Origin of the sequence: Stenotrophomonas sp. B1-1, assembly GCF_010894375.1 — a bacterium.
GTDB lineage: Bacteria > Pseudomonadota > Gammaproteobacteria > Xanthomonadales > Xanthomonadaceae > Stenotrophomonas.
This window is the reverse complement of sequence record NZ_JAAIUZ010000029.1, coordinates 1-57,671: the sequence shown is the minus strand read 5'-3', so window position 1 is coordinate 57,671 and position 57,671 is coordinate 1. Positions and strand designations below refer to the sequence as shown.

Genomic DNA, 57,671 nt, shown 5'->3' with positions numbered 1-57,671 from the left:
GCCGACCTGCACGATGTCGCGGCCGACGCAGTTGTTCTCGCTGCGGATGCGGAAGCGACCGACCACCTCCAGGCGGCTGTCGCCGAACTCGGCCAGGCGCTGCCGGTTCAGGGTATCGGCCAGGGCCTGCAGACGCTGGCCCTGTTCGACCAGGCGACGGCGCAGGACTTCGTAGGCACCGCCCTGGGCCACGGCCTGGTCGACGGTGTCGGCCGCCGCCGCGGTGGCGCTTTCGGCGGTTGAATTCGTTTCGGACATCAGCAGGCTTCCCGCTCACGGATGGACGGCCGCTGCGGCGGCCGTCGTGGACGTGCGGTGGCCATGACGGCCACCGCACGGTGCATCAACGGGCGCTGTCGACCACGGTGGCCGACACCGTCGGCACCGCGTCGGCGTCCTCGGCGATCTGCCGCGCTGCCGGTTCGGCCACGGCCACGCCCAGGTAGCGCTGCATCAGCTCCTGCACGATCGGGCTCTTGCCGGCGAAGCCTTCGATCGACTTGCCCAGCGAGACCGCCTTGACCAGGTTTTCGAACATGCCGCCGTCGCCGCCGACCAGATCGATGTCGGCGTTGCGCAGGGCGCTGGCGATGACGTTGGCGTTCTCGCGCGAGACTTCCTTGCCTGCCTCGATCGACGCCAGTGCCTGCTTCAGGCTGTTGTCCAGCATCATGCGGAACTCTTCGTGGCCACGTGCCTGGTCGCTGAGCGAGGCGATGGCTTCGAACTTGCGCACCAGGCCTTCGGCCTCGGCCAGCAGCTTCTTCTGCACCACGCCGGCTTCGGCATTGCCCAGCGATTCGGTGGCGGTGGCACGGGCCAGGCCCATCTTCTCTTCGCCCTGCGCCTGTGCCTGCAGCGTCTCGGCCAGCACGCGTGCTTCGTTGCTGCCCTGCTTCAGGGTGGCATCGGCCTTGGCCTCGATCACGCGGGCCTCGGCAATGCCGACCTTCTCGATGGCCAGCGCCGAGGCTTCACGTACCTGCGCTTCGGCCAGGCCCGGCGCGGCCTGTTCGGCGCGGAACGCATCGGCCAGCAGGCGCTTGGCCTCGGCCTGCTTGCCGGCTGCTTCGTGCTCGGCCTGGGCCAGGGTGGTCAGTTCCACCGCGCGGTGCTTGGAGGCGGTTTCGCGCGCCTGCGCTTCCTTCACTTCGCGCACCAGCGCTTCCTGCGCCTTGGCTTCGGCTTCCAGGATCAGCACCTGCTTCTGGCGGTCGGCTTCGGAGACTTCGCGCACTTCCTTGATGCGTTCTTCTTCCTGGGCCACGGTCTTGTCGATGGAAATGCGTTCGCGGGTGATGTTGGCCACGTCCATCTTGCCCTGCTCGACCACCTTGTCACGCTCCACGCCCTGCAGCTGCACTTCGCGGTCGGTGGTGACCTGCTCCAGCTGGCGGGCGCGCTCCACGCGCTCGGCTTCGATGGCCACTGCGCGCTGGCGGTTCTGCTCGGCCACTTCCACTTCGCGCAGGCGGTTCTGGTCGCGGATCTCGATCAGCTGCTGTGCTTCGATACGCGCGTTCTCGGACAGCTGTCGCTGCTCTTCCTGCACCTTGGCCGTCTCGGCTTCCTCGCGGGCGCGGATGGTTTCGATCTCGCGCTTCTGCCGCGCCTCGGCCTCGGCCTGCTGGCGTTCCAGGGCCAGCAGTGCTTCGCGCGCTTCCACGTTCTTCTTGGTGATGGCCAGCTTCTCGTTCTGCTCCAGCTCGTTGGTCACCACGTTCTGCGCGGCAGTCAGCTCGGTGATCTTGCGGATGCCCTGCGCGTCGAGGATGTTGAACTGGTCCAGCAGCGCCTTTGGAGTCTGCTCCAGGTAATCGATGGCCACGTCTTCCAGCACATAGCCATTCAGATCGTTGCCGATCACCGCGATGATCTCGTCGCGGAATTCCTGGCGCTTTTCGAACAGTTCGGTGAAGTCGAACTTCTTGCCGACCGTCTTCAGCGCTTCGGAGAACTTGGCGTTGAACAGTTCGTCCACCGCGTGCTTGTCCGAGGCACGGTCGGCGCCGATGGCCTTGGCCACCCGCAGCACGTCAGCCTGGGTCTCGTTTACCCGCAGGTAGAAGGCCACGGCGATATCGGCGCGCATGTTGTCGCGGCAGATCAGGCCTTCCTTGCCCCGGCGGTCGATCTGCAGGGTGATCAGGCTGATGCGCATCAGCTCGGCGCGGTACAGCACTGGAATGATGAGCGCGCCGGTGAAGTGCACCTTCGGCGTGGAGCTCATGTCGTTGACGATCAGGGCCACGCCCTGGTCAACCTTGCGGTAGAACGCCTTGAACAGACCCGCCAGGCCGAGCAGGCCCACCACGACGGTGATCAGGATGATCAGGAACGGGGCCGCGCCACTGAAACTCATGGGTGATTCTCCTTGTTGCCCGGAAGCAGGTTGTCCTGGAAATCGAGGGCGACCGCATCGGCGCGGACCACCCGGTAGTAATGTTGTTCGGCCACGTGCTCGACCAGCACGATGCGCTCGCCACGCTGCAGTTCGATGTCGCTGCGCACCTGCAGGACCAGCCCGGCACCGCCGTCATCGACGGTGGCGTGGCCGTTGCGTGCGTCCACCCTGGGCGAGGCCACCACGCCGATGCGGCCCAGCAGCGAGGCCTGCGGCACAGGGCGCAGGCGCAGCAGGAAGCGGCGGATCGGGCGCAGCAGCAGGGCGGTGAGTGGCACCGCCGGCAGCGGTGCCAGCAGGGCGACGCCGGTGCCGATGGACCAGCGCAGCAGGTCCGGCAGCGGCAGCAGCAGATAGAGATGGACGAAATAGGTCAGTACCCAGCCGAACAGGGCCAGCAGGGTGACCACCACCATGACCGGCACCCCGCCCAGGCCGAAGCGCTGCAGCAGGGCCGACAGGCCATGCAGATCGGTGCCACCGTCGAGCGCGCCATCGGCGCCGAGATCGCCAAACCCGTCATCGACCAGGCCAAAGGCGGCAAGCCCCCAATACACCAGCGCCACCGACAGCACCACGCTGTACGGCAGGGTCGGGTAACCGAACACTACGGTCAGGAACTCCTGCATCGCTTGCCTTCCAGGGCTGTGGGCGCGATACGCCCGTTCGGACACCGCCGGTGGCGGCCCCGTCGATCCCCGCCGCGGCCCTCATGGCCGCAGCGTTCCCTTTTATCCTATGTGAAGAGGACGTGCAGGGACAAATGTGAAGACGCGGGGCAGCGGCCGTTGCGGCCGCCCCCGCCCCGTGGCGGTCAATCCAGCACGGTGCAGTCGGCGCTGCGGACTTCTTCCACGAAGGTACGCATCTTGTAGCCGTCCTTGATGCCCGGCTCGACTTCGATGCCGCTGGATACGTCCACGCCCCAGGGCAGGGTCGCCAGCACGGCTTCCTTCACGTTGTCCGGGGTCAGGCCGCCGGCCAGCAGGAACGGACGGTGCAGGCCGGTGGGGATGCGCGCCCAGTCGAAGGCCACGCCGGTGCCGCCGCCGCCACCGGGTGCATGGCTGTCGAACAGGAAGCCGGCCGCACTGGGGTAACGCAGTTGCAGCGTGCGAGCGTTGACCTCCTCACGACCGCCCATGGCAATGGCCTTCAGATAGGGCATGTTGAAGCTGCGGCAGAAGCTTTCGTCTTCCTCGCCGTGGAACTGCAGCAGGGTCGGTCGCACCGTGCGCAGCACCTCGCGCACCTCTTCCTTGCTGTTGTTGCGGAACAAGGCCACCACATCGACCATCGGCGCGATCGCCTGGCGCATCGCCCGCGCCTCGGCCGGGGCCACGCGGCGGCTGCTTTCACGGGCGAAGATGAACCCCACCGCATCGACGCCCAGTTCACCGGCCAGGCGCACGTCGCCGGCGCGGGTCATGCCACAGAACTTGATGCGGGTGCGGTAGTACGAGCGGCTCATAGAGTGACCTCGGCGGGCAGGTGCCAGTTGTCGGGGTACAGTGGCCCCAGGAACACCAGTCCCTGCGGGGGAGCGGTGGGCCCGGCCACGGTGCGGTCGCGTCCGGCCAGCAGTTCGGCGATCCATTCCACTGGTTTTTCGCCGCTGCCGACCAGGATCAGCGAACCGACAATATTGCGAACCATGTGATGAAGGAATGCATTGCCCTGTACCGCTACCTCGATCACCTCGCCGTGGCGGCTGACCTGCAGCGATTGCAGCTCGCGCCGCGCATGCAGGGCCTGGCACTGCACCGAACGGAAGGCGCTGAAGTCGTTCTCGCCCAGCAGGGCCTGGCCGGCCTGGTGCATCAGGCCGGCATCCAGCGCGCGCCGCTCCCAGCTCAGGGTCTGCCGGTCCAGCGCGGGGCGCACCTCGCGGTTCAGCAGGCGGTAGCGGTAACGCCGTGCCCGCGCTGAAAAGCGGGCGTGGAAATCGTCGGCCACCGGTACGCACCAGCGCACCGCGATGGACCGCGGCAGACGGGTGGTGGTGCCCAGCATCCACGCGCGCGGGTCGCGCACGACATCGGTATCGAAATGGACGACCTGGCACTGGCCGTGTACGCCGGCGTCGGTACGCCCGGCACAGACCACCTGCAGCGGCGCATCGGCAACCGATGACAGGGCCTGTTCCAGGCTGGCCTGCACGCTGGGACCGCCTTCGCCCAGGTTCTGCCAGCCCCTGAAATCGCTGCCGTCATATTCGACGCCAAGCGCGTAACGCATGTGCTACCTCGATCTTGCCTTGGGGGGTGCGGTCAGGCCGGATCGCGCTCGGACCAGACCGCCAGTTCGTTGCCACCCGGTTCGATGAACTGGAAGCGGCTGCCACCCGGGAACGAGAACACCTCGCGCACGATGCGGCCACCGGCCTGCTGGACCGCGCTCTGCACCGGCAGCAACTGGTCGGCGTAGAGCACCAGCAGCGGCGCGCCCGTGCTGGCCTGCTGCGGCGTTGCGCGGAAGAAGCCACCCTGCAGGCGGCCATCATCGAACGCGGTGTAATCACTGCCGTAATCGACGAACGACCAGCCGAACACGGCTTCGAAGAACGCACGGCTGGCCGCGGGATCGCTGGAGGCGAATTCAACGTAGTCGATGCGGCGTTCGCGGGTCATGGCAGTGTCCGTCATGGGGAATCAATCCAAGCGTGCCAGCAGTTCGCGTGCCTGCGCCTGGCAGTGCACATCGCCCTGCTCGGCCACTTCCTGCAACAGGGTACGTGCGGTCTGCGCGTCGCCCAGGTCAAGATAGGCGATGGCCAGTTCCAGCCGCTCCTGGCCGGGGCGCGGTGTCCAGTCGTGTGCATCGGGCTGCGCGGCAACCGGCACTTCCTCTGCGGCGTCAGCGGCGTCGGTCTCTGCGGCGACAGGGGCTTCGTGCAGCTCGGCCGGCAGGTCGAACACGCCGCGGAACTGCGGCTGCTGCTCGGCGTGCAGGGCGTAGTCGGGTACGTCTACGGCCGGGGTCTCCGCAGGGGCCGCATCGAGCCGCGCGGCCTCGGCTTGTGCTTCCGGTTCCGGTTCCGGTTCCGGCTCCAGCGCATCCCATTGCGGCGGCGTGGCCACGGCGGCCGGCAATTCGCTTTCGGTGTTCTCAAGCGTGGCGGTCGCGTCGGACGCGTCGGCCTGCTCGGCGGCGGTGTCCTCTGCGTCCTGGTGGGTGTCGGCCGCGATGGCCCATTCCGGCATCGCCGGCTCTTGGCGGGCATCACCGGACGCCGGCGACGCCCAGGCCGACTGCTCGGCCAGGGTGTCCAGCGCTGCACCGGCCGGTACCGCTGCGGCCAGGGCGGCCGCATCGCTCTCATCGCGCAGCGGCGGCAGGGGCGAAGGCTTGCGCCGGCGCATCAGCCAGGCCGCACCTGCCATGAGCAGCAGCAACGGCAGCCCCAGCCAGTACCACGGGGTGCCGGCATTGGTTGTGCCCGCCGGCTGTTCCAGGCGTTGCTGCGCAGCGGCCAGGTCGTTGTCCTTCAGGGCGATCAGCGACTGCTGCTGGTCCTTTAGTTTTTCCAGTTCGGCCACGCGCTGCTTCAACTCGCCGATCTCGGCATCGCGCGTGGCGATGTCTTCCTTGGCCTGTCGCAGTTGTTCATTGCCCAGCATGTCACCCTCGCTGCCGGCAGCGGTGCCGGTGGTTGTGCCCGCGTGGGCGGCGTCGGCCGCCAGCGCTGGAGCAATCTCAAGACGCGCCCCGGTGGCGGGGGCCGGTGCAGCCGATGCGGTAGTGGCGACCGCCGCCGGCGCGCCGGCCGGCTGCGGCACGGTGCGTGCCTGCCGCCACTGCGCCGCGTGTTCGCGCAGCATGGCCGCCGCTTCGGCTGCATCGACGGCTGCCAGCGCGGCCTGGTCCGGCACCCGCAGCACCGCGCCCTGCTTGAGCAGGTTGGCGTTGCCGCGGATGAAGGCTTCGGGGTTGGCGCGCAGCAGGGCGATCATCGCCCGGTCACGGCTGACCTGGTTGCCACGCGCGACCGCGTCGGCAATCTGCGAAAGGGTCTGCCCGTGCTGCACGGTCACGCTGCCATTGGCGGCCGGCGCTGCGGCGCGCGGTGCCGCCGTCGCAGTTGCACGCGTGGGCGCCTTGGCGGGTGTCGACGGCGCAGACGGCGCAGCGGCAGGCGGCGTGGGTGCAGGGGCGTCGCGGACGATGGTGTCCGGCAACATGCCGGCCGGCGCCACGATTTCCGGTTCGGCCACGGCCAGGGCACTGGCCGGCGCATCCACCAGGGCCGAGTATTCGCGCACCAAGCGCCCCTGGCCCCAGTCGGCTTCGATCAGGAAACTCAGCGACGGGGTCTCGACCGGGGTCTGCGAGGTCACCCGCACCACCGCCCTGCCCTGCGCATTGGTGGTCAATTCGAACTGCAGTTCACTGACCAGCCCGGTCGGCCGTTGCAGGCCCACGCGTTCGAAGGTGACCGGCGAGGCCAGCGCCACCCGCAGGTTTTCCAGTTCGGAGGGGTCGGCCGAAACGACGGGGATCTCGGCCAGCAAGGGCTGGCCGGGGCGCGACAGCACGCGGATGTCGCCCAGACCCAGGGCCATGGCCGAACTGCTGGCCAGGGCCAGCAGCGCTGCGGAAAGATAGGTGAGCGGGCGGCGCGCGCCCTTGGCCCGTTTGTTCATGGGCGACACTATAAAGCGTGCGGACCAAGGTCCGCACCCACCGATTTGTGCGGACCGCACCCACCGGTTGGGGCGGACCGCACCGACCGTGTGGGGCGATACGCGCCCATCGGGTGGCGGCGATGCCCCGTAGCGTCGAGCTTGCTCGACTGCCTTCGAAGCAGTCGAGCAAGCTCGACTCTACGAACGGCAGAAGCAGTCGAGCAAGCTCGACTCTACGAACGGCAGAAGCAGTCGAGCAAGCTCGACTCTACGGACGACAGAAGCAGTCGAGCAAGCTCGACGCTACGAACGGCAGAAACAGCCGGGCGTGGCCCGGCTCTACAGGACAGCGGGTATCAGCGCTGTTCGGCGGCGACCAGCTCGGCCAGCTGCACGGCGTTCAGGGCGGCGCCCTTGCGCACGTTGTCCGACACGATCCACAGGTTCAGGCCGCGCGGGTGCGACAGGTCTTCGCGGATGCGGCCGACGTACACCGCGTCGGTGCCCGAGGCATGGGTGACCGGGGTCGGGTAGCCGCCGGCTTCATGGCGGTCCACCACTTCCACGCCCGGCGCCTGTTCCAGCAGCGCACGCGCTTCGGCCACGGTGACCTTGTCGCGGGTTTCGATCGCCACCGATTCGGAATGACCGTAGAACACCGGCACGCGCACGGCGGTCGGGTTCACCAGGATGCTGTCGTCGCCGAGGATCTTGCGGGTTTCCCAGACCAGCTTCATTTCTTCCTTGGTGAAGCCGTTGTCCTGGAAATCGTCGATGTGCGGAATCAGGTTGAAGGCGATCTGCACCGGGAAGCGCTGCGGATCGATGTCCTGGAAGCTGAGCAGCTGGCCGGTCTGCTTGCCCAGCTCTTCCATCGCCGAACGGCCACCGCCGGACACCGACTGGTAGGTGGACACGTTGATGCGCTCGATGCCGTACTTGCGGTGCAGCGGCGCCAGCGCCACCAGCATCTGCATGGTCGAGCAGTTCGGGTTGGCGATGATGCCGCGCGGACGGTTGCCGACCTGGTCCGGGTTGACCTCGGACACCACCAGCGGCACGTCGTCGTCGTAACGGAAGGCCGAGGAGTTGTCGATCACCACGGCACCGGCAGCGGCGAACTTCGGTGCGTATTCCTTGGACACGCTGCCGCCTGCCGAGAACAGGGCGATTTCAACGCCGCTGGGATCGAAGGTGGCCAGGTCCTGGATCTTGATCTTCTGGCCTTCGTATTCGACTTCACCACCGGCCGAGCGCTCGGAGGCGAGCAGGCTCAGGGTGCCGACGGGGAAGCAGCGCTCGGCCAGGATGGACAGCATGGTCTCGCCGACCGCACCGGTGGCGCCGACGATGGCGACGTGGAAGCTGCGTTGTGCATTGCTCATGGGGGAACTCTCACGAAAAACGGGAAGGGGAAAACTCACGCACGACAGCTGGCTTCGGGGAACCTCCTCGGACGGGGCGCGTGGAGGTTCCCTATCGTTTCCCGCTTTTTTTACCCAGCACGGCACGCGCAGCCAGGGCCGCGTCGGCATTGATCGCGCTCGGCATGGCAGCCAGGCTGCCCGACAGACCCAGGCCGGCCAGCAGGTTGTCCACCGCCAGCTGCACCATGGCCGTGCGCGTGCCCAGCGAGGCGCTGCCGATATGCGGGGTCAGCACCACGTTGCGCAGCGCCAGCAGTTCCGGGCGCACCTTCGGCTCGCCTTCGTAGACATCCAGCCCGGCGGCGGCCAGGCGGCCGTTGGCCAGGGCATCGACCAGGGCCAGTTCATCAACGATGCCGCCGCGGGCAATGTTCACCAGGGTGGCCGAGGGCTTCATCTTCGCCAGCGCGGCGGCGTCGATGATGTGATGCGAGGCCGGGGTGTAGGGCAGCACGGTGACCAGGTGGTCGGACTGCGCCAGCAGCGCGTCCAGGTCCACGTAGGTCGCGCCCAGTGCGGCCTCGGTGTCGGCCGGCAACCGCGAACGGTTGTGGTACAGCACCTTCATGCCGAAGCCGTGCGCGCCGCGGCGGGCAATGCCCTGGCCGATGCGGCCCATGCCGAGGATGCCCAGGGTGCTGCCATGGATATCGGCACCGAGCATGGTCTGGAACGACCACTGCCCCCACTTGCCCTCGCGCAGCCAGCGCTCGGATTCGGTGATGCGACGCGCGGTGGCCATCAGCAGGGCAAAGCCCATGTCGGCTGTGGTTTCGGTCAGCACATCGGGGGTGTTGCTGGCCAGGATGCCGGCCGCGCTGAGCGCGTCCACGTCCAGGTTGTTGTAGCCCACGCCGACGTTGGCGATCACCTGCAGCTGCGCGGCTTCGGCCAGCTGGGCCGCGCCGATGCGCTCGTTGAGGGTGATGATGGCGCCGTCGACCGAGGCCAGTTGTTCGGTGATCTGCTGCGGCGACCAGGCGGTGACGGTTTCGGTGGCGAGCAGCCGCACGCGATCGCGCAGCGGCGCGATGGCCGCGTCGATCAGCGGCTGGCTCACCCATACCGTCGGCCGCGTATCAGCCATCGATCTGCCCGGGAATGCGCGGGGTGATGGTACCGACGTCGCCACACTGGGCGCGGTGGCGCAGTGCCTGGTCCATCAGCACCAGGGCCATCATGGCCTCGGCGATGGGGGTGGCACGGATGCCGACGCAGGGATCGTGACGGCCGGTGGTGACCACTTCCACCACATTGCCTTCGGTATCCAGCGACGGACCCGGCAGGCGCAGGCTGGAGGTGGGCTTCAGCACGATGGAGGCGACCACCGGCTGGCCGGTGGAAATGCCGCCGAGGATGCCGCCGGCATGGTTGCTGGCAAAGCCCTGCGGGGTCAGCAGATCGCGGTGTTCGGTGCCCTTCTGTGAGGCGCTGGCGAAACCGTCGCCGATCTCCACGCCCTTGACCGCGTTGATGCTCATCAGCGCGGCGGCCAGGTCGCCATCGAGCTTGCCGTAGATGGGTTCACCCCAGCCCGGCGGCACGTTGTCGGCCACCACGTCAACGCGCGCACCGACCGAATCACCGGATTTGCGCAGCGCATCCATGTACGCCTCCAGCTGCGGCACCTGTTCGGCGTGCGGCCAGAAGAACGGGTTGTCTTCCACCGCCGACCAGTCGAAACCGGCCGGACGGATCTCGCCCAACTGCGACAGGTAGCCACGCACGGTCACCCCGAAGCGCTCGGCCAGCCACTTCTTGGCGACCACGCCGGCAGCCACGCGCATGGTGGTTTCGCGCGCAGAGGAACGGCCACCACCACGCGGATCGCGGATGCCGTACTTGTGCCAGTAGCTGTAGTCGGCATGGCCCGGACGGAACTGCTGGCCGATGTTGGCGTAATCCTTGCTGCGCTGGTCGGTGTTGCGGATCAGCAGCGCAATGGGGGTACCGGTGGTCAGGCCCTGGTACACGCCGGACAGGATCTCGACCTCGTCGGCCTCGCGCCGCGCCGACGTGTGCCGGCTCTTGCCGGTGGCACGGCGCTGCAGGTCGTGGGCGAATTCGGCCGCATCCAGCGCCAGCCCCGGCGGACAGCCATCGATCACGCAGCCGATGGCCGGCCCGTGCGATTCGCCGAACGTGGTGACGGTGAACAGCTTGCCGAACGAATTGGAACTCACGGGCGCTGCGCCGCCAGTTCGGTGATGCGGGCGCTGTGGGCGATCAGTTCACGGCATTCGACCGCGAAGATACCCATCTGGCCGACCTTGAATTCGATCCAGGCGAAGTCGACTTCCGGCAGCAGCTTGATCAGGTGCTGTTCGGATTCGCCCACTTCGCAGATCAGCAGGCCGTCTTCGCTCAGGTGCAGCGGGGCGTCGCGCAGGATCTTCAGCACCAGGTCCAGGCCGTCGTCGCCGGCGCGCAGGCCCATTTCCGGCTCGTAGGAGTATTCCTGCGGCAGGGCATCGGTCTCGTCGTTGGTGACGTAGGGCGGGTTGGTGACGATCAGGTCGTAGTGGCGACCGGTCAGGCCGTTGAACAGGTCCGACTTCAGCAGGGTGACGTTGTGCGCCTGCAGGCGCTCCTTGTTCTCTTCGGCCAGCGACAGCGCGTCATCGCTCAGGTCCACGCCGTCCACTTCCCAGTTCGGGTAGTAGTGGCCCATGGCAATGGCGATGCAGCCCGAGCCGGTGCACAGGTCCAGCGCGCGGCTGACATCGCGGCCGGCCAGCCAAGGTTCGAAGCCGCACTCGATCAGCTCGGCGATGGGCGAGCGCGGCACCAGGGCGCGCTTGTCGCTCTTGAAGCTGAGCCCGGCAAACCAGGCCTCGCCGGTCAGGTAGGCGGCGGGGATGCGTTCGTCGATGCGGCGCTGGAACAGCTCCAGCACGCGCAGCTTTTCTTCCTGCAGCAGGCGCGCCTGGCCGTAGGCCGGGCCCAGATCGTGCGGCAGGTGCAGGCTGTGTAGCACCAGCTGGGTGGCCTCGTCCAGGGCGTTGTCGTAGCTGTGCCCGAAGGTCAGGCCCGCGGCGTTGAAACGGCTGGTGCCGTAGCGGATCAGGTCGATGATCGTGTGGAGTTCGGCGGCCGTTTCAGCGGTCATGGCGGTACTGCGGGCAAAGTGGCCCACGATTATAGGGCTTGCGGCCTGCGCCGGCATCCGTTGCGACGGAAACGATCCGGCCACAGCCGGTATGATGGGGCCCACTTCGCGCGGGAGCCCCCATGTTCAATCGCAACGTCGGCATCATCCTGCTGATCGCCCTGGCCGCGGGCCTGGGCCTGCTGGCCGCGCAGCAGGTGTTCGCGCCGAAGCCGGCGGCCAACCAGCCGGCCACCGAGGCGATCACCCTGTACCCGCAGGCCCGCCCCCTGCCCGACTTCAACCTGGCCCAGTCCGATGGCACCCGCCTGATTCCGGGCGAGTTGAAGGGCCACTGGACGCTGGTGTTCCTGGGCTTCACGTTCTGCCCGGACGTGTGCCCGACCACTCTGGCCGAGCTGGCCGGCGCGCAGAACCAGTGGGAGAACCTGCCGGACACGCTGCGCCCGCGCGTGCTGTTCGTGTCGGTCGACCCGGACCGCGACAACGCCACCCGCCTGGGTGAGTACGTGCACGGGTTCCACAAGGACACCCTGGCCGCCAGTGCCGACATTCCCTCGCTGGAACGCTTTGCCACCTCGCTGGGCTTCGTGTTCCAGAAGGTGCCGGGCAAGCATTTCGACGAAAACCCCGAGGATTACACCGTCGAGCACTCGGCCAGCCTGGCCGTGCTTGACCCGCAGGGCCGCCTTGCCGGCCTGGTGCGCCCCCCGTTCAACGCGCCGGCCATTGCCCGCGACCTGCAGAAGCTGACCGAGAAATCCGCCCCATGAGCCTGACCACCGCCCTGACGTATGCCCTGCCCCACCGCCTGCTGTCTTCGATGGCACGCTCGCTGGCGTACTCGGACGATCCGCGCGTGTCGCGCTGGTTGATCGACACGGTCACCCGCAAGTTCGACGTCAACCTGGACGAAGCGGCCAACCCCGACCCGCGCAGCTACGCCACGTTCAACCAGTTCTTCACCCGTGCGCTGAAGCCGGGCGCGCGCGTGGCCGACGCTGACCCGCGCCGGCTGCTGATGCCCGCCGACGGCCGCATCAGCCAGCTGGGGAAGATCGAGGCCGGCCGCATTTTCCAGGCCAAGGGCCAGTCGTTCACTGCCGCCGAACTGCTGGGCAGCACGGAAGATGCCAAGCCGTACAACGACGGCTTGTTCGCCACGGTGTACCTGTCGCCGCGCGATTACCACCGCGTGCACATGCCCTGGACCGGCACCCTGCGCGAAACCGTGCACGTGCCGGGCCGACTGTTCAGCGTGGGCCCGGCGGCGGTGAACGGCGTGCCGCGCCTGTTTGCCCGCAACGAACGCCTGGTCTGCCATTTCGACACCAGCTTCGGCCCGATGGTGAGCGTGATGGTCGGCGCGCTGCTGGTGTCGGGCGTGGAAACGGTCTGGAGTGGTGAAGAGATTCCCGCCTACGGCGATCGCATCACCCGCAAGGATTACCGCGGCCAGGGCATCGTGCTGGAGCGCTTCGCCGAGATGGCGCGCTTCAACTACGGCTCGACGGTGATCGTGCTGCTGCCGCCGGGCGTGGCCGAGTTCGCCCCGCAGCTGGGCGCGGAAAGCCCGGTGCAGCTGGGACAGGCGCTGGCGACGCTGCGCTGAGGGTGGTGGGCGTCTGGGATTCCCGGCATGCCGGGAATGCCGTCGTAGAGTCGAGCTTGCTCGACTGGCGCCATGCCAAGGCAGTCGAGCAAGCTCGACTCTACAAAACCCGAGCAGTCGAGCAAGCTCGACTCTACGGCTTGAAGCAGTCGAGCAAGCTCGACTCTACTGCAGGGTCGGGGCCGGGCCGACGTCCACGCCGTCGTAGTCTTCAACGCCCAGCTGGCTGGCCAGTGCGGCCAGCTCCTGGTTGCGCAGGTCCAGCGAGGCTTCGTCGTGCACCTCGACGCGCTCGACGTGCAGCACGTGGAAGGGCGCATCGCCCTCTTCCGGCTCCTGCTCGAACTGGTCCACCACCGTATAGCCCTGCTCCTGCAGGCTGGCTGCCAGCGCCTGCAGGCGCTCGGGGGTGGAATGCACGAAGTAGTAGCCCCACAGCAGGGGCACGCTGAGATCCCAGTCGGTGTTCTCGCGCAGGTTCTCGAACAGGTCGCGGGTGGCTTGCAGGTCCATGCGGTGGGGTCTCCGGGCAGTTACTTGTCGCAGCCCTGCAGCTTCAGGGTCTGGCCCTGGCGCAGGCTGTAGGAAGGGGCCTTCAGGCCATTGGCGCGGGCCAGCACCGGCACGTCGCACTGGAACTTGGCCGCAATGCGGCCCAGGGTCTCGCCCTTGCCGACCTTGTAGCTGCGTGCCGGCTTGGCGCGCGGCGCGGGGGCCGGACGCGGTGCGGCCACCGGCGCGCTCGGGGTCGTGGCCACCGGGCTGGCCGCGTTCGGATCGGCCACCGGAACGAGCCCACCCACCGCGACGCTGCCGGTGTAGGTGGTCGCGCTGGGGCGCACGATGGCCGCGTTCAGATCGGCAGTGATGAGCGTACGCGCCAGGTCCGCGCGCGGGCCGCTGACGCAGTTGCGCTGGTACAGGCTGGCGATGCGCGTGGTGGCATTGATGAGGGTGCCGGCCGGAATCCAGCCATCGGCCTCGTAGCGCGGGTTGAGATTGCGCAGCGCGCGCATGTAGCCATCGCGGGTGCCGTGGCTGCCCAGGCAGATGGTCAGTTCATAGATGGTGGTCGAACGGGCCAGCCGCACCGTGGCCGGCTGCGCGTTGATCTTCGGGAATTCCACGCCGTACTGCTGCGGGTGCAGGTAGATCCATGCCGCGGCGATCACCATCGGCACGTAGTCCTTGGTTTCCCCCGGGAACTGGTTGTAGACGCGGTCCACCCAGAAGCTCTGCCCCGGGTTTTCGCGGGCCACGCGCGCGGCGCGGCCTTCACCGCCGTTGTAACCGGCCAGCGACAGCTCAACGCTGTTGTTCAGTTCGCGCATGCGCTCGTTGATGTAGGTAGCACTGGCTTCGGCCGCGCTGCGTGCGTCGAAACGGGTATCGAAGCCGGTGCCATCCGGGCCCAGGCCGAAGCGGCGCCCGGTGGCCGGCATGAACTGCATCAGCCCGGCCGCACCGGCACGCGAAGAGGCATGCACGCGGCCATTGGATTCCTTGGCCATGATGCCGAACAGCAGGGCCTCGGGCAGGCCGCGCTTTTCCCATTCCGGCCACATCACCGCGCGCAGGTTCTGGTAGTTCTCGTAGGTGGTCATCAGCGCCGGCCGCATGTCGGTCAGCCAGCGGCGGATGCCGGCCTGCACGGCCGGGTTGTATTCGACCATGTTGTCGAAGGCATGGCGCTTGTCGTTCAGCAGGGCGGCCGCGCGCGCCGCCTCGGGCACATCGGCGGCCAGCGGGCCGACGTGGTCCGGGTCGGCCTCCAGGCGGTCGCCGGCATCGGCGGTGGCGTCTTCGTCGCTGGCGGCGTCGGCATCGCGCTTCAGCAGGCGCTTGTAGGTGGCCAGCATGCTGCCCATCTGGCAGCCCTTCTGCTTCACGCATTCGCTGATGACATCTTCCATGTCCTCCAGCGCGGCATCGGCCTCGTTGCTGCCCTTGGGATCGGCATTGGCCACCAGCAGCAGGGCGTCGCCATAGCGCTTCTCGGCCGCGGCCATGCGCTGCTGCAGCGCGTCCACTTTCACCTTGTCCCGCGCCGACACCCGCTGCGCATGGGCGTCGGGCGCCAGGGAAACCAGGCCAACCAGGGCCAGCAGCGGCCAGGTGCGGGAAATCAGGACAGGAACGGGCATTGGTGGCACTGTGTGCGAAACAGGCAGGCAGAGTAGCGGTGCCGCCAAGGTCCGGGCAACCCGGCCGGCGACCGGCTGCCGCCGCCGGTTAACATTGACCGCATTCACCACAAGGGCTGGACCATGGATCCGATTCTGCTCGGCAAAGGCATGACCGACGATGTGGCCGTTACCCTGCTGCCGAAACTGGGCAACCGCCACGGCCTGGTGGCCGGCGCCACCGGCACCGGCAAGACCGTGACCCTGATGACCCTGGCCGAGGGCTTCTCGCGGCGCGGGGTGCCGGTGTTCCTGGCCGATGTGAAGGGCGATGTCTCCGGCCTGGCGGTGCCCGGCACGGGCAGCGACAGCCTGCTGCAGCGCGCCGCGCAGATCGGCGTGGCCGACTACGCCCCGGAAGGCAGTCCCACCGTGTTCTGGGACCTGTACGGCAAGCTGGGACACCCGGTACGCACCACGGTCAGCGAAATGGGCCCGACCCTGCTGGCGCGCATCCTGGAATTGAACGACACCCAGTCCGGCGTGCTGGACATCGTGTTCAAGCTGGCCGACGACCGCGGCCTGCTGCTGCTGGACATGGACGACCTGCGCGCCCTGCTGGCCCTGGTGGCCGAGGAGCGCAAGGACATTTCCACCGAGTACGGCCTGGTCAGCGCGCAATCGATCGCGGCCATCCAGCGCGCGCTGCTGCGCCTGGCGCAGGACGGCGGCGAAGGCTTCTTCGGTGAGCCGGCGCTGGAGCTGGCTGACATCATGCGGGTCAATCACGACGGGCGCGGCGTGATCGGCATCCTGGCCGCCGACCAGCTGGTACTCAAGCCCAAGCTGTATTCCACCTTCCTGCTGTGGCTGCTGTCCGAGCTGTTCGAACAGCTGCCCGAAGTGGGCGACCTGGAAAAGCCCAAGCTGGTCTTCATCTTCGACGAGGCGCACCTGCTGTTCGACGACGCGCCGGCCTCGCTGGTGCAGCGCATCGAACAGGTGGTGCGGCTGATCCGCTCCAAGGGCGTGGGCGTGTACTTCTGCTCGCAGTTCCCCGACGACGTGCCGGCCAACATCCTGGGCCAGCTGGGCAACCGCGTGCAGCACGCGCTGCGCGCGTTCACCCCGCGCGACCAGAAGGCGGTGAAGACCGCCGCCGAAACCTTCGTGCCGAACCCGAAGCTTGACGTGGCCAAGGCGCTGGGCCAGCTCGGCACCGGCGAGGCGCTGGTGTCCACGCTGCAGGACAAGGGCGTGCCGATGCCGGTGCAGCAGACCATGATCGCCCCGCCGCGCTGCCGGATGGGGCCGATAACCGAAGCCGAGCGCGCGCAGGTGCGCGCCGGCAGCCCGGTGGGCACCCGCTACGACACGGCGGTGAACCGCGAATCGGCCGCCGAACTGCTGGCCCAGCGCGCGCAGAAGGCGGTGGAGAAGGCCGAGGCCCCGGCCGCACGCAGCCGCGAACAGGACGAGGCGCAGGAAGGCGGCTTCGGCCAGGCGATCAAGGATGCGATCTTCGGCACCAAGCGCCGCCAAGGCATGATTGAAACCATGGCCAAGCAGACCACCCGCACCGTGGGCACCAAGCTGGGCAACCAGATCGTGCGCGGGCTGCTGGGCGGCATTTTCGGCGGCAAGCGCTGACGCTCCACCGCTGGGGTCAGAGCCCTTTCCGTGGGAAAGGGATCTGACCCTGGGGTCGGATCCATCCCTCCAGGGAGGGCTCCGACCCCGTTCCTTACTCCTGAAAAGAATACGTACTGCATGTCCCGTTGGCGTCCCCCCGCAGAAAAAAGCACGGCCCTGATCACCGCCGCCGGCCATGCCCGGCTGAAAGCCGAACTGGATGAGCTGTGGCGCGTGCGCCGCCCCGAGGTGGTGAAGGCGCTGGCCGCCGCGGCCGCCGAGGGCGATCGTTCCGAGAACGCCGAATACACCTACCGCAAGAAGCAGCTGGGCGAGATCGACCGCCGGGTGCGCTACCTGACCAAGCGCCTGGACGCACTGCGCGTGGTGGACACCACCCCGACCGACCCGCAGGCGGTGTTCTTCGGCGCCTGGGTGGAGCTGGAGAACGTGGACAGCGGGCAGACCAGCCGCTATCGCATCGTCGGCCCGGACGAGATCGATGCCGGACTAGGCTGGATCAGCATTGATTCGCCGCTGGCGCGGGCGTTGCTGAAGAAGCGCATCGACGATGAGTTTTCGGTGGAGCTGCCCGGCGGGCAGTTCACGTTCGCGGTGATCGGGGTGGAATACCCGGCCCGGTAGAGTCGACTGTCAGTCGACTACCGCGCGCAGCGCGGGGCTTTCGCAGATTGCAGGAAAAGCAACGACAGTAGATCCACGCCATGCGTGGATGCAGATTGCAGGAAGAGCAGTCGACTGACAGTCGACTCTACCCGGCGATGTGCAGCGGCGGCGGGTACTGGCGACCTTCACGCAACGGGCGGAAGTAATCGGCATCGGCGTAGAAGGCGGCGTCCTGCACGCCGTGCCAACCGGGAATGCCGGCCAGCGGCAGCGGCCGCAGCTGCAATGGATCTGTCAGCGCCTGGCCCTGTTCGACGGCCTGCACCACCGCTTCGATGCAGGCGGTGTCTTCATCGCCGCGCACCACCAGACACTTGCCCACCAGTCGCCGCCCGGGCAGCAGAGCCTGCTCCATCAGCGCATGGCCAAACACGGTCGCCACCGCGATAGCGCCCTCTTTCCAGGGTGCGGGCGCGAACAGTGCCGACCAGTCATGCGCGTCCCACGCAGCAATCAGCTCTGGGTCGCGCACCCGCACCACCACGCCGGTTTCATCGAACTGGGTCAGCGCGGCCTGCGCGCGGTTGCGCTGGCCGGGTGCCATCGCGGCGATGTGCCGGCACTGCTGGCGATTAAGTACACGCTTCAACGGCCGCTGGCTGGCCCAGACCAGGGCGTTGAACAGGTCATGCCAGTTTTCCGCACGCGTGGCGAGGCGGCCCTGGGCAATGCGGGTCTCATAGTGCAGGCCATCGGCCAGCAGCGCGGCGTCCTGTTCCACCAGCCGCAGGCCCGGCACGGCCAGGCGCGCATCCAGCGCAGGCACGCTGGGCCAACCAGGTGCGGCCAGCAGATCAGCGAAGGCCGCCAGGCCGGCATACAGGGGATGCTGGAAGACCGCTGCCACCACCGCCGCACGCGGCGGCGGCACGAAGCGTCGATGGCCGGCGTCGGCCATCGCTGTTGTCACAGAACCTTGAGGTCGAACGCCGGGCGCGTGCTCGGCGGCAGCGCATCGCCGTACAGATCGTGGTCGTCGCTTTCGGTGATCTCCACGTCGACGAACTCGCCCACGCGCAGCGCCACCTGGTCGGCGTTCTGGATATGCACCAGGCCGTCGATTTCCGGCGCGTCGGCGCGCGAACGGGCCACGGCGATATCACCCTCGATGGCATCGACCAGGCACTGCTGCACGGTGCCGATCTTGGCTTCCAGGCGCGAAGCGGAAATCTGCGCCTGCTTTTCCATGAAGCGCGCCAGGCGCTCCTGCTTCACTTCTTCCGGCACCGGGTCCGGCAGCGCGTTCGCAGTGGCACCTTCCACCGGCGAATAGGCGAAGGCACCGACGCGGTCCAGCTGCGCCTCGTCCAGGAACGACAGCAGTTCTTCGAATTCGGCCTCGGTTTCGCCGGGGAAGCCGACGATGAAGGTCGAACGCACGGTGATGTCCGGGGCGATGCGGCGCCAGTTCTGCACGCGCTCCAGGGTCTTTTCCACCGCACCGGGGCGCTTCATCAGGCGCAGGATGCGCGGGCTGGCGTGCTGGAACGGGATGTCCAGGTACGGCAGGATGCGGTTCTCGGCCATCAGCGGCACCACCTCGTCCACGTGCGGGTACGGGTAGACGTAGTGCATGCGCACCCAGGCATCGAGCTCGGACAGGCCTTCGCACAGCGCCTTCAGGCGGGTCTGGTAGGCCTTGTCGCGCCACATCTTTTCGGCGTACTTCACGTCCACGCCGTAGGCCGAGGTGTCCTGCGAAACCACCAGCAGTTCCTTCACCCCGCCGCGCACCAGCCGCTCGGCTTCGCGCAGCACGTCATCCACCGGGCGCGAGACCAGCTTGCCGCGCATCGAGGGAATGATGCAGAAGCTGCAGTGGTGGTTGCAGCCTTCGGAAATCTTCAGATACGCGTAGTGGCGCGGGGTCAGCTTGATGCCGTAGTCGGGCACCAGGTCCACGAAGGGGTCGTGCTTGGGCGGCAGCGCTTCATGCACCGCTTCCATCACGCTCTGGTAGTCCTGCGGACCAGAGACCGCCAGCACGTTCGGGTAGGCCTCGCGGATCTGTTCCGGGCGCTTGCCCAGGCAGCCGGTGACGATCACCTTGCCGTTCTGGTTCATGGCCTCGCCGATCGCATCCAGCGATTCGGTCACCGCCGAATCGATGAAGCCGCAGGTGTTGACCACCACCACGTCGGCCGAATCGTAGGACGGGACGATGTCGTAGCCTTCCGAGCGGAGCTGGGTGAGGATGCGCTCGGAATCGACAAGGGCCTTCGGGCAGCCAAGGCTGACGAAGCCGACTTTGGGGTTCAGCTGGGACATGGAAATCGCGGGACTCTGGGGGCCTGGGCCCCTGCCGGCATGGCAGGGGGACCTGGGGGCCGGGGCCTGAAAGGGCGCCAGTATACCGGGGTTGGCGCCTGCGCCTGAACGGCCAGCCGCCTGATCGGGCACAGCCGCTGACGCGCCGCTAACCCGGCCAGCACCGACAATGCAGGCCTGTCCCCTGCAACGAGGTTCCCGACGATGTCCGAATGGATCACCCTGGATACGCACCACGGCCCGGTTCGCGCCTGGCAGGCCCTGCCCGAGGGCAAGCCCCGCGCCGGCCTGGTGGTGGTGCAGGAGATCTTCGGCGCCAACCCGCATATCCGCAGCGTGGCCGAACGCTTCGCCGCCGAGGGCTATGCGGTGCTGGCGCCGTCGTTCTTCGATCTGGTCGTTGGCGCCGAGGCCGACACCGATGCCCTGCCCTACACCGCCGAAGGCGTGAAGGACGGGCTGGAACGGGTGAATACGCTGGGCATGGAAAAGGCCCTGGAAGTGGTACGCGCCGCCGCCACCCGGCTGGCCCCGTACGGCAAGGTCGGCACCGTCGGCTACTGCTGGGGTGGCAGTGTGGCCCTGCTGGCGGCCATGCGCCTGGGCCTGCCTTCGGTGAGCTACTACGGCGGCCGCAACGTGCACTATCTGGACGAAACGCCCAAGGCCCCGGTGATCTTCCACTTCGGCGCGCAGGACAAGAGCATTCCGCCGGAGGCGGTGCAGGCCCACCGCGAAAAACTGCCGCAGATGCCCACTTACGTCTATCCGGCCGACCACGCCTTCAACCGCGACGTCGGACATGCGTATGATCCAGACAGCGCCGCCCTGGCGCTGCAACGCACCCTGGACTTCTTCACGGAGCATCTTGGATGAGCGAGTTCGAACTGGATACACGCCTGGCCACCGACAGCGTGCTGGTCGCCGAAGGCCCGTTGTCGCAAGTGCGGTTGATGAACGATGAGCGCTTCCCCTGGCTGGTGCTGGTACCGCGCCTGGCCGGGGTGACCGAGTGGATCGAGCTGGACGGCGAGCAGCAGGACAAGCTGCGCACCGAACTCAACCGCGCCTGCAAGGCCCTGAAGGGCTCGGACGGGGTGGAGAAGATCAACATCGGCGCGCTGGGCAACATCGTGCGCCAGCTGCATTTCCATGTGATTGGCCGCCACGACGGTGATCCGGCCTGGCCCGGTCCGGTCTGGGGCAGCGGCCCGGCCCACCGCTATGACCCGGCGGCACTGGACCAGCATGTCGCCTACTGGAAGGAACGGCTAGGATATCCGGCCCACTCCTGAGACAGTGCCGACCCGATGCGATTCAACCTCGTCGCCGCCATCCTGCTGATCCTGATCGGCCTGTTCATGCTTGCCAGCAACCTGGGCTGGACGCATCTGAACCTGTCCAAGCTGCTGCTGACCTGGTGGCCGGTGGCGCTGGTGGGCGTGGGCATCGCCATGCTGTTCGGGCGCGGCAAATAAGAAGGGCGGCGCAAGCGCCGCCCTTGCCCGTGTAGAGCCGAGCCATGCTCGGCTCCATGACGGCTCAGGTACGCGGCAGGGTCACGCCGGTCTGGCCCTGGTACTTGCCACCACGGTCCTTGTAGGAAGTCTCGCAGACGTCATCGGCGGCAGCCTGGAAGAACAGCATCTGCGCCACGCCTTCGTTGGCATAGATGCGCGCCGGCAGCGGCGTGGTATTGCTGAATTCCAGGGTCACGTGCCCTTCCCATTCCGGCTCCAGCGGGGTCACGTTGACGATGATGCCGCAGCGCGCATAGGTGCTCTTGCCCAGGCACACCACCAGGGTGTCACGCGGAATGCGGAAGTATTCGACGGTGCGCGCCAGCGCGAAGCTGTTGGGCGGAATGATGCACTCATCGCCGACGATATCCACGAAGCTGCCCGGGTCGAAGTGCTTGGGATCGACGATGGTGGAGTTGATGTTGGTGAACACCTTGAACTCGCGCGAGCAGCGCACGTCGTAGCCGTAGCTGGACGTACCGTAGCTGACGATGCGCTCGCCGTTGGCCTGCTTCACCTGCCCGGCCTCGAAGGGCTCGATCATGCCGTGCTGCTCGGACATGCGGCGGATCCAACGGTCACTCTTGATGCTCATGCTTTGTCCTGGGTGCGAGGGGCGCGGGGATTCTAGCAGGGGGCCGGGCGCGCCCGGTGGGGCGCTGCCGCGGCGGTCACAGCAGCGAAGACAGGATCGGAATGGAACCGCGCGGGCGCTTGCCCACTTCCTCGATCAGCCGCTGCGCGGCCTGGCGGTAGGCCTGGGCGGTGGCCGAATCGGGCTGTGCGGCGGTGATCGGCGTACCGGCATCGCCCTGTTCGCGGATATCGATCTGCAACGGCAGCGAGCCCAGCAGCGGCACGCCGTACTGCGCGGCCATGCGCTCACCGCCGCCTTCACCGAACAGGTGCTCCACATGCCCACAGTTGCTGCAGGTGTGCACGGCCATGTTCTCGACCACGCCCAGCACCGGCACCTCGACCTTCTCGAACATCTTCAGTGCCTTCTTCGCATCCAGCGTGGCGATGTCCTGCGGGGTGGTGACGATCACCGCACCGGCCAGCGGAATCTTCTGCACCAGGGTCAGCTGGATGTCGCCGGTGCCCGGCGGCAGGTCGATCAACAGGTAATCCAGGTCATCCCACAGCGTGTCTTCGAACAGCTGGGTGAGCGCTGCGGTAGCACGCGGCGCGCGCATGATCAGCGGCGTCTCGTCTTCCACCAGGTAGCCGATGGACATGGTGTCCACGCCGAACGCGCGCATCGGTTCGATGCTCTTGTTGTCCGGGCTTTCCGGGCGACCGGACAGGCCGAGCATGGCCGGCACGCTGGGGCCATAGATATCGGCATCGAGCACACCTACCCGCGCGCCCAGCTGCTGCAGGGCCACCGCCAGGTTCACCGAGGTCGTGGACTTGCCCACCCCGCCCTTGCCCGAGCCCACCGCGATCACGTTGCGCACGCGCGCATGCGGGGTCAGGCCCTTCTGGACCTGGCTGGCGTGGGGACGGCGGGTCGAACTGTTCACTGCGGGCTCCGAAGAGATCTGATTCAAGAGTCCGCCATCATACAAGCTGGGCGAAAACCGGCCGGACGCCGGCATCTGCCGGCGGGCGCGCTTGTGCCACAGACCGGCACAGACACTCAAGTCCTGACGGCATCGCACCGCGCCCGAGCGGTAGCGCTCGCCTTCCAGCGCCAGATGTCCCATTCGGCCACCCAAGGTTCGCCACAGCGATCGATTCCGCCCCATGACTGAGATACAGGCCGCGATCAAATCCCAGTTGTAAACGCCAATGACGCACCGCAGCAATTTAGTTTCAAGTTGTTGAAATTACTCACTTATATCGACATTGAAACAGGCGTTTTCGCAGCGCAACAAATTGACACATTTCAAAACAATCCGGTTAGCCATTGATTAATAAACCGTTTTCAGCCCCCCTGCTCTCCACGGTCGTGACAACGATGTGTTGATCACGTTAAAGCCGTGTTACGGTCGAAATGAATGGAAAGCAACTGAACGCAACATAAAGCCGTCACGGACGACACCGCCTTGATCTGTTTCGATGGGGATCCTTCATGCACAGCCACCGCAATGCGTTTTCGCGTCACCCACTGACTCTCGCCCTGATCGGCACCCTGCTGGCCAGCGGCGCCGCCGCGGCACAGGACGGCGCCACCACCCAGCTGGACCGCGTGACGGTTACCGGCTCGCTGATTCCGCAGACCGAGATCGAGAACCACACCCCGGTCCTGACGGTCACTGCCGAAGACATCCAGACCCGCGGCTTCACCAGCGTGGCCGATGTGCTGCAGCAGTCCTCGCTGTCCACCGGCGGCCTGCAGGGCGGCCAGACCTCGGCCTCGTTCACCCAGGGTGCTGAAGCGGCTGGCATGTTCGGCCTCAGCCCGGGCTACACCAAGTACCTGATCAACGGCCGCCCGATGCTTTCGTATCCGGCGCTGTACAACGGCAGCGATACGTTCAACAACATCAGCGGCATCCCGATCGACATCGTCGAGCGCATCGAGATCCTGCCCGGCGGCCAGTCCTCGCTGTACGGTTCGGACGCCATTGCCGGTGTGGTCAACATCATCCTGAAGGAACGCATGGACGGCGGCACGGTGAGCGTGCGCGGTGGTGCCTACAGCGAAGGCGGCGGCAACAGCTTCCGCTTCAGCGCGGCGCGCGGCTTCAATTCCAAGGATGACCGCTTCAACGCGCTGGTGAACGTGCAGTACGAAAAGACCAGCCCGATCTGGGGTTACCAGCGTGACCTGACCAAGGTCAACAACCCCGATGGTTACAGCCCGCAGTACGTGTCCAACGATTTCCTGGTGCTGCTGCCGGCCAACGGCAACCGCTACGCGATGATGGACCCGGACCTGTGCGCCGACGTGGCGGGCCAGTTCGGTGGCACCACCGTGCTGGGCACCCGCCCCACCGGCCAGGCCTGCGGCTCGGTCTACGGCACCGGCTACAAGACCATCAAGAACGGCAAGGAAAGCGGGCAGATCTACAGCTCGGCCACCTTCGATGTGACTGACAACTTCCAGCTGTTCGGCGATGCGCTGTACAGCCTGGAAGAAGTGAAGTACGCCACCGGTTCCAGCTACACCTGGTGGGGCACGTCCTCCGGCTGGGGTCGCTTCTACGACCAGGACAGCGGCCAGTACATGAACCTGCAGCGCGTGTTCGCGCCGGAGGACATCGGCGGCGCCGGCTACCGCGACATCATGAACACCGACCGCAACAAGGCCTACCAGGTCACCCTGGGCGGTCGTGGTACGGCGGGCAACTGGGATTACAGCGCCAGCTTCACCCGTGGCGAGTACAAGCTGACCGAGCGCAACTTCGTACGCTGGGCCGACCCGATCAACGACTACTTCGAAAACCGTGTGCTGGGTCCGGTGCTGGGCACCACCAGCACGGGCTACAACATCTACAGCCCGGACTGGGATGCGTTCTACTCGCCGCTGCCGTCGGGTGATTTCCAGAGCTTCACCGGCTACACCTACAGCCAGAGCCGCACCTGGCAGAACCTGCTGCGCGCACAGGTCACCAACGGCTCGCTGTTCAGCCTGCCCGGCGGTGATGCCGGCTTCGCGGTGGTGGTGGAAGGCGGCAGCGAAGGTTGGGATTACACCCCCGATGCCCGCCTGGTCGATGGCAGCGTGTGGGGCACCACGGCGGTGTCCGGCGCCGGCCACCGCAGCAGCTACGCGGTGACCAGCGAACTGCGCCTGCCGCTGCTCGACTCGCTCACCGTGACCGGCTCGGGCCGCTATGACGCCTTCAAGATCGGTGGCAACACCATCGACAAGGCCACCTACAGCGTGGGCCTTGAGTTCCGTCCGATCGAGAGCCTGCTGTTCCGCGGCAAGTACGGCACCGCCTTCCGCGCGCCGACCCTGTCCGACGCCTTCCAGGGCGTGAGCGGCTACTACGCCAACGGTTCGACCGACTACTACCGCTGCGGTCAGCTGGGCTTCAACCCGGTCGACACCACCGGCTGCCCGTACGACAGCGTGTCGGTGTTCGGCACCCAGTCCGGCAACCCGGACCTGGAACCGATCACCGCCGACGTCTGGAACGCGGGCGTGGTCTGGGCACCGATCAACAACCTGTCGGTGTCGCTGGACTACTACAACTGGAAGATCGAGAACGAGGTCAACACCCTCAGCTCCGACCAGTTGCTGCTGGCGGAGTACTACTGCCGCAACGGCCAGACCAACAACACCTCGGCCAGCTGCCAGAACGTGAGCGACTGGATCACCCGCGATGCCTCGGGCGTGCTGGATGAGATCTACACGCCGAAGATGAACGTCGCCCGGCAGAACCTGCAGGCGCTGACGGCCAGCTTCAAGTACGTGCAGGACGTGGGTCGCTTCGGCTCGCTGCAGTTCTCGGGCAACTACACCAACATGCTCAAGCGCGAACTGCAGCCGCAGCCGGGCGACGAGTACCTGGACCTGCTGCGCGACCCGTACGCGATGTGGGTCTACGATTCCTACGCCAAGGTGCGCGCCGATGGCTCGATCGCCTGGGCCAAGGACAAGTGGACCACCACCCTGTATGCCAACTACATCGGCAAGACGCCGAACTACATGGCCTACGCGGGCAACGGCTACGACTACGTGCACAGCTCGGGCTACAAGGCTGGCAAGTGGGGTTCCTACACCACCTACAACCTGAGCGTGAACTACCGCGCGATGGACAACCTGACCCTGTCGCTGATGGTCAACAACGTGTTCAACAAGCTGCCTGACAACCAGCGCTTCAGCTACGCCGGCACCAGCGGCCAGCCGTACAACAACTACCTGTACAGCGCCTACGGGCGTGCGATCTACGTGCAGGCCAAGTACGACTTCGGCGCGAAGTAAGCCACACCCACAACGCGTTGACTGGAGACCCCGCTTCGGCGGGGTCTTTTTTTTGCCTGGCGGTCATGCCACCGCAGGCCAGCACCCGGCCGGCTGCGCATTGTTAAGCCGACAGCCCCATTCATCATCCACTCAGGCCGCCAGAAGTTGCAAAGGAAACTGAGACTAAGGCGCTGTATTTGTTGCAGTTTTGTGTGTCGAACTGACTGATTTAGCAAACTCTTGTGACACAACCGTACATTTCTCGTTAAGACCGTGTTAGGTTCCGGTGACGTCAGGATGACGCATGAACATTTGCAGAACGTCGGCAGGGAAGTCCGGCGTTTCACACTTCTTAGGGGGATTCACTTGATGACGCACCATCGCTTGCCCGGTCGCCACCCGCTGACCAATGCACTGCTGGCCGGCCTGATGTTCGCCGCCGCCGCACCCGTCCTGGCACAGGAAGCCACCCCGGGTTCCAACCCGGTCGATCTGGATCGCATCAGCGTGACCGGCTCGCGTATTGCGCGCACCGGCTTCGTCACCCCGTCACCGGTGACGGCCATCACTGCCGAAGAAATCCGCGCCACCGGCGCGAACAACATCGGCGACCTGATGACCCGCATGCCGGCGCTGACCCCGAGCTACACGCTGGGCAACTCCACCCGCTTCATCGGTACCGCTGGCGTGGGCCTGCTGGACCTGCGCGGCATGGGCACCTCGCGCACGCTGGTGCTGGTGAACGGCCGCCGCCACGTGGGTGCGACCTCCGGTTCGACCTCGGTGGACGTGAACACCATTCCGGTGGAATGGATCGAGCGCGTGGAAGTCATCACCGGTGGCGCCTCGGCCGTGTACGGCGCCGACGCCGTGGCCGGCGTGGTCAACTTCATCATGAAGAAGTCCTTCGACGGCGCGGAAATCCGTGGCCAGACCGGCATGGCCGATGAAGGCGGCTTCAACCGCTCGTTCGTCAGCGTGTCGGCCGGCACCGATTTCGCCGGTGGCCGCGGCAACGCCGCCATCGCGCTGGAATACAGCAAGCAGGACCGCTTCGTGCGCACCGACCGTGCGATCGGCCGCGAGTACCTGGTCTCGGTTCCGAACCCGAACTACGACTCGTCCAAGCCGCCGAGCGAAAGCAACCCGCAGACCGTGCTGAGCGGCCCGGGCGGTAACCACTCGATCTCCTACGGCGGTACGTTCACCCTGGGCACCTTCAGTGCCACCAATCCGGCCACCTGGGGCAACCGCTACCAGTTCAACCCGGATGGCACGTTCCGCAAGCAGCGCTACGACGGCATCGTCGTCAGCAACAGCAGCTGCACCAACTGCGACTTCGCCGACCTGAACGCCGTGGCTGACCTGCAGCCGGAGTTCGATCGCAAGAGCGTGAACACGATCGTCAACTTCGATCTGACCGACAACCACCGCCTGTACTTCGAAGGCAAGTACACCGAGACCGAGTCGGACTTCCTGGCCCAGCCGTCGTTCGACACCAACATCCGCATCCAGCGCGACAACGCCTACGTGTCGCCGGAACTGCGTGCGCTGATGCTGGCCAACGGTGCCTCCTCGATCGTGCTGAACCGCTTCAACGTCGACGCCGGCCAGCGCGGCGAGCACGTGGAGCGCAACACCCAGCGCTTCGTGTTCGGCATGGAAGGCAACCTGAGCGAAAACTGGACCTACGATGTGTACGGCAACTGGGGCCAGAGCGAGGTCAAGCGCTGGAACCTGAACAACCGCATCAACGAGCGTTGGCAGGCGGGTCTGGACGCGGTGATCGACCCGGCCACCGGCCAGGTCACCTGCCGCACCACCCTGAACCCGAACGCCATCAATCCGCACACCGGCCGCGTCTACTCCGCGTTCGGCCGTGACGGATGCGTTCCGTTCAGCGTGCTGGGCAATGGCCAGGTCACCCAGGCCGCACGCGACTGGATGAACGTCAATTCGTACAACTTCTCGCGCATCCAGCAGAGCGTGTTCAGCGCATCGGTTGCCAACGGCTCGCTGTTCAGCCTGCCGGCCGGTGATGTGGGCGTGGCCGGTGGCGTGGAATACCGCCGCGAGAAGAGCCGCGAAATCACCGATCCGCTGGCCGCACAGGGCCTGACCTTCCTCAACGCCATTCCCAACCGCGCCGGCAAGTACGACGTGCGTGAAGCGTTCGTGGAAACCACCGTGCCGCTGCTGGCCGACATCCCGGGTATCTACAACCTGACCATGGATGCCGCCGGTCGCTGGTCCGACTACAGCAGCATCGGCAAGACCACCACCTGGAAGGTCGGCCTGGACTGGACCATCATCCCGTCGCTGCGTGCCCGCGGCACCCTGTCGCAGGCCGTGCGCGCACCGAGCATCGGTGAGCTGTACAACCCGCAGAGCGAGAACTTCGCCAGCGTCGCCGATCCCTGCAACTACCTGGTGACCAACACCAACCGTCCGTCCACCGCCAAGGACCCGGTGCTGCGCCAGGCCAACTGCTCGGCGCTGGGCATTCCGGTGGGTTGGGTCGACACCTACACCGCCACCCGCCCCGGCGTGAGCGGCGGCAACCCGAACCTGAAGCCCGAGCGCGCTCGCAGCTTCACCTACGGCCTGGTGTGGCAGCCGGAGTTCCTGGAAGGGTTCGGCATGTCGATCGACTACTGGAACATCAACCTGAAGGACGCCATCGGTGCGGTCACCGCACAGACCAACGCGACCCGCTGCGTCGATTCGCCGGGGGGCGTGGGCAACGCGTTCTGTGACCAGATCGTGCGTGCGCCGGCCGGTGGCTTCACCGACGCCCAGGGCCGTGTGTTCCCGGAATACTCGATCACCCGCTGGACCGCGCTGAACGAGAACCTGGCCCGCTCGCGCCGCATCGGTGTCGACCTGGAAATGGACTACCGCTTCAAGCTGGCCGGCGGCGATACCGTGGTGCGCTTCGTCGGTACCCGTCTGCTGCAGTCCCGCGAATGGGCCTTCCAGGACTTCCCGGATGAATACACCGAGTACGTCACCTACGTGACCGATCCGCGCTGGCGCGCCCAGTTGCAGACCAAGTACTCGCTGGGCCAGTGGCGTGCGTCGTGGGACATGACCTACGTGGACGGCAACCTGCGCGTGACCCCGGACAGCTATAACAGCAACCCCGGTTCGCAGAGCCCGATCCGCAACGGTTCCTACGTGTACAACAACTTCCAGTTCGGCTATCGCTTCCCGGGCGACAAGATCGACGTGTACCTGGGCATCGACAACGCCTTCGACAAGGATCCGCCGGTGAACTACTTCGGTTCGGACGTGGGTTCGGCGCTGTATGACAACGTGGGCCGCTACTTCTACATGGGCGCCTCGTACAAGTTCTGATAGCGCTTCAAGGCAGTACCCGGAAAGGGCGGCGAAAGCCGCCCTTTCCTTTTCCGTATCTGGCGGTCAGGCCAACGGCTGGGGGGTTTGCAATCGGCCATGACCTTCGACACCCTTGCAGGCAGGGCCGCAGGCGTATTGTTCGGCCCACGGCCGTCCATGCGGCCTTTCCCTGACTCACTCGGCCTGGAGGCCATTCAAGTGACCCGTACTCCCAAGATCGTGCTGCTGACCCTGGCCGTTTCGGCCGCGCTGGTCGGCTGCGGCAAGACTGATACCCCGGCAAAGGACGCCACCGCCTCCACGCCGGCCGCCACCGAAGCCGCCACCGCCTACAAGCTGGACGAAAGCAAGCTGCCGGCCTACAACGCCTTCCAGCCCGGCGACCTGGACGCCAGCAAGGACGCCTGCACCGCCTTCGGCGACTACGTGAACAGCAAGTGGCTGGCCGCCAACGAAATTCCGGGCGACCGCACCAGCTGGGGCGCCTTCACCATCCTGGACGAGCGTTCGGTGGCCGTGCAGCACCAGCTGGTCGAGCAGGTGGCGCAGGTGAAGAACCCGGACCACATTGAAAAGGTGGTCGGTGACCTGTGGGCCACCGGCATGGACGAGGCCAAGATCAACGCCCAGGGCATCGAGCCGCTGAAGGCCGACCTGGCCGCCATCGATGGCCTGCAGGACAAGGCCGCCATCGCCGATTACCTGCGCAGCAGCGCGGCCAAGGGCGAGAACGTGCTGTTCGGCTTCGGCGCCGAAGCCGACTTCAAGAACTCGGCCATGAACATGGCCTACGCCAGCCAGGGCGGCCTGGGCCTGCCCGATACCACCTACTACACCGACGCCAAGAACGCCGACAAGCTGAAGGCCTACCAGGCCCACGTGGCCAAGGTGCTGGAACTGTCCGGCGTGGCTGCGGCCGATGCCGCCAAGCAGGCCGAGGACGTGGTCAAGTTCGAAACCCGCCTGGCCAAGGCCTCCAAGTCGAGCGAAGAACTGTCGCGCGACGTGTCCCTGTTCTACCACCCGGTCACCCTGGCCGAGGCCGACGCGCTGACCCCGAACTTCAGCTGGACCGAGTTCTTCAAGTCGCAGAACGTCGCCGCGCCGGAGAAGTTCTCGCTGGCCATCCCGACCTTCCACCAGGAAGTGAGCAAGGCCCTGGCCGATACCGATCCGTCGATCTGGCGCGCCTACCTGCGCTTCCACACCGTTGATGGCGCTTCGCCGTACCTGTCCGAAGCCTTCGTGCAGGAAAGCTACAACTTCTACGGCAAGACCCTGAACGGCCAGAAGGAACAGAAGCCGCGCTGGAAGCGCGTGCTGGGCACCATTGAAAGCGACGCCGGCGAAGCCTTCGGCCAGCTGTACGTGAAGGTGGCCTTCTCGCCGGAAGCCAAGGCGAAGATGGAAGACCTGGTGAAGAACCTGGCCGCCTCGCTGAAGGACCGCATCCAGGGCCTGTCCTGGATGAGCGATGAAACCAAGGCCAAGGCCATCGCCAAGTGGGAAACCTTCACCCCGAAGATCGGCTACCCGGACAAGTGGCGCGACTGGTCGGGCCTGCAGACCAACCGTGACAGCTACCTGGGCAACGTGCGCGCGGCCACCGCGTTCAACTACCAGTACAACCTGTCCAAGATCGGCAAGCCGGTGGACAAGACCGAGTGGGGCATGACCCCGCAGACCGTCAACGCCTACTACAACCCGCTGCAGAACGAGATCGTGTTCCCGGCCGCCATCCTGCAGCCGCCGTTCTTCGACCCGAAGGCCGACGACGCCCTGAACTACGGCGGCATCGGCGCGGTCATCGGCCACGAAATGACCCACGGTTACGACGACCAGGGCAGCCGCTTCGGGCCGACCGGCAACTTCGAGAACTGGTGGACCGAAGGCGATTCGAAGAACTTCGCGGGCCTGACCGGCAAGCTGGTCAAGCAGTTCGACCAGTACAAGGTGGACGGCCAGGCGGTGAACGGCAAGCTGACCCTGGGCGAGAACATCGCCGACCTGGGCGGCCTGGCCACGGCCTACGACGCCCTGCAGAAGGCCAGCGCCGGCAAGGAAGACCCGAAGGTCGATGGCTTCAGCCGCGACCAGCGCTTCTTCTTCAACTGGGCCACCGTGTGGCGCACCAAGTACACCCCGGAAAACGCCAAGGTCCGCCTGGCCACCGACCCGCACGCCCCGGCGCAGTTCCGCGCCATGGGTGCGCCGTCGAACCTGCCGACCTTCGCTGCGGCGTTCCAGTGCAAGGCCGGTTCGCCGATGGCCCGCACCGGCGACCAGCAGGTGGTGATCTGGTAAGCCACGGCTGAGGCTGCAGTAGACCTGCAAAGGCCCGGGACGTCCCGGGCCTTTGTTTTTCCGGGGTCGGATCCCATGCAGGCAACGCCATCCACGCATGGCGTGGATCTACTGCCGCGGGCAAACGCAGCACCGCGTGACGCGTGCATGCCGCGCCCATGCACGGCTTGCTATAGTTCGCCCGCCCTCAATCCATCACGGATTCGTTCTACATGCCCAACTTCCGTCCGCTTGCCGTCGCCCTGGGCATCAGCCTGGCGACCCTGGTCCCGACCCACGATGCATTCGCCGCCAAGAAGAAGGCCGCGCGCGCGCCTGCCGTGAGCGCCCAGTGCAGCGATTTCTACGACGCCACCAACGCCGGCTGGCTGAAGGCCAACCCGGCCCCGCAGACCGGTGCTGCGACCGCGCTGGGCCAGCTGGTCGACCGCAGCCGCCAGCAGCAGCGTGAACTGCTGGACGCCTCGATGAAGGCGCCGCAGGGCAACGTGCAGAAGCTGCTGGGCGACTTCTGGGCCAGCGGCCTGGACGAAGCCGCCGTGGAAGCGGACGGTTCGAACCCGATCGCCCCGCTGCTGACCCGCATCAATGCCATCAAGAAGGCCAAGGATGTACCGGCCTCGATCGCCGCGCTGCACCAGGTCGGTATTCCGGTGGCCTTCAACTTCGGCCCGGACGTGGACCTGAAGGCGCTGGACCGCCACATCGGCTACTTCATGCAGGGCGGCATGGGCCTGCCCGATCCGGCGTTCTACACCCGCACCGACGCGGACACGGTCGCCCTGATGGGCCGCTACCGCAACTACGTGAAGCAGATCCTGGCCCTGACCGGCACCCCGGCCGCCAAGCTGGATGCCGAAGCGCAGTCGGTCATCGCGCTGGAATCCGAACTGGCGCGCAATGCGCAGTCGCTGGCCGGCATCAACAACCCGTTCAACAACTACGCGCCGATCTCCACCAAGGATCTGAACAGCCGCTACCGCAACCTGCAGCTGGATGCCTTCCTGAAGGCGCAGGGCGTGAACGACGACCTGGTCTCGCTGGCCGACCCGCAGCTGTTCAAGCAGCTCGACGGCATGGTCACCAAGCTCAAGCCGGACCAGTGGAAGGCGTACCTGCGCTGGCGCGTGGGTGATTCGATGGCGCCGTACCTGTCCAAGGCCTACCGCGATGCGGAATTCGAATTCCGCGGCCGCGTGCTGCGCGGTGAAACCCTGCCGCCGCAGCGCTGGGAAAGCGTGCTGGACGCCATCAACGTGGCCGCCGGCCCGATGGTCGGCCGCGAATATGCCGCGCGTTACCTGTCGGCCGAAGACCGCCGCCAGGCGGCGTGGATCGTCGACAAGGTGCGTGAAGTGCAGATCGACGCGGTGAAGAACAGCACCTGGATGAGCGCCGAGGCCAAGACCGAAGCGCAGGCCAAGCTGGCCGCGCTGAAGATCGAGATCGGCACCCCGCTGCGCGACCTGGACTACAGCGTGCAGCCGATGGGCCGTGGTTCGTTCGGCGGCAACATGCTGATCGCCTCCACCTGGCGCCACCGCGAAGAGATGAAGCGCATCGGCAAGGGCAACGCCGACCGCCGCTGGGACGTGCTGCCGCAGCAACCGTCGCTGGCCTACGATCTGGCCCAGAACCGCCTGATCGTCACCGCCGCCATCCTGCAGGGCCCGGTGTTCAACGCCAAGGCCGACGCCGCCGACAAGTTCGGCAGCTTCGGCGGCCTGGTCGGCCACGAACTGAACCGCGCCATCGATGCCAAGGGCGCCCTGGTGGATGCCAAGGGCGAGCTGCGCAGCTGGTGGACGCCCGCTGACAAGACCGCCTGGACCCTGCTGGGCAACCGCGTGGCCGCGCAGTACGGCGCCTACGAATTCCCCGGTGTGAAGGGTGCCAAGGTGAACGGCACGCTGACCCAGGAAGAGAACCTGGCCGACATCGCTGGCCTGGAACTGGCCTGGGCCGCCTACACGGCACAGGAACCCAAGGCAAAGCCGGCCCAGCAGCAGGGCTTCTTCCGCGCCTGGGCCGCACTGTGGCCGCAGCAGCTGTCGCCGAACGAAGCCGCGCGCCGCCTGACCGCCGACATCCGTGCACCGGGCCGCTGGCGCACCAACGGGCCGCTGTCGAACCTGCCGGCCTTCGGCGCGACCTTCAGCTGCAAGGCCGGCCAGCCGATGCAGCGCACCGACGCCGAGCAGATCAAGGTCTGGCGTTGAATGCAGCGGTGATGCAGTAACGGAAAAGGCGCCTTCCGGCGCCTTTTCCGCATGTACCTGGGTCGATCCACGCCACGCGTGGATACCCGTCAACCCGGCTGCAACGTGCCGCGGTAGTGCACGATGCGCCCCACCCCCGGCGCGCCAATCTCCACGTCGAACACGAAACGTCCATCCGCCTCGTACTCGAAGCTCTGGTCACCAGGCAGCAGTGCGCGCGGCAGCGGGATGCCCAGCACCGACCAGCTGCGCGGCACCAGTTGCAGCCGCCCGCCGTCCACCACCAGCGCCAAGGCGACCGCCACGGCACCGAAGCGCTCGACCAGCAGCGCCTCGTCACGCCCCTTGCCTTCGGTCTGCAGCGAAGAGAAGCGCTGCCCGTTGAAGGTGCGCGTCCAGCGCTCGCCGCCCGCTTCGGGGCTGAACTGCACTGTCACCGGCACGTTTGCAGCGGCGGCGGGGAAACCGAAGATCCTGCCCAGCACGCGCGACAACACGCCGCGCCCGCGCTCCACCTGCGCCTGCCCCACCCAGCGCTGCGCCGCACCCGGTGCATGCAGCGCCTGCACGGTGGCCGGCAATCGCGCATACGCATCGCCCAGCACGCGCTGGTACAGGCTGGCACCGGGCATGTCGCGGCGGAAACCGGTGTGGATGGTGCGGCCGACGAACAGCTGTTCGTAGTCGGACAGTTCCAACGCGTGGGTCGCCGCGCGCGCGCCCGGTGCCGGCCGCTCACCGGCCAGTTGCTTGCGGATCACCGCTTCGATCGCCATCGATGGAATGTAGGGACCGTCATCGGCCTCGGCCAGCAGGTGCCAGCTCTGTTCAACCGGCGCGCCGTTGCAGGTGCCCTGCGCGCGCACGATCATGCCGCCGCGGTGTTCGCCGAACTTCATCAGGTTCAGCACGGTGTAGAACAGGCGCGAACACGGCTCCAGCGACGGCAGCTTGAACCGCCAGCGCGCCTTGGCCAGCAGGTTCAGCACCCGGTGCAGCACTTCCGGCACCGGGCCGGCGCCCATCCAGATATCGGTCATGGTCGGGTGTTCGGGCGGCAGCACCTGCAGGTCCGGCACATCCACCAGCGAAAAATGCAGGTTGCGCAGCGGCAGGCGCCCCGGCACCGCGACGGTGAAACGGCGGCTCTCGGCCAGACCAACGCCGTGGCCATCGCGGCCGTGCCGGCGCAGTTTCACCGGCGAACCGGCATAGCCCACCACCGCGCGCATCACGTTCAGGCCGATGCCTGCGAACGGCGACGGCGCGATACCGCCTTCCACCCGCACAATGTCCATGCGCGTGGCCATCTGCCGCAGCACCGCAGCGGTCAGCACCGGGAAACTGCTGACCCCGGAAAGCACGTACACGCCAGCCGCGCGGGCCTGTGCATCGTAGGCGGACACGCCGAACACGAAGTCGGCGGCATCGGCGAAATCCAGGTAATCGATGCCGGCGGCGATGCACGCTTCCACCGCGCTGTAGCGGTGCTCGCCGTAATCCTGGAAGGGGCCGGAGGCATCGACCACCAGGTCGGGGCGCTCGGCCTGCAGTACCGGAGCCAGTTGCCGCCGGTCCACCTGCAGCGGGCGTACCCGCGGCTGGCCCTGATGGGCCGCGCAGAACGCCTGCGCCGCTGCCAGCGTGCGGCCGGCGATCAACAGCTCCAACTGCGCAAGATCGGCCAGCAACCGCACCAAGCGCCCACCGAACACACCGTACCCACCCAGAACCAGGATCTTCACGCGCCTTCCCTGTCGTGTCGTTGCGCCATGGTAGCGCGCCGCCTGGCGCTCCTGCAGCGCAGCACGATCCGGTGTTAACGGGTGCCGTGCTATCGCTGCGCCATCGACCGTTCCGGAGCCCGGCCATGGCCCACAAGAACACCATCTGCGTGTGGTACGACAAGGACGCCCTGGCGGCGGCCACCTTCTATGCCCAGACCTTTGCCGACAGTGCGGTGACCGCCGTGCATGCCGCGCCCAGTGACTACCCCGACGGCCGCGAGGGCGATGTGCTGATGGTGGAATTCACCGTGTACGGCATTCCCTGCGTGGGCCTCAATGGTGGCCCGGCGTTCAAGCACAGCGAAGCGTTCTCGTTCCAGATCCAGACCGAGGACCAGGCCGAAACCGACCGGCTGTGGGACGCCATCGTCGGCAACGGCGGCCAGGAAAGCGAATGTGGCTGGTGCAAGGACCGCTGGGGCGTGTCCTGGCAGATCAGCCCGCGCGTATTGATGGACGCGGTGACCAGCAGCGACAAGGCACTGGCGCGACGCGCGTTCAACGCCATGATGCCGATGAAGAAGATCGACATCGCCACCATCGAAGCCGCCATCGCGCAGGCATGAACCACTGGGACGCGATCATCGTCGGTGGCGGCCACAACGGTCTGGTGTGCGCGGCCTATCTGGCCCGCGCCGGGCACAAGGTGCTGGTGCTGGAACGACGCGCGGTGCTGGGCGGGGCCGCCGTCACCGAAGAATTCCACCCGGGCTTCCGTAACTCGGTGGCCTCGTACACGGTATCGCTGCTGCAGCCGAAGGTGATCGACGACCTGCAGCTGCACCAGCACGGGCTGCGCATCGTTGCGCGGCCGGTGAACAACTTCCTGCCGCTGGCCGATGGCCGCTACCTGCTGGCAGCACCGGGCCGCACCCAGGCCGAGGTGGTGAAGTTTTCCGCGCGCGATGCACAGGCCCTGCCCGCCTATGAAGCCCGCCTGGAAATCTTCGCCGACGTGCTACGCGCCTGGGCACTGCGCGCGCCGCCCGACCTGGGCGTGGACGCCGGCTGGCGTGCGCTTCCGGCGCTGTGGCAGATGGGCCGACTCGGCCGCGAGCTGGCGGCGCTGGACCCGGCGCTGCGGCAGGAACTGCTGGACCTGTTCACGCTGTCGGCCGCCGAGTACCTGGACCGCTGGTTCGAGAGCGAACCGATCAAGGCACTGTTCGGCTTCGACGGCATCGTCGGCAACTACGCCAGCCCGTATACGCCAGGCAGCGCCTACGTACTGCTGCACCATGTTTTCGGCCAGTGCAACGGGGTGAAGGGCGCCTGGGGCCATGCGATCGGTGGCATGGGCGCGATCAGCCAGGCCATTGCCGCGGCCGCACGCGAGGCCGGCGCCGAACTGCGGGTCGATGCCGCCGTGCGCCACCTGCAGGTCGAACACGGGCGCGTGGTCGGCGTGGTGCTGGCCGACGGCAGCAGCGAGCGCGCCCACGCGGTGGTGGCCAACGTCAATCCGAAACTGCTGTACGAACAGTTGCTGGAACCGCAGCAGGTACCGGCCCCCACCCGCGAGCGCATGGCGCAGTGGCGCTGTGGTTCGGGCACCTTCCGCATGAACGTGGCGCTGTCTGCCCTGCCCGACTTCCGTGCCCTGCCCGGCCCCGGCCCACACCTGAGCGCGGGCATCATCCTGGCCCCCAGCCTGGACTATATGGATCGCGCGTGGCTGGATGCACGCCGCGACGGCTGGTCGCGCGAACCGATCGTGGAGATGCTGATTCCCAGCACCCTGGATGATTCGCTGGCGCCGCCGGGGCAGCACGTGGCCAGCCTGTTCTGCCAGCACGTGGCGCCGGTGCTGCCAGGCGGCATGCACTGGGATGATCACCGTGACACCGTGGCCGATCTGATGATCGCCACCGTTGATCGCCATGCACCCGGGTTCGCGGCCAGCGTGCTGGGCCGGCAGGTGCTGTCGCCGCTGGATCTGGAGCGCACCTTCGGGCTGATCGGCGGCGACATCTTCCATGGCGCGCTCAGCGCCAACCAGCTGTTCTCAGCGCGGCCGATGGTGGGCCAGGCCGGGTATCGCGGCGCCCTGCCCGGTCTGTATCTGTGTGGGTCGGGCACCCATCCCGGTGGCGGCGTGACCGGGGCACCGGGGCACAATGCCGCCCAGGTGGTGCTGCAGGATCTGTGAGGTGGCCCGCATGGGTAGGTGCCAACCTGGGTTGGCACGCCTTTGCGTGTGCCAACCAAGGTTGGCACCTACCGGACGTTTCGTGCCGACCAACGGTCGGCACCTACCCGCGTGAAGCAAGGCGCGGCGCGCCTTACTTCACGCTGCGCAGGTGGTTCGGGCGCTTTGGCGGGCCGGGTGGGCGGCGCTTGTTGAACGGTGGTTGGCCGCGCCAGTAGCGGATCAGCAGCCAGCCGAACAGCATGCCGCCCAAGTGCGCGAAGTGGGCAACGCCCGGCTGCCAGCCGGTCATGCCCAGCACCAGTTCGCCCACGCCGAACAGGATCACGAAGGTGCGTGCCTTCATCGGAATGGGCGGGAACAGCAGCATCACCCGCTGGTTCGGGAACAGCATGCCGTAGGCCAGCAGCAGGCCGAACACACCGCCGGACGCGCCCAGCACTGGTGCCGGGTTCTCCAGCAGCGAGCCGACCAGCAACTGGCACAGGCCGGCGCCCACCACGCACACCAGGTAATAGATCAGGAACCGCTTCTCGCCCCAGGTCTGTTCCAGCGGCGCGCCGAACATGAAGACGGCCAGCATGTTGAAGAACAGGTGGCCGAAGCTGCCGTGCAGGAAACCATAGGTCAGCAGCTGCCAGGGCTGGAAGTTGCCGCCCGGCGAAAAGGCGTCGAAGCCCTGCTGCAGCGGCTGCAGCATGAACGGGGCAAAGGTCTGCATGCCGAGCAGGAACGGCTGCTGCAGCAGGAACAGGATCGCGTTGGCGATCAGCAGGGCCTTGGTAACGGTGGGCAGTCGCGGGAACATGTGATGACCGGCATGGAACGAACACCATCATAGCCGGTGCAGGGTGTGGGTTTGGCGACGGCGCTGGCGTGCCGGTTCAGCCGGCGGCGATGCTCAGGCCGGGCCCCACAGCGCCGCGTCCAGGGCGGCGGCCGGGTCGATCGCCGGCATGCGCACGCGGCCATTGGTGACCACCACGCCTTCCGCACGCAGCCGCTGCGCCTGCTCGCGCCAGCCCGCCGATCCTTCGGCCATGGCGATACGGCCGTCCGAACGCAGCACCCGGTGCCAGGGCAGGCTGGGATCGTCGTTCTGCCCCAGCACGCGGGCGGTCAGGCGGGCGCGACCGGGCAGACCGGCACGCATGGCGACCTGGCCGTAGCCCATCACCTGGCCCGGCGGAATGGCATGGATCACCTGCAGGATGCGCGCGCGCGCCTGTTCCGGGGTCAGCGCCGCAGGCGCGTCACCAGCAGCACGCCCAGCAGGACCAGCACGGTGCCGGCGATCTGCGCCGGCCCCATCGGTTCGTCGAGCAACCATAGGCTCATCACGATGGTGGAAACAGGGCCCAGCATACCCACCTGCGCGGCCAGCGACGAACCCACGCGCTGCACCGCCAGCATGATCGCCAGCACCGGCAGCACCGTGCACACCGTGGCATTGACCAGCGACAACCACTGCACCGGCGCCGGTGCCTGCCACAGCAGCGGCAGCGGGTGGGTCACCGCAAAGTGCAGCAGCACCAGCACGCTGGCCACGCAGCTGGCATAGGCGGTCAGCCGCACCGCGCCCACGCGCGCCACCACCTGCCCGCTGCCGAACAGGTACAGCGCATAGCTGAGCGCACTGCCCAGCACCAGCAGACTGCCGATGATGATCTGCCCGCCCTCGCGCTGCAGGTCATGGCCGAAGGCCAGCAGCACCCCCAGGTAGCTGAGCACCAGCGCGGCGATCTGCCAGCGCCCCGGCCGCTGCCGCGCCAGCAGCACGTTGATCAGCAGCACCAGGGTCGGGTTCAAGTACAGGATCAGCCGTTCCAGGGTCACGCTGATGTACTGCAGCCCCTGGAAATCGAGCAGGCTGGACAGGTAGTAGCCGGTGAAGCCGAGCCACAGCACGCGCGCACGGTCCGCCCAGGACAGCGGTTCGGCGCGGCGTGCGCTCCACAGCGCCATCAGTACGAACAGCGGCAACGCCATCAGCATGCGCAGGGCCAGCAGCGTGGTCGCATCCACGCCATGGCGCAGGCCCAGCTTGACGATGATCGCCTTGCCGGAGGCCGCAACGGCGCCGATCGCGGCCAGCCCGATGCCGCCCAGCGCGATGCGGGGCGAAGCGGTGGCGATGCGCGAAGACGGGCTGGACATGGGAACGACAACAGGCCGCGCGGGGCGGCCAGGGGCAATCGTGGGGCACCCATTGTCGCATGGGGCGGCGCAGGCCGTAGCGTCGAGCTTGCTCGACTGCGCGCGGTCCTTCAGTCGAGCAAGGTTGATCAGTCGAGCAAGCTCGACTCTACCCAGCCGGGTTACCGCATCAACACCACTTCTTCCGACGAGGTGGGATGGATCGCCACGGTGGCGTCGAACTGTGCCTTGGTCGCGCCCATCTTCACCGCCACCGCAAAGCCCTGCAGGATCTCATCGGCGGCCTCACCCAGCAGATGGATGCCGACCACGCGTTCTTCCGGGCCCGCGCATACCATCTTGAACAGGCTGCGCTGGGTGCCGTTGGCCAGCGCCTGCAGCATCGGCCGGAACCGGCTGTGATAGACCGTTACCTGATCGAAGCATTCGCGCGCCTGCTGTTCGCTCAGGCCAACCGCGCCCAGCGGCGGGTGCGAGAACACCACGCTGGGCACGGTTTCGTAATCCATCTTCGATTCCGGCTTGCCGCCGAACAGGCGGTCCATCAGGCGCCGCGCTGCGGCCACCGCCACCGGGGTCAGCCCGACCTTGCCGGCAATATCACCCACCGCGTGCACGCTCGGCACCGCCGTGGTCTGCCATTCATCGACCTGCACCTGGCGGTGCTCACCGATGCCGATGCCCAGCGCTTCCAGGCCCACATCCGCACTGTTGCCGCGGCGGCCGGTAGCGAAGAACACCGCATCGAACACGCAGTCCAGCGCCCCCTGCGCGCCCACCACGCGCACCTGCTGGCCGTCGCGCTGCAGTGCCTTCAGGTCGAATTCGAAGCAGATGCGCACGCCCTGCTGGCGCAGGTTTTCGGCCAGCTGCTCGGTCAGTTCGTGGTCGAACCGGTCCAGCAGGCGCTGTCCGCGCACCAGCAGGCTGACCCGACTGCCCAGTGCCTGCAGCAGGCCGGCCAGTTCCACGGCGATGTAGCCACCGCCGACGATCGCAACCTCGGCCGGCGCCGCGCGCAGATCGAAGAAATCATCCGATACCAGGCCCAGCTCGGCGCCGGGCACGTCGGGCCGCTGCGGGTGCGCGCCGGTAGCGATCAGGATGTGCTGGGCGCTGTAGCGCACGCCATCGGCGCAGGCCACGGTGTGCGCATCCAGCAGGTGGCCGCGCGCGGGAATGCGCACTACGCCAGTCTCGTCCAGGCGCGCGTGGTAGCTCTTGTGGATGTTGGTGATGTAGGCCTGGCGGTGGATCACCAGTTCCTTCCAGGACAGCGCAGGACGCGCCGGCACATCGAAACCCATCGCATGCGCCAGGCCGATGCGTTCGGCCAGGTCGGCCGCCAGCCACATCGCCTTCTTCGGCACGCAGCCGATGTTCACGCAGGTGCCGCCCAGCTCGCCCGGTTCCAGCAGTGCCACCCGCTTGCCGTACTGCGCGGCGCGGATGGCGCCGGCCAGGCCGGCAGAACCGCCGCCCAGCACGATCAGGTCATAGTCGAAGGGCGCCGTACTCATCGCAATCGCTCGCAGTCAGGGGAAACAACAACATCGTCGAGGTACGCCACGCGCACGCGGCAAGCATGCCACGGCAGGCTGGCAGCCCCGCGTGAGTGATACGGCACGTCAGTCGGCCGCGCGGGTAACGCGCATAGCCGGCCACTGCCGGTAGGTCATCGCCCGCCACAGCCATTCCACCGGCCCGAAGCGGAAACGACGCAGCCACACGTGGCTGATCGCCACCTGCGCCGCGAACAGCGCCAGCGCCAGCAGCAGCTGCCAGGCGCGCGGCACCTGCTCGAACGCCCCCAGCCCATAGTGGTAGAACAGCAGCGTGCACAACAGCGACTGCAGCAGGTAATGGGTCAGCGCCATGCGCCCCACCGCGGCCAGGCCGCGCAGGGCCACGCGCCAGCGCACGATCCACGCCAGGTAGCCCAGGCACATGGGCACTGCACCGATCGCCACAAGGGCCATGGCGGCGGTGGTGGGCAGATCGTAGGCGCCGGGCTGCAGATAGGGCTTCCAGTACGTGCCGGCCAGCGTCAGCAGCAGGCCCAGCGGCAGTGCGACCCAGCGCAGCAGCGCGTACAGGCGCGGGAAACGTTCCGGCGCGGACAGTGCACCGCTGCTGGCGAACCAGCTGCCGAGCAGGAACATGCCCAGTACCTGCGGCCCGGAAATGATCATGCCGCCCAGCGCCACGCCGAACTCGTGCAGGCGCTGGCCGTTGGCCTGCAGCCAGCTGCCCTGCCCATACACCAGGCGTTGCTGGTCGATGCTCTGCTGGGCGTCGGCCAGCATCTTCTGCACGTCCTGCGGCGTGGCCATCGACACGATGGCCCCCACCAGCAGCATCAGCAGCACCCCGCCCAGATAGACCGTGGCTCCCATCCAGGGCAGCCAGCTGCGCGGGGCTTCACGACAGGCCAGCAGCGGCAGCGACGCCAGCGCATACAGCACCAGGATGTCGCCGGACCAGACCAGCAGCGCATGGCACAGCCCGATCAGCAGCAGGCCGGCGCTGCGGCGCAGGTAGAACGGGGCGAAGTCACGGCCGGCCGCTTCGGCGCGCTGGGCCATGACCGCGAAGCCGGCACCGAACAGCAGCGAGAACAGGGTGAAGAATTTGCCCTGCACGAACACGTAGACGAAGGCATCGGCCCAGTAGTCGATGCCCTGCCAGTGCGTGTCGATGCCGGTGAAGGCCAGCTCCAGCGGGCCGGCGAAGGCCTCGATGTTCATCAGCAGGATGCCCAGCAGGGCCACCCCGCGCAGCACATCCAGCACGGCGATGCGTTCGCCGGAGGTGACCGGCTGCAGGGAAGGAAGTGCGGCGTTCACGGAACATCCGGTGGGCAGGTCCGTCATTATGCCGCTGCCGGGCGCACTGCGGGTCTGCCCGCGGCCTGGTCCGGAAACACAACGGCCCGCCGAAGCGGGCCGTTGCTGGCATCACGATCGTGCAGCGATCAGTGCTGGTGACCGCCGTCGCCGTGCACGTGGCCGTGTTCGATCTCTTCCTTGCCGGCTTCGCGCACTTCAACGATTTCCACGTCGAAGTGCAGGTCCTTGCCGGCCATCGGGTGGTTCAGGTCAACGTCAACCACGCTCATGCCGACCTTCTGCACGGTGACCGCGCGCGGGCCGAAGTTGGTCTGCAGCACCACCTGCTGGCCCGGGGCCAGCTTGGCGTTGCCGAAATGCTTCTTCGGCACGCGCTGGGACAGGCCTTCGCGGCGTTCGCCGTAGGCATCTGCAGCGGTCACGTCGACGCTGAAGGTCGCACCGGCTTCCTGGTCCATCATGGCGTTTTCCAGGCCCGGGATGATGTTGCCGTGGCCGATAAGGATCGCCAGCGGCTCGCCGCGGTCCTTGGACGACTCGATCGGCGCCTGGCCGACTTCGGAAACGGTGTAGTGGAAGCGGACAACGCGGTCTTTTTCGATCTTCATGCGCAACTCTGTCTGGATCTGCCGAAGGCAGGCGGGTTGGGGCGGGTTGTCGCCCGGCGGGGACGCCGCCATCATGACGGCCAATCCAAGGTGGCGCATTATCCGGAGATCATGCACATCACGCCAGTTTCGTCCGGCCCGCGCCGGCTCTTCGCGCCCGCTCTGCTGCTGGCCCTGCCCCTGTTGCTGTCCGCCTGCGGCGGCGGCAAGGCCACCCGCCCCGCCCCGCCGCCGCCCTCGGCGCACTGGCCGGCGACCACGCCGGACAACCCCGAGGCCGCCAATTCGGTGCTGATGCGCGCGATCAGCCTGGTCGGCACGCCCTACCGCTATGGCGGCAACACCCCCGATTCGGGCTTCGACTGCAGCGGCCTGGTCACCTACGTGTACCGGGAAATGGTCGACCTGAAGCTGCCGCGCACCTCGCGCGACCTGGCCGCGGTGCAGGGCCCGAGGATCGATCCGCAGCGCCTGGCCACCGGCGATCTGGTGTTCTTCGGCAGTCGCGGCAACGTGACCCACGTGGGCATCTACGTGGGCGAAGGCCGCTTCGTGCACGCGCCCAGCACCGGCGGCACGGTGCGCCTGGATTCGCTCAGTGGTCCCTACTGGAAAGACCACTACACAGGAGCGAAACGCGTCCTTCGCTAAACTGAACAGGCGATATGTTCAAAACTGTGACGCAAATCACGCTGTAAATAACGATTTTATAACGGAATTTTTAACTTATCGCGGCTTTTACAGGGCATGATGCCCCATCGTTTTTTTCCTGTGACCGACGCGTGACGACTGACGACCTGCAAGGCCAAGGCCAGACCGCCGTTCCTTCACATCGTGTCCGCCCGCTGCTGCTGGGCCTGGCACTCTGCCTCTCCAGCCTTCCGGCCTGGGCGCAGACCGCTCCGAACCGTTCCGACGCACCGGCACCGGCTTCCGTGGAAGCCACCGCCAAGCCGGCCGCCAAGGCCGAACCGGCCGCCCAGCGCAGCCGCGCCGACGCCGCCGCCAGCGCCACCCTGGCCGCCCTGCTGCCGCACTTGGCTGCCAACGACACCATTCCGCTGATGGACCGCTCGGCCATGGTCGCCGGCGATCTCAGCCGCCTGCTTGCCAACTACGACACCAGCAGCGCCGCCAACGGCAGCGTCGTGGTCGGCAGTGAAGCCGACAACGGCAAGGTGCAGTCGCTGCTGCGCCGCGCGATGACCCTGCTGGGCACCCCGTACCGCTGGGGCGGCAGCAACCCGGACAGCGGCTTCGACTGCAGCGGTCTGGTGGGCTACGTGTTCCGTTCGGCACTGGGCATCGAACTGCCGCGCGTCTCGCGCGAAATGGCCCACGACAACAACGCCCAGCTGATCAACGACCGCGCCTCGTTGGCCGCCGGTGATCTGGTGTTCTTCGGCCGCAAGGGTCGGGTCGACCATGTTGGCATCTACGTGGGCGAAGGTCGCTTCCTGCACGCCCCGAGCACCGGCAAGGACGTGCGCGTGGACACCCTGCTCAGCGGCTACTGGGGCAACAAGTTCATGCAGGCGCGCCGGGTCGATCTCTGACCGCCGCCCGCACCGTCACCGCCTGAACGACCGAGCCGCTGCCCTGCAGCGGCTTTTTCGTGGCCGCGCCGCTGGCCGCTGGCCGTCGCCCCGTGCGTTGGTGCTTGATGTCACGGTCCGTTGGGCCGCGGCCGGCCGCCAGCCCGCGGCCTGCGTAACCCGGCGTGGGGCGGCATGCCGGGATACCCAGCCAGACCCCGCCCGCGCTGTCTGCGTGCCGGGGGGAAAGGAATGGCAGCAAGCCTGGAAATTCCATCACGTTGCGTGATCTGGTTCGGACAGCCGCAGGCGTCCGAGCGTGGCGCGCTGGCCGCCGCCGGCTGGCAGCTGCGCTGCGTGGCGCCCGGGCCGGCGATGGCCGTCGGCCTGCGCGGTCGTGACCATCTGGTGGCAGTGATCGACCTGCGCCACCTCGATCTGGACGCGCTGCAGGCACTGCTGCCCTGGGTGCAGCAGCACCAGCACCTGCCTTGGCTGGCGGTGCTGCCGGCGGACGTGCACAGCCCTCCCCCTGCCTGGACCGACGTCCTGCTGGCCTGCCAGAACCAGTTCACCCTGCCGCTGGAACTGGGCGCGCTGGTGTCCACCATGCAGCGCCAGGCCGACGCTGACACCAGCGACCCGGCGCGCGCCTGCGATGGCGGTGGCCTGCCGGCCCTGATCGGTGACAGCCCGCGCGTGCTGGCCGTGCGCGCGGCCCTGCACAAATTCGCGCCGGTGGATCTGCCGGTGCTGGTCACCGGCGAAACCGGCACCGGCAAGGAACTGGCCGCGCAGGCCCTGCATGCGCTGTCTGGCCGGGCCGGCAAGCCCTTCCTGGCGGTGAACTGCGGCGCCATTCCCGCCAACCTGGTGCAGTCGGAGCTGTTCGGCCATGAGCGCGGCGCGTTCACCGGCGCCGCCCAGCGCCGCATCGGCCTGTTCGAATCGGCCCATGGCGGCACCGTGTTCCTGGACGAGGTGGGCGACCTGCCCGGCGATGCGCAGACCAGCCTGCTGCGCGTGCTGCAGGAAGGCACGCTCGAACGCGTGGGCAGCAACCAGCCGCTGCGGGTGGATGTGCGGGTGCTGGCCGCCACCCATGTCGAACTGGAACAGGCGGTGGCCCAGGGCCGCTTCCGGCGCGATCTGTATTACCGCCTGAACGTGCTGCGCCTGCCGATGCCCCCGCTGCGCGAGCGTGGCAGCGACGTGCTGCTGCTGGCCGATCATTTCCTGCGCGGCTTCCGCCAGCGCCATCCCGGCCGCGCGCGGGGTTTCGACACCGGTGCCCGACAAGCGATGCGTGGTTTCGGCTGGCCCGGCAATGTGCGCGAGCTGCTGAACCGCGTGCAGCGTGCGGCGATTGTGGCCGAGGGCGAACTGATCACCGCCGCCGACCTCGAACTTGCCGACGACGCACTGCCCGAACCCCGCGCACTGCTGCAGGATGCCCGTGGCCAGGTGGAACGCGATCTGCTGCTGCAGGCATTGCGCCAGCACGGCTACAACGTATCCGCCTGCGCCCGGCACATGCAGGTATCGCGCGTGACCGTCTACCGGCTGTGCCGCAAGCACCGCCTGGAACTGCCCCCGGAACGCTGATGCCCGGCTGCCGTTGACGTTGCCGTTGCCGTTGCCGTTGCCGTTGACGTTGATTTGGATCCGCCTTGAAGCGAGCCGAGCACCGCAGGTCCGGCGAGGGCGAAGAGGCGCCGGTGTCTGAGCGCAGCGAGTTCGGCGCCGTCCCTCGACGGGCCGAGGAGCGCAGGGTACCGGCGCGCAGCGCCGGCTCGCCGACGGCGGTGTGTTTCTTTGGTTACTTTCTTTGCACAAGCAAAGAAAGTGACACCCCGCCGCGGTCGCGGAAACGAAACGCCGGGCATGGCCCGGCGCTACCGAGATGCCCGGCTGCCGTTGACGTTGCCGTTGCCGTTGCCGTTGACGTTGATTTGGATCCGCCTTGAAGCGAGCCGAGCACCGCAGGTCCGGCGAGGGCGAAGAGGCGCCGGTGTCTGAGCGCAGCGAGTTCGGCGCCGTCCCTCGACGGGCCGAGGAGCGCAGGGTACCGGCGCGCAGCGCCGGCTCGCCGACGGCGGTGTGTTTCTTTGGTTACTTTCTTGATGGCGCACATCCATGTGCGCCACCCTACGGGCCGGCTGCGCCGTTCCGCGCTGCTCCTGCAGCACGGTGCACAAGCAAAGAAAGTGACACCCCTCCGCTGCCGCGGAAAACAGCAGCCGGGCGTGGCCCGGCTCTACCATGCGTGAGCGCCACCACAACAAGAAACGCCGGGCATGGCCCGGCGCTACCGATGCATGGCGTCAGCCCTTCGCTACAGCATGTACGGCACCTTGAACGCCAGGGTGAAGTCCGGCGCGTCCGGGGTCAGGCCGATGCCCAGCAGGGTGACCAGCGTGGTGTTCTGGTTCAGCGCATAGGTCACGCCCAGGTTCAGCGAGGCGGCATTGGCATCACTGCCGATCACCTTCACCCATTGCCCGCCCTTGAACCGCGTCGAGGCACGAGCGGTGATCTTGTCGCTGAAGGAGATGCTCAGGCTGGTGCGTTCGTTGAAGGCAAACGCCACGCCTGCGCCGAAGTACACCGATCCGCCCAGCTTCACATCCCCCGGGTTGGTGGTGTCCGGGTTGCTGTCGATATCGCGGAAACCCCGCGGGAACGAATGGATGTAACCGGCGTTGGCGAACAGGATCGCCGGGTCGGCGGTCTTGACCATCGACACACCCAGGTTGGCCTGCCACACGCCATTGCCGGTGGGCTGTTCGCGCGGAACCGCGAAACGGATGTAGTCGTCGTCATCACGCTCGATCACCTTCCAGTCCAGCCCGTAGGGGGCACGCCCGGTCGGTGCGGTCACTCCGCCGGTCAGCACGGTTTCCGGCCGCCAGCCACGTTCGCCGAACAGCCGGTAGTTCGCGCTGACGCTCACATCGCCCAGGCCATTGCCATTGGTTTCTTCCTGCGCGATCGCAGCCGCCGCACCACCGGCCCCCCCCTTCTGATAGACCGTGCGCCGTGCCAGGTAGGGCACGTCGGCGTTCAGGGTCAGGTTCGGGCTCACGCCCCAGCGCGCGGCCAGGTTGTAGGTGAGCGAATCGGATTCGACGTTCTCGATGGCGATGTTGCCCAGGAAGATCGCATCCAGCGCCAGGAAGCCATTGAGGGTCAACTGCTTCCTGTCGTAGCGGGCATAGGTCAGGCTGTTTTCCAGGGTGAACCTGCGTGAGAACAGCGCTGCCTGCTGCTGCTTCACGTCGTCCACGCTGCGTCGCGCTTCCTGCTTGGCCTGTTGTGCTTCGGCAGCGGTGCTGGCGTAGCCCTCGCTGCTGGGCGGTACCGCGGCCGCGGCCGCCGGGGCCAGTGGTGCCGCCGGTGTGGATGCCGCGCCGGCACGACCGTTCAGGCGGGCCTGCATGGCCTGCACCTGCATGTCCAGTTCGCGCAGGCGCCGTACCTCCTGCGCGTAGTTGGCTTTCAGTTGTTCCAGTTGGCCGATCAATGCCTGCACGTCGGCCGTTTCGTTGGCCGCCGGCTGCTGGGCGAAGGCGTTGGCCGCCAGCGCCGCCAGCGCCAGCGGGGTAAGCCGCAAATAGGTATGCATGTCAGTGACCTGCGTTGAACGTTCGTCCCCCTTGACCGGACCGGTTTACTGGCCCGGGCCCATGCCGCGGTTCAGCGCGATTGCCTGGGCCACGTTCTGGCTCAACGGCAGGTTGCCGGCCACGGAATTGCGTACCAGCTCCAGCTGCAGCCGGTTGCTGGCGTTCTGGCCGTCGCCGCTCAGGGCAATGCCCTGGCCGACGCTGCCATTGCGGATCCACTGCTGCACCATGCCCTGGCCATCGACCTGCAACAGCAGGCGCGCCTGGTTGCCGTCCAGCACCGCGCTGGCGCTGGCGCCACCCTGCTGCACCTGGGCAATGCGCGTGCCGTCGTCACTTCCGGCCACGGGCACGGCGCCATCACGGATGGTGAGCGAGGTGACGTTGCGCGCGGTGTTGCCATCGCCCGCCACCTGCACGCTCTGCACCAGACCACTGGCATTGGCCAGGCCGGTGCTGTCGATGCTGCGGCCACTGGTATCGGGTAGCGGTGCATCGGCGGCGGTGACCTGCACGCTGGGCTGGAAGGTCAGCTTGGGCGTACTGCCCTGGCGGAAATCCATGCCCAGGGTGAGCGCACCCTGCACCGCGCCGCCGTCATTGCCCTTCCACTGCGAAATCATGGTGACGCCGAACCAGGCCACGTTGTTGCCGCCCACGGTGTAGCGGCCACGCATCAGATTCAGCTCCGGATCGGGGATTTCCTTCAGGCCGCGCCCCGGCGCACCATCTACGGCCCACGCGGGCAACGCAGGAAGTACCAGCAGCGCAGCAATCAGTAAACGTTGGCAAAACATGATCGTGCCTCCTTCAGAACAGGTCGGCATGGCTGAAGCCGAAGTCGACCAGCTCGGCATCGGTGATCGGTCCCTGCCGCGCATACAGCGCGCGTGCACTGGGCCGTTCGCTCGGTTGCAGCAGGACCGTATTGCGATCGAAGTCGCTGCCGATGACGACGAAAACGGCGCGCGACGGCCAGGCTTCCAGGAACTCCGGTAGCGGCAGCGCACGGTTGCCCAGGATCGGGTCGGCCACTTCCACCACGCCGCCCCGCACCTGCTTGAGCACCACGAAATGGCGGAAGCCGCGCACATCCATCAGCACCAGCCCCGGCACCCGCAGGGTGCGCAGGCGCGTTTCATCAATGCGGTAGCCGCGGCCGCGCATGCCCAGCGATTCGACATAGCGCTTGATGTCCAGCAGCGAGAAACCGCGCTCCTTGACCAGTTGTGGATCGGAAACCCCCATCATTCCCTCGATCACCGTGGCTTCGGTGGTGTCCAGGTGGTAGGCGTAGCGCAGGATCGTGGCCAGCGCGGCGGCCCCACAGCTGTAGTCGGTGTGTTGCCGCACCAGGTTGCGGTAGCGCCGCTCCTGCATGCTTTCCACCTTCTGCTGCATCAGCGCACCGTTGGGCAGCACGCCGCTGAAGGCGACGTCCCCGGCCCAGGCACCGGCGCTGCCCAGCAACAGCAGGCAGGTCAGAACACGCAACCACCAACGGGAACCGGCCATGGTGCTCTCCACGGAAAGGAAGGAGCCCCTGCCCCAAGGGGGAGGAGGGACAGGGGCTCCCGGGGAACCCGGCCATTGGCGGACGGCCGGGCTTGTTGCGCTCAACGCAGGTCAGCTGCGAAAGCGGTCACGCGCGGTGTTACTCGCCGCCACCGGTGCCGCCGCCACCGCCGGTGCTGGGCTGGGCCACGGCCAGGGCCAAGCTGTTGGCCTGCAGGTTGCCGGTGCCAGACGCCACGTTCACGCCGATGTTGCCCGACGCCCCGGAGAAGGCACTGCCGGACAGCGCCGAGGTGTTGGTGGCGTTGACGTTCACCCAACGGGTGGTGGTGACGGTGCCGCTCAGGCTGGCGTACAGGTCGGCAATGCCCAGTTCGACGAACTGGCTGGTGCCGCTTTCACGCGTGTCGAAGCCCAGGCCACCCACGCCCTGACGGTACGGGTTCATCGTTGCGTTCTGGATCTCGTTGTCCAGATCGATGTGCCCGGTGCTGTTGCCGTCCGGATGCGGCAGGTCGCCGTCCCAGGTGTCGAGGTAGTAGTTCGCCATCTGGTAAGCGTTGCCACGGCCGCTGTAGGTGCCGGCGCCGTAGGCCAGGGTCAGGCCGCCCACGCCACCGCTCATACCCACTTCCACGGTGTCGGTGTAGGACTGCACGAAGCCAGCATTGGACACCGCGTTGCCGCTGGAGATCTGGTTGGAGCTGATGCTGGACTGGGCCATCGCACTGGTGGCCACCGAAGCAGCGAGCGCGTTCTTCTGCTCGTTGTTGTTGCCCGAGGCGATGTTCACGCCGATGTTGCCCGACGCGCCACCGAAGGCATTGCCACCGAGGCTGGCGGCGTTGGTGACGCCGGAGTTCATGGTGACGTTGCCCATACCGGCCTGGTTGACGAACACTTCGGCGTCGGCCATGCCGAAGCTGAAGGACGCGTCGGCGGCGGACAGCGAAGCGGCGTTGTCCTGCGCGTTGTTGTCACCGGCAACCACGTTGAAGCCGAGGTTGCCCGACGCACCGGCGCCGACATCGTCGGCAATGGAGGCGCTGTTGGTGACCAGGCTGTTGGAGCCTACGTTGTTGCTGATCGACTGGCGGTTGTCGATGACCGCGATGGCGGCCGAATCCAGATCGATCGAGCCGGTCACTTCCGGGTCACCCGAGAAGCTGATGTCCGAGCTCAGGCGCAGGTCCTTTTCCAGGTTCACGTCGACGCCGTGGTTGTTCTTTTCCTTGCGCTCGTCGGCCTGGATGTTGCTGTTCTTCTGTACCTGCTCGTTCACCGTGCGGTTGCGGGTGATGTTGGAGCTGTCGGTGTTGCTGCGTACCGTGGTGTTGGTACGGGTCCAGTTGCGGACCTCGTTGTCGGTGTGGTTGTGGGTGTCGTTGCGGGTTTCGGTCACGACATGGTTGTGGTTGATGTTGGCGTTGGCGTTCTGGTTGTCCCAGCCGTTGGCCGCAGCCGCAGTGGAGGCCGTGGCAATCGCCATCGCAAGCACGGTCCTTTTCAGGTTCGCGTTCATGGTGCCCTCTCTCTCATCAGGTGATACATCGGGTGGTTGTTGCTCACGGGTTGCCCTGCACGGCCATGGTCAGCACGTTGGCCGTGTCATTGCGCGCTCCCGCGATCTGATTGAGTTGCAGGACACCGTCGAAGCCCCGCAGTGCCGTCGAAGCGACGCCGACACTGCGGATACCCGCCGCAACACCGTCACCGGTGTCGCCCTGCCCCCCTGCTGACGCGATGTCCGCTGCGGCCAACGCCGCGTCATCGGATTCGCGTATCCCTTGCCGGGCCAGCGTCGCGCTGACGACGTTGAGCGTCGTGTTGGCGATGCCGCTGGCCTGGTTGATCGATGCGATACCACTGGCGCCGGCCAATGCTTCCCCGGCGATATGTGCGCTGGCCTGCAACGGTGCCGACAGCACCACGTTGCCGCCGCGCTGCTGGCGTGCGGCCACGGCCACGTTGGCCTGGTCGCCGCTGGCCATGCCCTGCAGATTGGCCTGGATGTTCAGATCGCCAGCGGCCTGGTTCACCGCGATGGCGCCGCTGGCCCCAGCCAGCGCGCGGCCGTCGATGCGGGCGATATCCAGGTAGGCCAGCATGCCGCTGTAGTCGTCGGCCAGCGCCGTGGCCGGCAGCAGCACCACCACCAGCAGCAGGCACCGCGTGCGCCGCATCATTTGCCACCGCCCGGCGCCGGTGCGCCCAGCGGGAACTGCGACAGCGCACCGCGCACCGTATCGCCGATGCCGCGGGTGGTGTTGCCCACCGCACCCAGCGGGCCGCTCATCGCCCCGCTCAGGTTGCTGCCGCTCATCATGCTGTCACCGGAACGGCCGAGCGTGCCCCCCAGCGCCTGGTGGGTCACCCGCTCCACCGTGGTTCCACCGGGCGCGGCCAACTGCTGGGTCTGCCCAGCGCCCAGCCCGGCGTAGTCATCGTCGCTGAGTTCGTCCATGCCACCATGCGCGCCGCTGCTGCCGAGTGCACCGGCGATCTCGCGCTGTGGCTTGGGGTCGGCGATCAACGCCACGCCGGGCGGGGCCATGCGGTAGGCCGGGCGCGTGGACACATCGCGCAGCAGCACGATTTCGCCAGGCTGCGCCTTGACGCCCTGGCGCGCACCGGATGCGGCGGCGGCCAGCGGGCAGGCCAGGGCCAGCAGCAGTGCCATCTGCCGAACCGGGCTACCAATGAGGATGCTGCTGCCGTCCATGCCGCTCTCCCGTTGCGTATGCGCAGGGAGGGAGCAGTTTCCGTGCCAACTTCCGCAGGCCTGTTGCACAAGGCCTGCGCGTGCGCTCACGCGCGCCGGTTGATGCCGCGGTGTTACAGCCGCGTTGGGATTTCGTTGGGCTTAACGCGCGCGAAACGCAGGATTCACGGGCTGCGCGGGGGATGTATCAGTCCTGTTACAGGGGCTGATACAACCCGTTGCAGCCCCGCTTCAGCTGCGCGGCGGGGTCGGGTCGGGATCGTCGATACCGACATTGGTGCTGGGGTTGTCGTACACGCTCTGGTCCAGCAGCCCGGTTTCCTTGGCCACCAGCACCGGCACCAGCATCTGCCCCGTCACATTCGTCATCGTGCGCATCATGTCCAGGATGCGATCGATGGCATACAGGTAGCCGATGGTTTCCAGCGGCAGGTTGGCCGCGCTCAGCACCACGGTGGCCATGATCACCGCGGTACCCGGAACGCCGGCGGTACCGAAGCTGCCCAGCACCGAAGCGATCAGCACGACCACGTACTGTTCCGGGGTGAGCGGCACGCCGCTGTACTGGGCAATGAACACCGCGCACAGCGCCGGGTAGATCGCACCGCAGCCATCCATCTTGATGCTGGCGCCCAGCGGCACGGCGAACGAACCGTAGTCCTTGTTCACCCCCAGGTTGTGGGTGATCGAGCGCAGCGCCACCGGCATCGCCGCGAAGCTGGACGAACTGACGAAGGCCACCTGCATGCCCGGTGCCGCGCCGCGGAAGAACTTCAGCGGGTTCAGGCCGTGCGACAGCAGCAGCGCGCTGTACACCACCACGATGTGCAGCGCGCAGGCCACGTACAGGGCCAGCACGAAATGGCCCAGCGGCAGCAGCTTCTCGAAGCCGTAGCTGCCGACCAGGCCGGCGATCAGGCCGAACGTACCGATCGGGGTGACTTCCAGCACGAAGCGGGTCACCTGGATCATGATGTCGCTCATCTGCCCGACCAGCTTGCGCGCCTCGGTCACCTTCTCGCCCAGCTTGACGATGGCAAAGCCCACCAGGCCGGCGAAGAAGATGACCGGCAGGATCGAACCGCGACCGGCCGCCAGCACCGTCTCGCCGGCAGCGTTGACCTTGGTGCCGATGCCCGACAGCGCGTAGAACACATTGGCCGGCACCACGTCCAGCAGCACCTGCACCACGCTGGGCACTTCGCGCGGCACGTAGTTGCTGGCCATCGACAGTTGCAGGCCGCCGGCACCGGGCTGCAGCACCGTGCCCACGCCCAGGCCCACGCAGACGGCCAGCGCCGCAGTGATCACGAACCACAGGAAGGTACGGCCACTGAGCGCGGCGACCGATTTCTGGCCATGCAGCGACGAGATCGCGTTGATGACCGCGAAGAACACCAGCGGCACCGCGATCATCTTGATCAGGGTGACATACAGTTCGCCGAGCGGGCCGAACCACGTTTCCGCGGCCGGGCCCAGCGCCCAGCCGGCCAGCGCGCCGAGCACGAAGCCACCGACCACGCGCTGCCAGAATGGAATCCGCAGCCAGGCAGAGACCAGCTTCATAGGCAATCCAGAGGGGAAGGAAGGGATGGTTCCACGATAGCCCAAGCCTGTCCCGGGAACGACCGCCGCACCGGCAAATCAGTGTGTCATCGGCGTGCCTTGCTGGGCCGGGCATAATGAACGTCCCGTTACAGTTTGTGAGATCCCAGCGTCCATGCGTCGTTCCGTCTCTCTGTTGGCCGCCTGCGCCACCACCCTGCTGCTGGGCGCCTGCGCCAGCACCGCCCCCGCCACTGCCCCGGCCGGCCTGACGGTCGCCGTCGATCCGGTTGCCCATCCGGCCGGCGAAACCCCGCAGTGGTGGTACCGCAGTGGCGCCGCACAGGCCGCAGCCAACGGCGCGATGGCCGGCAAGGCCAAGAACGTCATCCTGTTCCTGGGCGATGGCATGAGCCTGACCACCGTGGCCGCCGCGCGCATCTATGAAGGCCAGCGCAAGGGCAGCGCCGGCGAAGAAAACCTGCTGTCGTGGGAGCGCTTCCCGGCCACCGCGTTCAGCAAGACCTACAACACCGATTCGCAGACGCCGGATTCGGCCGGCACCATGACCGCCATCACCACCGGCGTGAAGACCCACATGGGCGCCATCGGCGTCAGCGCCGGCAGCCGCACCGACTGCGCCGACAGCCTGTCCAAGGGCCTGCTGACCTGGCTGCAGCTGGCCGACAGCGCCGGCCTGGCCACCGGCATCGTCTCCACCGCACGCCTGACCCACGCCACCCCGGCCGCCACCTACGCCCATTCGCCCGAGCGCAACTGGGAAAACGACACCGACCTGACCGAGGAAGCCAAGGCCGCCGGCTGCCAGGACATCGCCCAGCAGTTGCTGTCCACCTCGCGCTATGGACGTGGCCCGCTGGTCGCCCTGGGCGGCGGTCGTGGTGAGTTCACCACCGTGGAAGAGCGCGACCCCGAATATGACGACAAGGTCGGCCAGCGCCTGGACGGCCGCAGCCTGGTGCAGGAATGGCAGCAGGCGCATCCGCAGGGTGCGTACGTATGGAACAGCAAGCAGCTGGCCGCCGCCGCCAACGCCCCGGCCCTGCTCGGCCTGTTCGAGCCGGACCACATGCGTTACGAATACGAGCGCCCGCAGGATCCGTCCGGCGAGCCGAGCCTGGCCGAACTGACCGCCGCGGCGATCAAGAACCTGGCCCAGCACAAGGAAGGCTACGTGCTGATGATCGAAGGCGCGCGCATCGACCATGCCAACCACAGTGGCAACGCCTACCGCGCGCTGACCGAAACCGTGGCGTTGTCCGATGCCGTGCGCGTGGCCAACGAACTGACCTCGGCCGATGACACCCTGATCATCGTCACCGCCGACCACTCGCACACCCTCAACTTCGTCGGCTACCCGGCGCGTGGCAACCCGATCCTGGGCAAGGTGAAGGACAAGGGTGGCGAAGACGGTGCCGGCAAGCTGGACAACGCCCTGGACGGCAACGGCCAGCCCTACACCACGCTGAGCTACGCCAACGGCCCCGGCCACACCGGCGCCACCAACCAGCAGCCGGCCGGACCGAAGCGCTACCCGCACAACCCCAGCACGTTCGAGCAGGCCAAGGGACGCCCCGACCTGCACGCGGTGGACACCGAGCACCCCGATTACATGCAGGAAGCGCTGGTGCCGATGAAGTCCGAATCGCACGGCGGCGAAGACGTGGGCATCTGGGCCCGTGGCCCGGGCAGCCAGGCGATCCGCGGCACGCTGGAACAGAATGCGATCTACCACATGATCGTGCAGGCGGCCCCGGCCCTGCGCGCACGCCTGTGCCAGGCCGGCACCTGCGATGCGCAGGGCGTGCCGGTGCAGCTGCCGGCGCCGAACGCCTTCGAGCGCAAGGCCGAGGCCAAGTGAGGCCGCAGCCAGCCCCTGCCGTTTGGGCCGGTCGCCGCGTTGCGCGGTGGCTGGCCCTGCTGGGCGTGCTGGCCAGTGCCGGTGCACAGGCACAAGCGCCTGCGTGCCAGCTGCTGACTGAAAGCGAAGGGCTGGTGGCGTTGCCGGGCTGCACCGTGGCCGAAGGTCAGCCGCGGCTGGACGCCACGGCGCTGGCCGCCCTGCCCTACGACGCGCAGGGGCTGGCGGTGGTTCATGCCGGCGGCAGTTTCCATTACGTGGACCGCACTGGCCGCAGCCTGGCGGTCATCACCTGGGACAACGGCCCGGACACGCCGCAGGAAGGTCTGCTGCGTGGCCGCGTGGGCGAGCGCATCGGTTACTTCGACGTGGCGTTGCGGCAAGTGATCGAACCGACCTTCGATTTCGCCTGGCCGTTCCACGACGGTGTGGCCGAAGTGTGCAACGGCTGCCGGCGCGGCACGCCCGATGCTGACGGGCACACGCCGATGGAAGGCGGCGACTGGTTCCGCATCGACCGCAGCGGCCGTCGGCTGAAGTAGGGTTTTCGGCAGGGCTGCGCCCTGCACCCCTGTAGAGTCGAGCCATGCTCGACTGAAGCAACGGCAACGGCAACGTCAAAAGCGGGCATTGCGTGGGATGGCGGGGCGGTGTCGGATTGCGGGGACGCCGCAAGTACGTCCGTGTAGGCTTGGCAGCCGCATCCATGCGGCTGACACCCCGCAATCCGACAGCGCCCCACCTCTGACAGATTCCCGCGATCGGCGGGGGGATCCACGCCATGCGTGGATGGATCTCTGTGGGAATCGAAAATTTCGAATTGAATTCGGAACGGATCCACGCATGGCGTGGATCTACTGGCCATCGCGACATGCGCGGCTGTTGGTAGGTGTCGACCTTGGTCGACACATCTGTCAGGTATCGAATGAATTCATTCGTGTCGACCAAGGTCGACACCCACCAGAGCAGAACGCCGTTCCGGCAGATCGCATGGCATGGGGTCGGATCCCGTTGCTTCGCAACGGGCTCTGACCCCAAATTCTTCGATATCTGACAATTTCATCCACGCATGGCGTGGATCTTATCTCTTGCCGATCTGGCACCTTGGGTGCCGAGAGCCCGGCGTGGGCGACCGTGTGGAT

Annotated in this window: 49 protein-coding genes (1 of these 49 running past the window's edge); 18 read left to right on the top strand and 31 right to left on the bottom strand. The window is 67.2% G+C overall.

All coding sequences use genetic code 11. The features are described from left to right. The 11 genes from G4G00_RS19160 to prmB form a co-directional block, all read right to left on the bottom strand. Positions 1–258, bottom strand: partial view of a DNA repair ATPase gene (locus tag G4G00_RS19160; RefSeq protein WP_164275803.1) — the 5' portion only. Its footprint begins 5,115 nt before the window's first position; 258 of the gene's 5,373 nt are visible here — the first part of the coding sequence; it begins with the start codon at positions 256–258; its stop codon lies beyond the left edge, outside the window. A gap of 85 nt (positions 259–343) precedes the next feature. Continuing rightward, entirely contained in the window at positions 344–2,362 is a 2,019-nt protein-coding gene (locus tag G4G00_RS19155) for a hypothetical protein (RefSeq protein ID WP_108753707.1), read from the bottom strand. After that, positions 2,359–3,033 carry an OB-fold-containig protein gene (locus tag G4G00_RS19150; RefSeq protein ID WP_108762536.1) on the bottom strand — a complete coding sequence of 225 codons (675 nt, stop codon included), beginning with the start codon at positions 3,031–3,033 and terminating at the stop codon, positions 2,359–2,361. Before G4G00_RS19150 ends, G4G00_RS19155 begins: the two co-directional genes overlap by 4 nt. A gap of 185 nt (positions 3,034–3,218) precedes the next feature. Next, positions 3,219–3,875 (bottom strand): phosphoribosylanthranilate isomerase, encoded by a 657-nt coding sequence (locus tag G4G00_RS19145; protein WP_108750241.1) that lies wholly within the window; start codon positions 3,873–3,875, stop codon positions 3,219–3,221. Further along, the gene (gene truA / locus G4G00_RS19140) at positions 3,872–4,642 is read right to left on the bottom strand and encodes a tRNA pseudouridine(38-40) synthase TruA (protein ID WP_108753709.1); all 771 of its coding nucleotides are present in this window, start codon (positions 4,640–4,642) and stop codon (positions 3,872–3,874) included. Before truA ends, G4G00_RS19145 begins: the two co-directional genes overlap by 4 nt. Positions 4,643–4,674: 32 nt before the next feature. Continuing rightward, positions 4,675–5,034: a VOC family protein gene (locus G4G00_RS19135; RefSeq protein ID WP_108754846.1), complete on the bottom strand. Its 360-nt coding sequence runs from the start codon at positions 5,032–5,034 to the stop codon at positions 4,675–4,677. Between the two features lie 21 nt (positions 5,035–5,055). Further along, a complete protein-coding gene (locus tag G4G00_RS19130) occupies positions 5,056–7,047 on the bottom strand; it encodes a FimV/HubP family polar landmark protein (protein ID WP_164275800.1) in 1,992 nt (663 codons plus the stop codon). Between the two features lie 338 nt (positions 7,048–7,385). Then, positions 7,386–8,414, bottom strand: a complete 1,029-nt coding sequence (locus G4G00_RS19125) for an aspartate-semialdehyde dehydrogenase (RefSeq protein WP_164275798.1) — start codon at positions 8,412–8,414, stop codon at positions 7,386–7,388. Positions 8,415–8,505: 91 nt separating this feature from the next. After that, positions 8,506–9,543, bottom strand: coding sequence for a D-glycerate dehydrogenase (locus G4G00_RS19120; protein ID WP_164275795.1), 1,038 nt, complete (start codon positions 9,541–9,543; stop codon positions 8,506–8,508). Beyond that, a complete protein-coding gene (gene aroC, locus G4G00_RS19115; RefSeq protein ID WP_164275792.1) occupies positions 9,536–10,639 on the bottom strand; it encodes a chorismate synthase in 1,104 nt (367 codons plus the stop codon). The genes G4G00_RS19120 and aroC overlap by 8 nt, the downstream gene beginning before the upstream one ends. Then, on the bottom strand, positions 10,636–11,565 hold the full coding sequence (gene prmB, locus G4G00_RS19110) for a 50S ribosomal protein L3 N(5)-glutamine methyltransferase (RefSeq protein WP_108754847.1): 930 nt from the start codon (positions 11,563–11,565) through the stop codon (positions 10,636–10,638). The genes aroC and prmB overlap by 4 nt, the downstream gene beginning before the upstream one ends. 122 nt (positions 11,566–11,687) lie before the next feature. On the opposite strand from prmB, the gene G4G00_RS19105 reads away from it, so the two are divergent. After that, the gene (locus tag G4G00_RS19105) at positions 11,688–12,338 is read left to right on the top strand and encodes an SCO family protein (protein WP_108750247.1); all 651 of its coding nucleotides are present in this window, start codon (positions 11,688–11,690) and stop codon (positions 12,336–12,338) included. After that, complete coding sequence (gene asd, locus G4G00_RS19100) at positions 12,335–13,177, top strand: archaetidylserine decarboxylase (protein WP_164275790.1); 843 nt, start codon at positions 12,335–12,337, stop codon at positions 13,175–13,177. The genes G4G00_RS19105 and asd overlap by 4 nt, the downstream gene beginning before the upstream one ends. Positions 13,178–13,342: 165 nt before the next feature. Here asd and G4G00_RS19095 read toward each other — a convergent pair whose 3' ends face one another. Further along, positions 13,343–13,690: a ribonuclease E inhibitor RraB gene (locus G4G00_RS19095; RefSeq protein ID WP_108753715.1), complete on the bottom strand. Its 348-nt coding sequence runs from the start codon at positions 13,688–13,690 to the stop codon at positions 13,343–13,345. 20 nt (positions 13,691–13,710) lie between these two features. Continuing rightward, on the bottom strand, positions 13,711–15,321 hold the full coding sequence (locus G4G00_RS19090; protein WP_164275787.1) for a transglycosylase SLT domain-containing protein: 1,611 nt from the start codon (positions 15,319–15,321) through the stop codon (positions 13,711–13,713). Between the two features lie 123 nt (positions 15,322–15,444). Here G4G00_RS19090 and G4G00_RS19085 point away from each other — a divergent pair, with 123 nt between their 5' ends. Then, entirely contained in the window at positions 15,445–16,950 is a 1,506-nt protein-coding gene (locus G4G00_RS19085; RefSeq protein ID WP_164275784.1) for a helicase HerA-like domain-containing protein, read from the top strand. Positions 16,951–17,070: 120 nt separating this feature from the next. Continuing rightward, positions 17,071–17,577: a transcription elongation factor GreB gene (gene greB / locus G4G00_RS19080; RefSeq protein WP_164275781.1), complete on the top strand. Its 507-nt coding sequence runs from the start codon at positions 17,071–17,073 to the stop codon at positions 17,575–17,577. 127 nt (positions 17,578–17,704) lie between these two features. Here greB and G4G00_RS19075 read toward each other — a convergent pair whose 3' ends face one another. Together G4G00_RS19075 and rimO are read right to left on the bottom strand one after the other, a co-directional pair. Further along, positions 17,705–18,517: a DUF3025 domain-containing protein gene (locus tag G4G00_RS19075; protein ID WP_164275778.1), complete on the bottom strand. Its 813-nt coding sequence runs from the start codon at positions 18,515–18,517 to the stop codon at positions 17,705–17,707. Positions 18,518–18,525: 8 nt separating this feature from the next. Next, positions 18,526–19,887, bottom strand: coding sequence for a 30S ribosomal protein S12 methylthiotransferase RimO (rimO, locus tag G4G00_RS19070; RefSeq protein ID WP_108750254.1), 1,362 nt, complete (start codon positions 19,885–19,887; stop codon positions 18,526–18,528). A 204-nt stretch (positions 19,888–20,091) separates the two neighbouring features. Here rimO and G4G00_RS19065 point away from each other — a divergent pair, with 204 nt between their 5' ends. The 3 genes from G4G00_RS19065 to G4G00_RS21860 are packed head-to-tail and all read left to right on the top strand — an operon-like array spanning position 20,092 to position 21,365. Next, positions 20,092–20,763, top strand: a complete 672-nt coding sequence (locus tag G4G00_RS19065) for a dienelactone hydrolase family protein (protein WP_164275776.1) — start codon at positions 20,092–20,094, stop codon at positions 20,761–20,763. Further along, positions 20,760–21,182 carry an HIT family protein gene (locus tag G4G00_RS19060; RefSeq protein ID WP_108750256.1) on the top strand — a complete coding sequence of 141 codons (423 nt, stop codon included), beginning with the start codon at positions 20,760–20,762 and terminating at the stop codon, positions 21,180–21,182. The genes G4G00_RS19065 and G4G00_RS19060 overlap by 4 nt, the downstream gene beginning before the upstream one ends. A 15-nt stretch (positions 21,183–21,197) precedes the next feature. Continuing rightward, on the top strand, positions 21,198–21,365 hold the full coding sequence (locus tag G4G00_RS21860) for a DUF5668 domain-containing protein (protein WP_005410498.1): 168 nt from the start codon (positions 21,198–21,200) through the stop codon (positions 21,363–21,365). Between the two features lie 64 nt (positions 21,366–21,429). Here G4G00_RS21860 and dcd read toward each other — a convergent pair whose 3' ends face one another. Both dcd and apbC read right to left on the bottom strand, forming a co-directional pair. After that, entirely contained in the window at positions 21,430–22,002 is a 573-nt protein-coding gene (gene dcd, locus G4G00_RS19055) for a dCTP deaminase (protein ID WP_108750257.1), read from the bottom strand. 76 nt (positions 22,003–22,078) lie between these two features. Beyond that, positions 22,079–22,933 carry an iron-sulfur cluster carrier protein ApbC gene (apbC, locus tag G4G00_RS19050; RefSeq protein ID WP_164275773.1) on the bottom strand — a complete coding sequence of 285 codons (855 nt, stop codon included), beginning with the start codon at positions 22,931–22,933 and terminating at the stop codon, positions 22,079–22,081. Between the two features lie 551 nt (positions 22,934–23,484). Here apbC and G4G00_RS19045 point away from each other — a divergent pair. The 4 genes from G4G00_RS19045 (at position 23,485) to G4G00_RS19030 (ending at position 34,154) form a co-directional block, all read left to right on the top strand. After that, on the top strand, positions 23,485–26,289 hold the full coding sequence (locus G4G00_RS19045; protein WP_164275771.1) for a TonB-dependent receptor: 2,805 nt from the start codon (positions 23,485–23,487) through the stop codon (positions 26,287–26,289). 411 nt (positions 26,290–26,700) lie between these two features. After that, the gene (locus G4G00_RS19040; RefSeq protein WP_234414733.1) at positions 26,701–29,628 is read left to right on the top strand and encodes a TonB-dependent receptor; all 2,928 of its coding nucleotides are present in this window, start codon (positions 26,701–26,703) and stop codon (positions 29,626–29,628) included. Between the two features lie 159 nt (positions 29,629–29,787). Continuing rightward, positions 29,788–31,935 (top strand): M13-type metalloendopeptidase, encoded by a 2,148-nt coding sequence (locus tag G4G00_RS19035; RefSeq protein ID WP_108753725.1) that lies wholly within the window; start codon positions 29,788–29,790, stop codon positions 31,933–31,935. A 212-nt stretch (positions 31,936–32,147) separates the two neighbouring features. Further along, on the top strand, positions 32,148–34,154 hold the full coding sequence (locus G4G00_RS19030; RefSeq protein WP_108753726.1) for a M13 family metallopeptidase: 2,007 nt from the start codon (positions 32,148–32,150) through the stop codon (positions 34,152–34,154). Between the two features lie 89 nt (positions 34,155–34,243). On the opposite strand, the gene G4G00_RS19025 is transcribed toward G4G00_RS19030, so the two are convergent. Continuing rightward, positions 34,244–35,899, bottom strand: a complete 1,656-nt coding sequence (locus G4G00_RS19025; protein ID WP_164275767.1) for an SDR family oxidoreductase — start codon at positions 35,897–35,899, stop codon at positions 34,244–34,246. A gap of 125 nt (positions 35,900–36,024) precedes the next feature. Between G4G00_RS19025 and G4G00_RS19020 the strand changes: the two genes are divergently transcribed. Both G4G00_RS19020 and G4G00_RS19015 read left to right on the top strand, forming a co-directional pair. Beyond that, on the top strand, positions 36,025–36,507 hold the full coding sequence (locus tag G4G00_RS19020; RefSeq protein WP_108753728.1) for a VOC family protein: 483 nt from the start codon (positions 36,025–36,027) through the stop codon (positions 36,505–36,507). Continuing rightward, positions 36,504–38,090, top strand: a complete 1,587-nt coding sequence (locus G4G00_RS19015; RefSeq protein WP_164275764.1) for an NAD(P)/FAD-dependent oxidoreductase — start codon at positions 36,504–36,506, stop codon at positions 38,088–38,090. The genes G4G00_RS19020 and G4G00_RS19015 overlap by 4 nt, the downstream gene beginning before the upstream one ends. 133 nt (positions 38,091–38,223) lie before the next feature. Here the strand turns inward: G4G00_RS19015 and G4G00_RS19010 are convergent, their stop codons facing one another. The 6 genes from G4G00_RS19010 to G4G00_RS18985 all read right to left on the bottom strand — a co-directional run bounded on the left by G4G00_RS19010 (position 38,224) and on the right by G4G00_RS18985 (position 43,704). Then, a complete protein-coding gene (locus tag G4G00_RS19010) occupies positions 38,224–38,898 on the bottom strand; it encodes a rhomboid family intramembrane serine protease (protein ID WP_108750266.1) in 675 nt (224 codons plus the stop codon). Positions 38,899–38,991: 93 nt separating this feature from the next. Continuing rightward, positions 38,992–39,420 (bottom strand): MGMT family protein, encoded by a 429-nt coding sequence (locus G4G00_RS19005; protein WP_234414529.1) that lies wholly within the window; start codon positions 39,418–39,420, stop codon positions 38,992–38,994. Beyond that, complete coding sequence (locus G4G00_RS19000) at positions 39,327–40,247, bottom strand: DMT family transporter (RefSeq protein ID WP_108753730.1); 921 nt, start codon at positions 40,245–40,247, stop codon at positions 39,327–39,329. The genes G4G00_RS19005 and G4G00_RS19000 overlap by 94 nt, the downstream gene beginning before the upstream one ends. 161 nt (positions 40,248–40,408) lie before the next feature. After that, a complete protein-coding gene (gorA, locus tag G4G00_RS18995) occupies positions 40,409–41,767 on the bottom strand; it encodes a glutathione-disulfide reductase (protein WP_164275761.1) in 1,359 nt (452 codons plus the stop codon). Between the two features lie 108 nt (positions 41,768–41,875). Further along, positions 41,876–43,120 (bottom strand): DUF418 domain-containing protein, encoded by a 1,245-nt coding sequence (locus G4G00_RS18990; protein WP_164275758.1) that lies wholly within the window; start codon positions 43,118–43,120, stop codon positions 41,876–41,878. A 101-nt stretch (positions 43,121–43,221) separates the two neighbouring features. After that, the gene (locus G4G00_RS18985) at positions 43,222–43,704 is read right to left on the bottom strand and encodes a peptidylprolyl isomerase (protein WP_108753733.1); all 483 of its coding nucleotides are present in this window, start codon (positions 43,702–43,704) and stop codon (positions 43,222–43,224) included. Positions 43,705–43,815: 111 nt separating this feature from the next. On the opposite strand from G4G00_RS18985, the gene G4G00_RS18980 reads away from it, so the two are divergent. From G4G00_RS18980 to G4G00_RS18970, 3 genes are all read left to right on the top strand, one after another. After that, positions 43,816–44,355: a C40 family peptidase gene (locus G4G00_RS18980; RefSeq protein ID WP_108754849.1), complete on the top strand. Its 540-nt coding sequence runs from the start codon at positions 43,816–43,818 to the stop codon at positions 44,353–44,355. A gap of 200 nt (positions 44,356–44,555) precedes the next feature. Beyond that, entirely contained in the window at positions 44,556–45,260 is a 705-nt protein-coding gene (locus tag G4G00_RS18975; RefSeq protein WP_233614814.1) for a C40 family peptidase, read from the top strand. Between the two features lie 231 nt (positions 45,261–45,491). Further along, positions 45,492–46,844 carry a sigma-54 dependent transcriptional regulator gene (locus tag G4G00_RS18970; protein ID WP_164275755.1) on the top strand — a complete coding sequence of 451 codons (1,353 nt, stop codon included), beginning with the start codon at positions 45,492–45,494 and terminating at the stop codon, positions 46,842–46,844. A gap of 730 nt (positions 46,845–47,574) precedes the next feature. Here the strand turns inward: G4G00_RS18970 and G4G00_RS18965 are convergent. The 7 genes from G4G00_RS18965 to G4G00_RS18935 all read right to left on the bottom strand — a co-directional run bounded on the left by G4G00_RS18965 (position 47,575) and on the right by G4G00_RS18935 (position 54,668). After that, positions 47,575–48,864: a transporter gene (locus tag G4G00_RS18965; RefSeq protein WP_164275752.1), complete on the bottom strand. Its 1,290-nt coding sequence runs from the start codon at positions 48,862–48,864 to the stop codon at positions 47,575–47,577. A gap of 45 nt (positions 48,865–48,909) precedes the next feature. After that, a complete protein-coding gene (locus G4G00_RS18960; RefSeq protein WP_164275749.1) occupies positions 48,910–49,662 on the bottom strand; it encodes a hypothetical protein in 753 nt (250 codons plus the stop codon). A 13-nt stretch (positions 49,663–49,675) separates the two neighbouring features. Continuing rightward, complete coding sequence (locus G4G00_RS18955; protein WP_108750275.1) at positions 49,676–50,380, bottom strand: C39 family peptidase; 705 nt, start codon at positions 50,378–50,380, stop codon at positions 49,676–49,678. A gap of 139 nt (positions 50,381–50,519) precedes the next feature. Then, entirely contained in the window at positions 50,520–51,902 is a 1,383-nt protein-coding gene (locus tag G4G00_RS18950) for an adhesin (RefSeq protein WP_164275746.1), read from the bottom strand. A gap of 43 nt (positions 51,903–51,945) precedes the next feature. Continuing rightward, entirely contained in the window at positions 51,946–52,563 is a 618-nt protein-coding gene (locus G4G00_RS18945) for a hypothetical protein (RefSeq protein ID WP_164275743.1), read from the bottom strand. Beyond that, positions 52,563–53,060: a hypothetical protein gene (locus G4G00_RS18940; RefSeq protein ID WP_234412145.1), complete on the bottom strand. Its 498-nt coding sequence runs from the start codon at positions 53,058–53,060 to the stop codon at positions 52,563–52,565. The genes G4G00_RS18945 and G4G00_RS18940 overlap by 1 nt, the downstream gene beginning before the upstream one ends. 273 nt (positions 53,061–53,333) lie before the next feature. Continuing rightward, complete coding sequence (locus tag G4G00_RS18935) at positions 53,334–54,668, bottom strand: dicarboxylate/amino acid:cation symporter (RefSeq protein WP_164275740.1); 1,335 nt, start codon at positions 54,666–54,668, stop codon at positions 53,334–53,336. Positions 54,669–54,822: 154 nt separating this feature from the next. On the opposite strand from G4G00_RS18935, the gene G4G00_RS18930 reads away from it, so the two are divergent. Both G4G00_RS18930 and G4G00_RS18925 read left to right on the top strand, forming a co-directional pair. Next, positions 54,823–56,529, top strand: a complete 1,707-nt coding sequence (locus G4G00_RS18930) for an alkaline phosphatase (protein ID WP_164275737.1) — start codon at positions 54,823–54,825, stop codon at positions 56,527–56,529. Next, entirely contained in the window at positions 56,526–57,071 is a 546-nt protein-coding gene (locus G4G00_RS18925) for a WG repeat-containing protein (RefSeq protein WP_164275735.1), read from the top strand. The genes G4G00_RS18930 and G4G00_RS18925 overlap by 4 nt, the downstream gene beginning before the upstream one ends. Positions 57,072–57,671 lie beyond the last annotated feature (600 nt).

Coding starts and splice junctions, on each gene's coding strand:
- G4G00_RS19135 (WP_108754846.1), bottom strand. CDS start 5,034: ATGACCCGCGAACGCCGCATCGACTACGTTGAATTCGCCTCCAGCGAT.
- G4G00_RS19150 (WP_108762536.1), bottom strand. CDS start 3,033: ATGCAGGAGTTCCTGACCGTAGTGTTCGGTTACCCGACCCTGCCGTAC.
- truA (WP_108753709.1), bottom strand. CDS start 4,642: ATGCGTTACGCGCTTGGCGTCGAATATGACGGCAGCGATTTCAGGGGC.
- G4G00_RS19155 (WP_108753707.1), bottom strand. CDS start 2,362: ATGAGTTTCAGTGGCGCGGCCCCGTTCCTGATCATCCTGATCACCGTC.
- G4G00_RS18940 (WP_234412145.1), bottom strand. CDS start 53,060: ATGGCACTGCTGCTGGCCCTGGCCTGCCCGCTGGCCGCCGCCGCATCC.
- G4G00_RS18990 (WP_164275758.1), bottom strand. CDS start 43,120: ATGACGGACCTGCCCACCGGATGTTCCGTGAACGCCGCACTTCCTTCC.
- G4G00_RS19120 (WP_164275795.1), bottom strand. CDS start 9,543: ATGGCTGATACGCGGCCGACGGTATGGGTGAGCCAGCCGCTGATCGAC.
- asd (WP_164275790.1), top strand. CDS start 12,335: ATGAGCCTGACCACCGCCCTGACGTATGCCCTGCCCCACCGCCTGCTG.
- gorA (WP_164275761.1), bottom strand. CDS start 41,767: ATGAGTACGGCGCCCTTCGACTATGACCTGATCGTGCTGGGCGGCGGT.
- G4G00_RS18980 (WP_108754849.1), top strand. CDS start 43,816: ATGCACATCACGCCAGTTTCGTCCGGCCCGCGCCGGCTCTTCGCGCCC.
- G4G00_RS18955 (WP_108750275.1), bottom strand. CDS start 50,380: ATGGCCGGTTCCCGTTGGTGGTTGCGTGTTCTGACCTGCCTGCTGTTG.
- G4G00_RS19075 (WP_164275778.1), bottom strand. CDS start 18,517: ATGGCCGACGCCGGCCATCGACGCTTCGTGCCGCCGCCGCGTGCGGCG.
- G4G00_RS18945 (WP_164275743.1), bottom strand. CDS start 52,563: ATGCGGCGCACGCGGTGCCTGCTGCTGGTGGTGGTGCTGCTGCCGGCC.
- G4G00_RS18950 (WP_164275746.1), bottom strand. CDS start 51,902: ATGAACGCGAACCTGAAAAGGACCGTGCTTGCGATGGCGATTGCCACG.
- G4G00_RS19030 (WP_108753726.1), top strand. CDS start 32,148: ATGCCCAACTTCCGTCCGCTTGCCGTCGCCCTGGGCATCAGCCTGGCG.
- G4G00_RS19060 (WP_108750256.1), top strand. CDS start 20,760: ATGAGCGAGTTCGAACTGGATACACGCCTGGCCACCGACAGCGTGCTG.
- G4G00_RS19045 (WP_164275771.1), top strand. CDS start 23,485: ATGCACAGCCACCGCAATGCGTTTTCGCGTCACCCACTGACTCTCGCC.
- G4G00_RS19085 (WP_164275784.1), top strand. CDS start 15,445: ATGGATCCGATTCTGCTCGGCAAAGGCATGACCGACGATGTGGCCGTT.
- G4G00_RS18935 (WP_164275740.1), bottom strand. CDS start 54,668: ATGAAGCTGGTCTCTGCCTGGCTGCGGATTCCATTCTGGCAGCGCGTG.
- G4G00_RS18930 (WP_164275737.1), top strand. CDS start 54,823: ATGCGTCGTTCCGTCTCTCTGTTGGCCGCCTGCGCCACCACCCTGCTG.
- G4G00_RS19125 (WP_164275798.1), bottom strand. CDS start 8,414: ATGAGCAATGCACAACGCAGCTTCCACGTCGCCATCGTCGGCGCCACC.
- G4G00_RS19035 (WP_108753725.1), top strand. CDS start 29,788: ATGCGGCCTTTCCCTGACTCACTCGGCCTGGAGGCCATTCAAGTGACC.
- G4G00_RS19090 (WP_164275787.1), bottom strand. CDS start 15,321: ATGCCCGTTCCTGTCCTGATTTCCCGCACCTGGCCGCTGCTGGCCCTG.
- dcd (WP_108750257.1), bottom strand. CDS start 22,002: ATGAGCATCAAGAGTGACCGTTGGATCCGCCGCATGTCCGAGCAGCAC.
- G4G00_RS19065 (WP_164275776.1), top strand. CDS start 20,092: ATGTCCGAATGGATCACCCTGGATACGCACCACGGCCCGGTTCGCGCC.
- G4G00_RS19005 (WP_234414529.1), bottom strand. CDS start 39,420: ATGGTTGCTCGACGAACCGATGGGGCCGGCGCAGATCGCCGGCACCGT.
- G4G00_RS19105 (WP_108750247.1), top strand. CDS start 11,688: ATGTTCAATCGCAACGTCGGCATCATCCTGCTGATCGCCCTGGCCGCG.
- prmB (WP_108754847.1), bottom strand. CDS start 11,565: ATGACCGCTGAAACGGCCGCCGAACTCCACACGATCATCGACCTGATC.
- G4G00_RS18965 (WP_164275752.1), bottom strand. CDS start 48,864: ATGCATACCTATTTGCGGCTTACCCCGCTGGCGCTGGCGGCGCTGGCG.
- G4G00_RS19130 (WP_164275800.1), bottom strand. CDS start 7,047: ATGAACAAACGGGCCAAGGGCGCGCGCCGCCCGCTCACCTATCTTTCC.
- G4G00_RS19020 (WP_108753728.1), top strand. CDS start 36,025: ATGGCCCACAAGAACACCATCTGCGTGTGGTACGACAAGGACGCCCTG.
- rimO (WP_108750254.1), bottom strand. CDS start 19,887: ATGTCCCAGCTGAACCCCAAAGTCGGCTTCGTCAGCCTTGGCTGCCCG.
- G4G00_RS18985 (WP_108753733.1), bottom strand. CDS start 43,704: ATGAAGATCGAAAAAGACCGCGTTGTCCGCTTCCACTACACCGTTTCC.
- G4G00_RS19040 (WP_234414733.1), top strand. CDS start 26,701: ATGTTCGCCGCCGCCGCACCCGTCCTGGCACAGGAAGCCACCCCGGGT.
- G4G00_RS19010 (WP_108750266.1), bottom strand. CDS start 38,898: ATGTTCCCGCGACTGCCCACCGTTACCAAGGCCCTGCTGATCGCCAAC.
- G4G00_RS18970 (WP_164275755.1), top strand. CDS start 45,492: ATGGCAGCAAGCCTGGAAATTCCATCACGTTGCGTGATCTGGTTCGGA.
- G4G00_RS21860 (WP_005410498.1), top strand. CDS start 21,198: ATGCGATTCAACCTCGTCGCCGCCATCCTGCTGATCCTGATCGGCCTG.
- G4G00_RS19145 (WP_108750241.1), bottom strand. CDS start 3,875: ATGAGCCGCTCGTACTACCGCACCCGCATCAAGTTCTGTGGCATGACC.
- G4G00_RS19000 (WP_108753730.1), bottom strand. CDS start 40,247: ATGTCCAGCCCGTCTTCGCGCATCGCCACCGCTTCGCCCCGCATCGCG.
- G4G00_RS18960 (WP_164275749.1), bottom strand. CDS start 49,662: ATGTTTTGCCAACGTTTACTGATTGCTGCGCTGCTGGTACTTCCTGCG.
- greB (WP_164275781.1), top strand. CDS start 17,071: ATGTCCCGTTGGCGTCCCCCCGCAGAAAAAAGCACGGCCCTGATCACC.
- G4G00_RS19015 (WP_164275764.1), top strand. CDS start 36,504: ATGAACCACTGGGACGCGATCATCGTCGGTGGCGGCCACAACGGTCTG.
- G4G00_RS19095 (WP_108753715.1), bottom strand. CDS start 13,690: ATGGACCTGCAAGCCACCCGCGACCTGTTCGAGAACCTGCGCGAGAAC.